The sequence below is a fragment of the Bacillus sp. FSL R5-0576 genome, from assembly GCF_038004765.1.
GTDB lineage: Bacteria > Bacillota > Bacilli > Bacillales > Bacillaceae > Bacillus > Bacillus subtilis.
Genome location: NZ_JBBORU010000001.1, coordinates 2837928 through 2895598 on the forward strand (window position 1 = coordinate 2837928; position 57671 = coordinate 2895598).

60 protein-coding genes and 1 riboswitch (2 of these 61 cut by a window edge) are annotated in these 57671 nt (G+C 44.4%); of the genes, 18 read left to right on the plus strand and 42 right to left on the minus strand.

Features of this window, described 5'->3' with window-relative positions; genetic code table 11:
* From bceR to NX903_RS14605, 9 genes are all read right to left on the minus strand, one after another.
* A protein-coding gene (bceR, locus tag NX903_RS14565; protein ID WP_048655237.1) for a two-component response regulator BceR crosses the window boundary here: on the minus strand, positions 1-204 show its start. 492 nt of this gene lie to the left of the window's left edge; 204 of the gene's 696 nt are visible here — the first part of the coding sequence; it begins with the start codon at positions 202-204; the stop codon falls past the left edge of the window.
* A gap of 96 nt (positions 205-300) precedes the next feature.
* On the minus strand, positions 301-1611 hold the full coding sequence (gene ytrF, locus NX903_RS14570; protein ID WP_038429494.1) for an ABC transporter permease YtrF: 1311 nt from the start codon (positions 1609-1611) through the stop codon (positions 301-303).
* Positions 1601-2296, minus strand: coding sequence for an ABC transporter ATP-binding protein YtrE (ytrE, locus tag NX903_RS14575; protein ID WP_014477726.1), 696 nt, complete (start codon positions 2294-2296; stop codon positions 1601-1603). The genes ytrF and ytrE overlap by 11 nt, the downstream gene beginning before the upstream one ends.
* Before the next feature lie 14 nt (positions 2297-2310).
* The gene (gene ytrD, locus NX903_RS14580; RefSeq protein WP_086344222.1) at positions 2311-3288 is read right to left on the minus strand and encodes an ABC transporter permease YtrD; all 978 of its coding nucleotides are present in this window, start codon (positions 3286-3288) and stop codon (positions 2311-2313) included.
* Between the two features lie 29 nt (positions 3289-3317).
* Positions 3318-4304 (minus strand): ABC transporter permease YtrC, encoded by a 987-nt coding sequence (gene ytrC / locus NX903_RS14585; protein WP_124058871.1) that lies wholly within the window; start codon positions 4302-4304, stop codon positions 3318-3320.
* On the minus strand, positions 4298-5176 hold the full coding sequence (gene ytrB, locus NX903_RS14590) for an ABC transporter ATP-binding protein YtrB (RefSeq protein ID WP_086344223.1): 879 nt from the start codon (positions 5174-5176) through the stop codon (positions 4298-4300). Before ytrB ends, ytrC begins: the two co-directional genes overlap by 7 nt.
* A complete protein-coding gene (gene ytrA / locus NX903_RS14595) occupies positions 5169-5561 on the minus strand; it encodes a GntR family transcriptional regulator YtrA (protein ID WP_003229121.1) in 393 nt (130 codons plus the stop codon). The genes ytrB and ytrA overlap by 8 nt, the downstream gene beginning before the upstream one ends.
* Positions 5562-5594: 33 nt before the next feature.
* Entirely contained in the window at positions 5595-5732 is a 138-nt protein-coding gene (locus NX903_RS14600) for a hypothetical protein (RefSeq protein WP_017695451.1), read from the minus strand.
* A gap of 154 nt (positions 5733-5886) precedes the next feature.
* Complete coding sequence (locus NX903_RS14605; protein ID WP_003229117.1) at positions 5887-6159, minus strand: YtzC family protein; 273 nt, start codon at positions 6157-6159, stop codon at positions 5887-5889.
* A 161-nt stretch (positions 6160-6320) separates the two neighbouring features.
* Here NX903_RS14605 and NX903_RS14610 point away from each other — a divergent pair, with 161 nt between their 5' ends.
* Together NX903_RS14610 and NX903_RS14615 are read left to right on the plus strand one after the other, a co-directional pair.
* A complete protein-coding gene (locus NX903_RS14610; RefSeq protein WP_024572829.1) occupies positions 6321-7289 on the plus strand; it encodes a TIGR01212 family radical SAM protein in 969 nt (322 codons plus the stop codon).
* Positions 7286-7870 carry a tRNA (mnm(5)s(2)U34)-methyltransferase gene (locus NX903_RS14615; protein ID WP_014480625.1) on the plus strand — a complete coding sequence of 195 codons (585 nt, stop codon included), beginning with the start codon at positions 7286-7288 and terminating at the stop codon, positions 7868-7870. The genes NX903_RS14610 and NX903_RS14615 overlap by 4 nt, the downstream gene beginning before the upstream one ends.
* Here the strand turns inward: NX903_RS14615 and tbcS are convergent.
* On the minus strand, positions 7860-8963 hold the full coding sequence (gene tbcS / locus NX903_RS14620) for a tetraprenyl-beta-curcumene synthase (protein ID WP_029318290.1): 1104 nt from the start codon (positions 8961-8963) through the stop codon (positions 7860-7862). The two genes, NX903_RS14615 and tbcS, sit on opposite strands and share 11 nt — an antisense overlap.
* Positions 8964-8983: 20 nt before the next feature.
* Positions 8984-9763 (minus strand): phospholipase YtpA, encoded by a 780-nt coding sequence (ytpA, locus tag NX903_RS14625; RefSeq protein WP_004398545.1) that lies wholly within the window; start codon positions 9761-9763, stop codon positions 8984-8986.
* Between the two features lie 48 nt (positions 9764-9811).
* Between ytpA and NX903_RS14630 the strand changes: the two genes are divergently transcribed.
* Positions 9812-10327: a gamma carbonic anhydrase gene (locus tag NX903_RS14630; protein WP_004399093.1), complete on the plus strand. Its 516-nt coding sequence runs from the start codon at positions 9812-9814 to the stop codon at positions 10325-10327.
* Positions 10328-10572: 245 nt separating this feature from the next.
* Here the strand turns inward: NX903_RS14630 and alaP are convergent, their stop codons facing one another.
* From alaP to metK, 3 genes are all read right to left on the minus strand, one after another.
* Positions 10573-11964 carry an alanine permease AlaP gene (gene alaP, locus NX903_RS14635; protein ID WP_038429497.1) on the minus strand — a complete coding sequence of 464 codons (1392 nt, stop codon included), beginning with the start codon at positions 11962-11964 and terminating at the stop codon, positions 10573-10575.
* A gap of 136 nt (positions 11965-12100) precedes the next feature.
* Complete coding sequence (asnB, locus tag NX903_RS14640) at positions 12101-13999, minus strand: asparagine synthase (glutamine-hydrolyzing) (RefSeq protein WP_004398625.1); 1899 nt, start codon at positions 13997-13999, stop codon at positions 12101-12103.
* A gap of 149 nt (positions 14000-14148) precedes the next feature.
* Positions 14149-15351, minus strand: a complete 1203-nt coding sequence (gene metK, locus NX903_RS14645) for a methionine adenosyltransferase (RefSeq protein ID WP_003229102.1) — start codon at positions 15349-15351, stop codon at positions 14149-14151.
* Positions 15352-15518: 167 nt separating this feature from the next.
* A riboswitch (SAM riboswitch) is annotated at positions 15519-15657 on the minus strand.
* Positions 15658-15853: 196 nt separating this feature from the next.
* Between metK and pckA the strand changes: the two genes are divergently transcribed.
* Positions 15854-17437, plus strand: coding sequence for a phosphoenolpyruvate carboxykinase (ATP) (pckA, locus tag NX903_RS14650; RefSeq protein ID WP_014480627.1), 1584 nt, complete (start codon positions 15854-15856; stop codon positions 17435-17437).
* 38 nt (positions 17438-17475) lie between these two features.
* Here the strand turns inward: pckA and NX903_RS14655 are convergent, their stop codons facing one another.
* On the minus strand, positions 17476-17718 hold the full coding sequence (locus NX903_RS14655) for a DUF2584 domain-containing protein (protein ID WP_004398611.1): 243 nt from the start codon (positions 17716-17718) through the stop codon (positions 17476-17478).
* Between the two features lie 51 nt (positions 17719-17769).
* A complete protein-coding gene (locus tag NX903_RS14660; RefSeq protein ID WP_086344224.1) occupies positions 17770-18543 on the minus strand; it encodes an alpha/beta hydrolase family protein in 774 nt (257 codons plus the stop codon).
* Positions 18544-18694: 151 nt separating this feature from the next.
* On the opposite strand from NX903_RS14660, the gene NX903_RS14665 reads away from it, so the two are divergent.
* From NX903_RS14665 to NX903_RS14675, 3 genes are read left to right on the plus strand one after another with little or no spacing between them, the layout of a single operon-like run.
* On the plus strand, positions 18695-19699 hold the full coding sequence (locus tag NX903_RS14665) for an ABC transporter substrate-binding protein (protein WP_024572900.1): 1005 nt from the start codon (positions 18695-18697) through the stop codon (positions 19697-19699).
* A gap of 12 nt (positions 19700-19711) precedes the next feature.
* On the plus strand, positions 19712-20494 hold the full coding sequence (locus NX903_RS14670; protein ID WP_003229092.1) for an ABC transporter ATP-binding protein: 783 nt from the start codon (positions 19712-19714) through the stop codon (positions 20492-20494).
* Positions 20469-21281 carry an ABC transporter permease gene (locus NX903_RS14675; protein ID WP_014477740.1) on the plus strand — a complete coding sequence of 271 codons (813 nt, stop codon included), beginning with the start codon at positions 20469-20471 and terminating at the stop codon, positions 21279-21281. The genes NX903_RS14670 and NX903_RS14675 overlap by 26 nt, the downstream gene beginning before the upstream one ends.
* A 26-nt stretch (positions 21282-21307) precedes the next feature.
* Here NX903_RS14675 and ytkD read toward each other — a convergent pair whose 3' ends face one another.
* The 3 genes from ytkD to NX903_RS14690 all read right to left on the minus strand — a co-directional run bounded on the left by ytkD (position 21308) and on the right by NX903_RS14690 (position 23001).
* A complete protein-coding gene (gene ytkD / locus NX903_RS14680) occupies positions 21308-21784 on the minus strand; it encodes an RNA deprotection pyrophosphohydrolase (protein WP_003229087.1) in 477 nt (158 codons plus the stop codon).
* A gap of 209 nt (positions 21785-21993) precedes the next feature.
* The gene (locus NX903_RS14685; RefSeq protein ID WP_024573054.1) at positions 21994-22398 is read right to left on the minus strand and encodes a phage holin family protein; all 405 of its coding nucleotides are present in this window, start codon (positions 22396-22398) and stop codon (positions 21994-21996) included.
* Between the two features lie 165 nt (positions 22399-22563).
* Positions 22564-23001, minus strand: coding sequence for a Dps family protein (locus NX903_RS14690; RefSeq protein ID WP_003229083.1), 438 nt, complete (start codon positions 22999-23001; stop codon positions 22564-22566).
* A 128-nt stretch (positions 23002-23129) separates the two neighbouring features.
* Here NX903_RS14690 and ytzI point away from each other — a divergent pair, with 128 nt between their 5' ends.
* Positions 23130-23270 carry a YtzI protein gene (ytzI, locus tag NX903_RS14695; RefSeq protein ID WP_172401336.1) on the plus strand — a complete coding sequence of 47 codons (141 nt, stop codon included), beginning with the start codon at positions 23130-23132 and terminating at the stop codon, positions 23268-23270.
* Here the strand turns inward: ytzI and NX903_RS14700 are convergent.
* Positions 23264-23701 (minus strand): FixH family protein, encoded by a 438-nt coding sequence (locus tag NX903_RS14700; protein ID WP_086344226.1) that lies wholly within the window; start codon positions 23699-23701, stop codon positions 23264-23266. The two genes, ytzI and NX903_RS14700, sit on opposite strands and share 7 nt — an antisense overlap.
* A gap of 119 nt (positions 23702-23820) precedes the next feature.
* Entirely contained in the window at positions 23821-24294 is a 474-nt protein-coding gene (locus NX903_RS14705; RefSeq protein ID WP_003219361.1) for an S-ribosylhomocysteine lyase, read from the minus strand.
* 127 nt (positions 24295-24421) lie between these two features.
* Here NX903_RS14705 and yidD point away from each other — a divergent pair, with 127 nt between their 5' ends.
* A complete protein-coding gene (gene yidD / locus NX903_RS14710; RefSeq protein ID WP_003229076.1) occupies positions 24422-24649 on the plus strand; it encodes a membrane protein insertion efficiency factor YidD in 228 nt (75 codons plus the stop codon).
* Here the strand turns inward: yidD and NX903_RS14715 are convergent.
* Positions 24646-25209 carry a beta-class carbonic anhydrase gene (locus NX903_RS14715; protein ID WP_003229074.1) on the minus strand — a complete coding sequence of 188 codons (564 nt, stop codon included), beginning with the start codon at positions 25207-25209 and terminating at the stop codon, positions 24646-24648. The two genes, yidD and NX903_RS14715, sit on opposite strands and share 4 nt — an antisense overlap.
* 93 nt (positions 25210-25302) lie before the next feature.
* Positions 25303-25551: a type B 50S ribosomal protein L31 gene (locus NX903_RS14720; protein ID WP_014665094.1), complete on the minus strand. Its 249-nt coding sequence runs from the start codon at positions 25549-25551 to the stop codon at positions 25303-25305.
* 205 nt (positions 25552-25756) lie between these two features.
* Here NX903_RS14720 and NX903_RS14725 point away from each other — a divergent pair, with 205 nt between their 5' ends.
* From NX903_RS14725 to NX903_RS14735, 3 genes are read left to right on the plus strand one after another with little or no spacing between them, the layout of a single operon-like run.
* The gene (locus tag NX903_RS14725; RefSeq protein ID WP_086344227.1) at positions 25757-27088 is read left to right on the plus strand and encodes a cytochrome ubiquinol oxidase subunit I; all 1332 of its coding nucleotides are present in this window, start codon (positions 25757-25759) and stop codon (positions 27086-27088) included.
* Between the two features lie 43 nt (positions 27089-27131).
* Entirely contained in the window at positions 27132-28172 is a 1041-nt protein-coding gene (locus NX903_RS14730; protein ID WP_015714571.1) for a cytochrome d ubiquinol oxidase subunit II, read from the plus strand.
* 53 nt (positions 28173-28225) lie between these two features.
* Positions 28226-28384 carry a DUF1540 domain-containing protein gene (locus tag NX903_RS14735; RefSeq protein ID WP_003229069.1) on the plus strand — a complete coding sequence of 53 codons (159 nt, stop codon included), beginning with the start codon at positions 28226-28228 and terminating at the stop codon, positions 28382-28384.
* An 18-nt stretch (positions 28385-28402) separates the two neighbouring features.
* On the opposite strand, the gene mntD is transcribed toward NX903_RS14735, so the two are convergent.
* The 10 genes from mntD to NX903_RS14785 form a co-directional block, all read right to left on the minus strand.
* Positions 28403-29290 (minus strand): manganese ABC transporter permease MntD, encoded by an 888-nt coding sequence (gene mntD / locus NX903_RS14740; protein WP_076458300.1) that lies wholly within the window; start codon positions 29288-29290, stop codon positions 28403-28405.
* Positions 29280-30587, minus strand: a complete 1308-nt coding sequence (gene mntC / locus NX903_RS14745) for a manganese ABC transporter permease MntC (protein WP_086344228.1) — start codon at positions 30585-30587, stop codon at positions 29280-29282. The genes mntD and mntC overlap by 11 nt, the downstream gene beginning before the upstream one ends.
* 5 nt (positions 30588-30592) lie before the next feature.
* A complete protein-coding gene (gene mntB, locus NX903_RS14750; RefSeq protein WP_070547671.1) occupies positions 30593-31345 on the minus strand; it encodes a manganese ABC transporter ATP-binding protein MntB in 753 nt (250 codons plus the stop codon).
* Positions 31346-31363: 18 nt separating this feature from the next.
* Positions 31364-32284 (minus strand): manganese ABC transporter substrate-binding protein/adhesin MntA, encoded by a 921-nt coding sequence (gene mntA / locus NX903_RS14755; RefSeq protein ID WP_024572069.1) that lies wholly within the window; start codon positions 32282-32284, stop codon positions 31364-31366.
* A gap of 279 nt (positions 32285-32563) precedes the next feature.
* Entirely contained in the window at positions 32564-33679 is a 1116-nt protein-coding gene (gene menC, locus NX903_RS14760) for an o-succinylbenzoate synthase (protein WP_086344229.1), read from the minus strand.
* Positions 33676-35136, minus strand: coding sequence for an o-succinylbenzoate--CoA ligase (locus NX903_RS14765; protein ID WP_086344230.1), 1461 nt, complete (start codon positions 35134-35136; stop codon positions 33676-33678). The genes menC and NX903_RS14765 overlap by 4 nt, the downstream gene beginning before the upstream one ends.
* Positions 35137-35225: 89 nt before the next feature.
* Positions 35226-36041, minus strand: a complete 816-nt coding sequence (gene menB / locus NX903_RS14770) for a 1,4-dihydroxy-2-naphthoyl-CoA synthase (protein WP_003229054.1) — start codon at positions 36039-36041, stop codon at positions 35226-35228.
* Positions 36042-36075: 34 nt separating this feature from the next.
* Positions 36076-36900, minus strand: a complete 825-nt coding sequence (gene menH / locus NX903_RS14775; protein ID WP_086344231.1) for a 2-succinyl-6-hydroxy-2,4-cyclohexadiene-1-carboxylate synthase — start codon at positions 36898-36900, stop codon at positions 36076-36078.
* A complete protein-coding gene (gene menD, locus NX903_RS14780; RefSeq protein WP_015714576.1) occupies positions 36888-38630 on the minus strand; it encodes a 2-succinyl-5-enolpyruvyl-6-hydroxy-3-cyclohexene-1-carboxylic-acid synthase in 1743 nt (580 codons plus the stop codon). Before menD ends, menH begins: the two co-directional genes overlap by 13 nt.
* Positions 38627-40042, minus strand: coding sequence for an isochorismate synthase (locus NX903_RS14785; protein ID WP_086344232.1), 1416 nt, complete (start codon positions 40040-40042; stop codon positions 38627-38629). The genes menD and NX903_RS14785 overlap by 4 nt, the downstream gene beginning before the upstream one ends.
* Before the next feature lie 289 nt (positions 40043-40331).
* On the opposite strand from NX903_RS14785, the gene NX903_RS14790 reads away from it, so the two are divergent.
* The gene (locus NX903_RS14790) at positions 40332-41051 is read left to right on the plus strand and encodes a yteA family sporulation protein (RefSeq protein ID WP_003229046.1); all 720 of its coding nucleotides are present in this window, start codon (positions 40332-40334) and stop codon (positions 41049-41051) included.
* A gap of 8 nt (positions 41052-41059) precedes the next feature.
* Here NX903_RS14790 and NX903_RS14795 read toward each other — a convergent pair whose 3' ends face one another.
* Positions 41060-41878 (minus strand): UTP--glucose-1-phosphate uridylyltransferase, encoded by an 819-nt coding sequence (locus tag NX903_RS14795; RefSeq protein WP_015714578.1) that lies wholly within the window; start codon positions 41876-41878, stop codon positions 41060-41062.
* A 171-nt stretch (positions 41879-42049) separates the two neighbouring features.
* Here NX903_RS14795 and NX903_RS14800 point away from each other — a divergent pair, with 171 nt between their 5' ends.
* Genes NX903_RS14800 through NX903_RS14810 form a run of 3 tightly spaced genes read left to right on the plus strand, consistent with a single transcriptional unit; the run spans position 42050 to position 45509 of the window.
* Entirely contained in the window at positions 42050-43336 is a 1287-nt protein-coding gene (locus NX903_RS14800) for a UDP-glucose dehydrogenase family protein (protein WP_004398478.1), read from the plus strand.
* Complete coding sequence (locus tag NX903_RS14805) at positions 43333-44283, plus strand: NAD-dependent epimerase/dehydratase family protein (RefSeq protein WP_086344233.1); 951 nt, start codon at positions 43333-43335, stop codon at positions 44281-44283. The genes NX903_RS14800 and NX903_RS14805 overlap by 4 nt, the downstream gene beginning before the upstream one ends.
* 2 nt (positions 44284-44285) lie before the next feature.
* The gene (locus NX903_RS14810) at positions 44286-45509 is read left to right on the plus strand and encodes a glycosyltransferase family 4 protein (protein ID WP_086344234.1); all 1224 of its coding nucleotides are present in this window, start codon (positions 44286-44288) and stop codon (positions 45507-45509) included.
* A gap of 73 nt (positions 45510-45582) precedes the next feature.
* Here NX903_RS14810 and NX903_RS14815 read toward each other — a convergent pair whose 3' ends face one another.
* The 3 genes from NX903_RS14815 to cotSA are packed head-to-tail and all read right to left on the minus strand — an operon-like array spanning position 45583 to position 48222.
* Entirely contained in the window at positions 45583-46017 is a 435-nt protein-coding gene (locus tag NX903_RS14815) for a hypothetical protein (protein WP_086344235.1), read from the minus strand.
* Between the two features lies 1 nt (position 46018).
* Positions 46019-47074 (minus strand): spore coat putative kinase CotS, encoded by a 1056-nt coding sequence (cotS, locus tag NX903_RS14820; protein ID WP_042977512.1) that lies wholly within the window; start codon positions 47072-47074, stop codon positions 46019-46021.
* A gap of 14 nt (positions 47075-47088) precedes the next feature.
* Entirely contained in the window at positions 47089-48222 is a 1134-nt protein-coding gene (gene cotSA / locus NX903_RS14825; protein WP_086344236.1) for a spore coat protein CotSA, read from the minus strand.
* Between the two features lie 189 nt (positions 48223-48411).
* Here cotSA and cotI point away from each other — a divergent pair, with 189 nt between their 5' ends.
* Both cotI and NX903_RS14835 read left to right on the plus strand, forming a co-directional pair.
* Positions 48412-49485, plus strand: coding sequence for a spore coat kinase CotI (cotI, locus tag NX903_RS14830; protein ID WP_086344237.1), 1074 nt, complete (start codon positions 48412-48414; stop codon positions 49483-49485).
* A 79-nt stretch (positions 49486-49564) separates the two neighbouring features.
* Positions 49565-50032 (plus strand): TspO/MBR family protein, encoded by a 468-nt coding sequence (locus NX903_RS14835; protein ID WP_086344238.1) that lies wholly within the window; start codon positions 49565-49567, stop codon positions 50030-50032.
* 30 nt (positions 50033-50062) lie between these two features.
* Here the strand turns inward: NX903_RS14835 and glgP are convergent, their stop codons facing one another.
* The 5 genes in view from glgP to glgB are tightly spaced (at most 23 nt apart) and all read right to left on the minus strand, a layout consistent with a single transcriptional unit that may run on beyond the window.
* Complete coding sequence (glgP, locus tag NX903_RS14840) at positions 50063-52459, minus strand: glycogen phosphorylase GlgP (protein ID WP_033884545.1); 2397 nt, start codon at positions 52457-52459, stop codon at positions 50063-50065.
* Complete coding sequence (glgA, locus tag NX903_RS14845; RefSeq protein WP_086344239.1) at positions 52446-53900, minus strand: glycogen synthase GlgA; 1455 nt, start codon at positions 53898-53900, stop codon at positions 52446-52448. Before glgA ends, glgP begins: the two co-directional genes overlap by 14 nt.
* The gene (glgD, locus tag NX903_RS14850) at positions 53897-54928 is read right to left on the minus strand and encodes a glucose-1-phosphate adenylyltransferase subunit GlgD (RefSeq protein ID WP_015251371.1); all 1032 of its coding nucleotides are present in this window, start codon (positions 54926-54928) and stop codon (positions 53897-53899) included. The genes glgA and glgD overlap by 4 nt, the downstream gene beginning before the upstream one ends.
* Before the next feature lie 23 nt (positions 54929-54951).
* A complete protein-coding gene (locus NX903_RS14855) occupies positions 54952-56094 on the minus strand; it encodes a glucose-1-phosphate adenylyltransferase (protein ID WP_086344240.1) in 1143 nt (380 codons plus the stop codon).
* Positions 56091-57671, minus strand: the 3' portion of a protein-coding gene (glgB, locus tag NX903_RS14860) for a 1,4-alpha-glucan branching enzyme (protein WP_086344241.1). It continues 303 nt past the right edge of the window; 1581 of the gene's 1884 nt are visible here — the last part of the coding sequence; the start codon falls outside the window, past its right edge; its stop codon occupies positions 56091-56093. The genes NX903_RS14855 and glgB overlap by 4 nt, the downstream gene beginning before the upstream one ends.

Below are 57671 nucleotides of genomic sequence, written 5' to 3' on the forward strand. Positions count from 1 at the left end.
GCGGATCAGCCGGCACCAATGAAAGCCGTCAAATTTAGGCAGCTGTACATCAATAATGACACAATCAGGATTAACCGCCGCAAATTCCTGCAGCACCTGACTGAAATCCTGAATGCCGTATACATCATAGGACCATCCCGTTAAACGATCCTTGATTTCATGAAACAGCGATTCATCATCTTCAATCAGCAAAAGTTTAAACAATCAACTCACCGCACTTTTTCCTTTTTTATCAAGTGTATAGCAAAACGCCAGCATGCGCTATAGAAAAAGCCGGCTGTCTCAGCCGGCTCGTTCACATTATAATTCTCTTCTCAACGCTGTCAGCACGTTGGTTTTGGTTGCTTTTCTCGCCGGGTTCATTCCGGAAATGACTGCGACCCCTCCGCAAATCACAACGGCAATGATCACAAGGCTCGCCGGGATGTAGGAGAATGTGTAATTCAAGTCGCCCGCATCGCCTCCGCTTGTGGCCGCGAGAATCATCGGAACGGCCAGGTTGACAAGGTAGCTGACGCCGTAGGAAATGATAATTCCAATCACACAGCCTAAAATCCCGATATACGCGCTTTCCATCAGGAACATTCGGCGAATGATAGACGGACTCGCCCCAATCGCTTTCATAATGCCGATCTCTTGTGTTCTCTCTGTCACCGCCATCGTCATCGTGTTAAAAATGCCGATCGCTGAAATGATAACTGCGATACATCCGACAAAGATCAGTCCGATTTTGAAGACCATGAAGAAGGTGTTGGCCCCCTCAAGTTCGGTAGTCACTGATGTGACATAGTACCCGTCATCTGTTAGATCATTTGTCAGCTGTTCCACATTCTCAAACTTATCAGCAAAAACGCCAATCTTAGTTTCAACATTTCCGTCTTTGAAATCTAAGAATTCCGAAAAATCTTTTTTGAATTGATCACTGATAAAAATGTTTGAGTCCTCCATCCAGTCTTGAGATGGTTTTTTTGTAATACCGACAATTTTAAAGTCATATGTTTTTGTTTTTGTAACATCCCCTGTTTTAGGATCTGTCTTCGATACACTTAGTTCTATTGTTTTATTCAGAATATCTTTCGTATAGCCCTTTGGTTCTTTTATATCTTCTGGATTTCCTTTTGCTTCCTCGATTTTTTTGTTATAATCTTCCGATTCTTTTTTCGTTAATAATCTCTTTGCGAAGTCGTATCCTACTACGATTTCATTTTCCGACTTTGCGACTCTTCCCTTTTCCAATTCCATATTGGCCTTTAATTCATCATTCATATTAGTAAAAATGAGATTTGAGCTTTCATTTGTACGATTGCCTAAAGTAGCTTTGTTTGGTTCATACACTTGCGTTCTTTCTACAACTGACCTTACGTGATCATACTTCTCTAAATCAGCTTTTTTAATAGGCTTGTCTCCTTCCTTGCCCATTACACTGACTTTCGTTACAACCTGCTGGCTCATTGTCATATCTGTAATTGTCTTTTGAATCCCAAACCCAACGGACGACAGCACAACCAAAAACGCACACGCCATTGTTGTCGCAAGAATCGTCATAAAGACGCGAAGTCTGTTTTTCTTCATATTTCTTCTGATAAAATGAACCTGATCCTTAAACCTCAACGGTAATTCCTCCTTTTAGCACACCATCATGAAGCTGAAATTTTGAATGTCCGATAGAAGCGACTTCATCATCGTGAGTAATGATCACAAATGTAATGCCACGCTCACGATTCAGCTGCTGGATCAATTCCAGCACTTCATGTTCCGTTTCTGAATCAAGGCTTCCCGTCGGCTCATCCGCTAAGATAATCGAAGGATTTAAAATCAACGCTCGAGCAATACTGACACGCTGCTGCTGGCCGCCTGACAGTTCATTCGGATAATGAGCGGCATGGTTTTCCAGACCGACGCGTTTCAGCATGTCCTGCACCTTTTGCTTCCGCTCAGATGGCTTGATTCCTTTTAACGCCAGCGGCATTTCCACATTCTCATACGTTGTTAAGCCCGGAATGAGCTGAAAGCTTTGAAAAATAAACCCGAAATGGTCAAGCCGAAATTGCGCCCATTCCTTTTCATTAAACCCCGTAACATCAGTGCCATTAATGACAATCCGCCCTTTTGTCGGCGATATGTAGCCGGAAATCAAATTCAAAAGCGTTGATTTCCCTGAGCCGCTTCGCCCGACAATACAGGCGATCTCACCTTTCGCCACACGTAATGAAACATCCTTCAATACTGGAACTTCATTCTCACGGCCCTTTTTTCCGATCGTGAAAGAATGGTCGATATGCTGAACATCAATCATATGTTCTCTCTCCCTTACAAAAGTTTCATTTTTTTATAAATCGCAAAATAACTAATCAAGAAACCGATTACCGCACCTGTACCCATGCCAATGAGATAACCGGCAAAGCTCTCGCTTGCCGTAAAACCAAAATAGCCGAAGCCCATGATTCCTATGATAATAACGATGATCTGCACCGGGCGGTTAAGCGGCTTCCATAAGAAGAAATATCCGTTTCTTTCATTAGACAGTTTGACAAAGCTAATATAGCCGATAATGTAAAAAATGATAGTCATGATAGCCGGAATGACTAAATAATATGGTGAATTCTCAGCCCATTTCGAGTCTACATAAATTATCGGAATGAAATACTGCACCCATTTAGGTACTGGACCATGGATAAAATCTATTGATCCGCCAAAAAGGATCTCCAGGTTGATTGCAGGCAGGCTGATGAGCAAAAATGGCGAAATGGCCACGGTAAATGAGACCAAAAGCTGGGCAAAAATATTTCCTGTCAGAGCTCCTCCTGCCATAACTAGCGAATAAGCCAGCATGCTGATGATGATCATTCCAAGGCTGTAATTGTGAAAATAATCGGCCTGATCAGGCTTCAAAAGCATGATCAGCAAAACAGATAAAACATAACCTATGAGTTGCGGTATCACAATCACCATTCCGCCATTAAGGAACTTCGCATGAAATATCTGCCCTCTTGTATACGGAAGGCTTAATGTAAAATCAAAAAAGCTCTTGCTTCGTTCAATCCCTAGCTGGCTGACCGCCAAAACGACTCCCCAAATCCAAAACAATGAGATAAATGAGCTGTTTAAATAATCAACGCTGAATACGCAGGGGCCGACCCAATTTTCTTTTCCAGTGACACAGCCTTGATAGATGAGATACATATTTAAAATTGATAATGGATTACCCAATATAAAAACCAAAATGGTGATAACTAAGGCGACTTTATTCTGCCGCCACTCTTTGTAAAGCAGTCCTGAATCCGGCAACTCACTTCCCTCCAAACCTAAGGCATTTCTTACACTTTTGTTTTCTTATAAATAGAGAAGTAGCTCACAAAGAATCCAGCCACTGCCCCAATGATCATACCCAAAATATAACCAATAATGGAATGTCCGGTATAGTATCCAAATAAACCAAATCCAAGGATGCCGAAAGCCATAACCAGAATTTGCACCGGACGGTCTAATCTGTTCCATAAGAAAAAGTGTCCGTTTCGTTCACTGGGATGCTTTTTGAAGCTTATCAAACCAATCAAGTAAAACAGAATGCTCATGGCAGCTGGAATCATTAAAATATATTTACTATCGATAAGCCAGTCACTTGCAACATAACCAATGGGCACAAGATATAATAAATTGCTCGTCAGAGAGAAATACACCTCCGGGGAAGGAAATATTTCCCATATATTCACACCAAAAACAACTTCAAAGTTTCCAACCGGCAATGCAACAATTAAATATGGCAATACCGCAGCAGCAAATGCCGTTAATAACTGGGCAAAAACATTTCCCGTTAATGCACCAGCAGCCATCAACAAACAATAAGCCATAAAACTAATCACAATTACTCCAACGCTGCTGTGCTCAAAAAAGTAGACGTGTTCAGGGTTATAGACAAGAATCAGCAGCCACGCAAATAAAAAGCCAATTAATTGCGACACCACAATCACAAAACCGCCTAACCAAAATTTCGTCTGAAAAATTTGGCTTCTGTTATATGGGAGGCTTAATATAAAATCCATCGTGCCTTTCGAACGTTCCATTCCGAGGAAGCAGACCGCCAAAATGACCCCCGGCACCCAGTTGATATCTATTAGATTGCTTCTATGATAATTCACAATAAATTCACAATATTGCGGGTCTTGATGAGCCAGACACCCTTGATAAGACAAATACGTATTAACGATAGAAAGCGGATTTGCCAACACTAAAAACACGATACTTAACAAAATCACCACTTGATTCTGTTTCCACTCTCGATAGAGGAGACCTCGGTCTACCATCTCCGCTTCCCTCCAAACTTCGCAATGAACACTTCTTCCAGGTTGACAGGAAGCTCATTCCATACTTTTGGCTTCAGCTCTCTCAAAAAGCTCTTTTTCTCCTCATCGCTTTTCGGAATCAGCACTGTGTAAAACACGCCGGCCTGATCGAGCATCGGAATGTTTTGCTCTCTGATGGCCAAATTGACATCTGTATCGAAAGCCATTTGAATTTTAATGTATTCTTCTTTTAACTCATCAAGATCCATGACGTTGGTCAGTCTATTATCTTCGAGAAAACCAATTCGGTTGCACATCCGTTCAATGTCCTCAAGGCGATGGGAGGTGATCAGGATGCTCGTATCACGCTCTGCCACTTCATCGACCATCAGCTGCAGCACATCATGCCTTGTCACCGCGTCTATTCCATCCGTCGGCTCATCAAGAAGGATCAGCGCCGGTCTCGCCGCAAACGACAGAACGAGGGACAGCTGTTTTTTCAAGCCTGTCGACAGTTCGCGATATTTTTTCGTTTCCGGAATTTCGTACCTGTTCATCAGCTCATTCGCGTACGTGACATCAAATTTTGGATATATTCTTCTCAAAATATCGACTAACTGCTTGTATGTATACTTATCGTAAAAAGGATTTTGAACAGGCATGTAGATGATATTTTGTTTGACCTTCGGGTGCTTTTTGATTTCTACGCCGTCAAATAAAATCGTTCCGCTGTCAGCGAAAATGATTTGCTGGATTAAGCGAAGCATCGTCGTTTTGCCCGATCCATTGCGTCCAAGCAATCCAAAGATTTCTCCTTTTTCGATTGTTAATGAAACATCTTTTAATACTTGATTGCCGTCAATCACTTTTGACAGCTGCCGCAGTTCAATCATTTTTTTTGCCTCCCTTCACATCAGCGCTGATTTCCTTTATCCATTCGTGCAGTTTTTCCAGCTCAACCCCTGCATAGTGTGCATCGATGATGAGCTGTTTGAGTTGCTCTTTAATCATCGTCATCTTCCCTTCAACCAGTGTCGTTTTTGCATTCTCCGATATATAGGTCCCTCTGCCCCGCAGCGTTTCAATAATCCCCTCTCGCTCAAGTTCTTTATACGCTTTGCTGACAGTGTTCGGATTCGCAATAATGATCGTTGCCAATTCTCTGACAGAAGGAAGCTTATCACCAGGCTTCATGATCCCTTTCAAACAAAGCTCTTTCATTTGCTGAATAATTTGTTCGTAAATGGGTGTTGAGCTTCTTGGATCGATTTGAATCATTTACTTCCCTACTTTCTATACGATCTGAACCTTTTATAGATAAAAATGATCAATTATACTTTTTTGCCATTCAAAACCGATCATCACAAGAACAAGAAAAAAAGAACAAGCGATCACAGATGCCGCAATCAGCATTGGCACGTTACGTTTGTTTCGATTTTTACGTTTCATAACTGCCTCCCTTAACGTCAATATATAAAAGATTTTATATTAGTGTCTATAGTGTATTACTTCAATTAGTACACTTAATACAATAAATACTTTGACTCACAAAGTCAATCCTTTTTTTACAAAAAAACGGACCCTTTTAAAAGGGTCCGTTTTCCTACACATCAAGAGGGTGCTGCAGGATCATATTATTTTGCAAAGATTGAAGCTGAAGTCTCATTCTGTACAGCTGTTCTCTTTGCTGATCATTTGACGACAGCCATAGTTTATTCAAGGCATTTACCGCATCTTCTAGCTGCATTTGTGCATCACTATATTCTTGATCGTTATAATGCTCTTGTTTAGAAGCGATTTTCAGCTGTTCTTCAGCATAATCATAGGCCTGCATACATTGCTGGAGATGTTCATCTACTGATTGTCTTGTTGCCACAGTAACCCCTCCTCTTGGTAATGGAAATCATCCATCATTCATATTGTAGCCTCATCTGACTTTATTCAATAAAGTAATTTATGGTCGATATTCATTTGTTCTCTTGTGAAATGCGTGCTACAATTTTAGGATGCAATCGTACGCAAGGAGGCACATGAATTGTGATGCAGAACAATCCTTTTCCTTATTCAAATACGGAAAAACGCTATCATACATTGAATTATCATCTCAGAGAACATTTCGGCCATAAGGTGTTTAAAGTAGCGCTTGACGGCGGTTTTGACTGTCCGAATCGGGACGGCACCGTAGCCCACGGAGGCTGTACTTTTTGCAGCGCAGCAGGCTCCGGCGATTTTGCCGGGAACCGGGCCGATGATTTAATTACGCAATTCCATGACATCAAAAACCGCATGCACGAAAAATGGAAGGACGGCAAGTACATCGCTTATTTTCAGGCTTTCACAAACACTCACGCCCCGGTTGAGGTGCTTCGTGAGAAATTCGAATCCGTCCTCGCCTTAGATGATGTGGTCGGCATTTCGATCGCCACACGCCCGGACTGTCTGCCTGATGATGTCGTTGATTACTTGGCAGAGCTGAATGAACGTACGTATTTGTGGGTGGAGCTTGGGCTTCAAACAGTTCATGAACGGACTGCACTTCTGATCAACCGCGCACATGATTTTAACTGCTACGTGGAAGGCGTCAATAAATTAAGAAAACACGGCATACGTGTCTGCTCGCATATTATCAACGGGCTGCCTTTGGAAGACCGGGACATGATGATGGAAACGGCAAAGGCCGTCGCAGATTTGGACGTCCAGGGCATTAAAATCCATCTGCTTCACCTACTGAAAGGCACGCCGATGGTCAAGCAATATGAAAAGGGCAAGCTGGAATTTCTTTCTCAAGATGATTATGTGCAGCTCGTGTGCGATCAGCTTGAGATCATTCCGCCTGAAATGATCGTCCACCGCATTACAGGTGACGGACCGATTGAGTTGATGATCGGGCCAATGTGGAGCGTCAACAAATGGGAAGTTCTTGGCGCCATTAATAAAGAGCTAGAAAATCGAGGCAGCTATCAAGGAAAGTTCTTTCAGCGCCTTGAGGAGGAATCAGCGCTATGATTTTGAAGAAAATTCTCCCTTATAGCAAAGAACTGCTGAAAATGGCCGCGGGAGAAGGAGATATTGTCGTAGATGCGACAATGGGTAACGGACATGATACACAGTTTTTAGCGGAGCTTGTTGGTGAAAACGGCCATGTGTACGCATTCGACATCCAAGAATCAGCCGTGGCCAATACAAAGGAACGGCTCGGTGACATGTATCAAGCGCGAACAACGTTATTTCACAAAAGCCATGATAAAATCGCTGAATCCCTCCCGCCTGAAACACATGGCAAAGTGGCGGCCGCGGTATTTAACCTCGGCTATTTGCCGGGCGGGGACAAATCAATTACGACAAACGGAAGTTCCACGATCAAAGCAATTGAACAGCTTCTCAGCATCATGAAAGATGAAGGTCTGATTGTTCTCGTCGTCTATCATGGCCACCCGGAAGGCAAAGCTGAAAAAAACGACGTGCTTGAGTTTTGCCGGGACTTGGACCAGCAATCAGCCCGTGTATTAACATACGGATTTATCAATCAGCAAAATGACCCGCCATTTATTGTCGCCATCGAAAAAAAAGCTCAGATCAGCAAATGATTTGAGCTTTTTTCTTTGAGTTTTTCATCCAGGACATTTTTTGAAATTTCCGGTAGGCTCTGCCGTTGATATAAAAGAAAAGGGAGGTTTTTCCGCTGGCTTTGATCAGCTTCTTTGCGAGCCGGCCCATTTCCTTTTGGCCTGCCACTTTATCATCTGACAAATAAACACCAAGCAAGCCGCGATTGATTAAACGATGGAAGTTTTCATGCGGAATGCCTTGTAGATGCTCGTCGGCTTTATGGATAAAGTGTTCAAGCCGATTCATCATCTCTTCATGAGACTGATAATACGAGCAGAAATTCAAGTCTCCTTCCAGCAAGTCCTCCTCTTGATCAATCAAATAATCAAGAAGAATATGAAGACCCTGTATGTAAGGAAAATAACTGTCACGGATTTTTTTAGCGGTGCTTTCTGTGAAATCAGGCTGGAACGAATACGCAACCAGACAGAAAATGCCTAACGTTGAGCCTGCACAGGCTGAAAATTCATACCATTCCATCTCAGGCAGCTCTGATTCATATTGAGTAAACCACTTTTCAAGCCGCGGAACACGCTCATGCTCAATAACGTGCTTATGCACCTGCAAATCGCAATAATAGCCGCACAGTTCAAGCAGATAAGGTTTAATCATGTCATAGTGCTCAATGGAACCAAGGACACGCTGGCACGTTTTGACCAGTTCGTGCAGATATCCGCTGTCATCCTGTTCTTCCCTGAATTGATAATAATTTTGCAGTTCCGCTCCCACTGTCAGTGCGTCCTGCATTGAGGCATGGAGCATCCGAAAATCCTGCGGGTCCAGCGAGGTGCTGCGGTCACATAGATTGTCCAAATAATCACTAATCGTTTGATACGCGATGATAAACTCGACACATTTCTGCTTTTGGCTGCCTGACAATAAGGCCAGTATGCCGCCGCCTTCACAGTGAAACGTTTTGTCCCGAATACTTGCGGTTGCCTGTGCTTTCAATTCACTGTTATGAATCGATTCTGATTTTTGCTTCCATATGTCCAGCTCTTGATGAACGAGCGGAAAAATATCTCGATATACCTTTGTCATCAATCCAAAAGGATGTTCCGGTACTGTCAACACATGCACCCCCTACTAGTTCAAATATATTGATCAGTAAACGCTCTTGCTGCTTTAAAGACATCTTCTCTCTCGGGTTCATTGAAGATCTCATGGTAAAGCCCTTCCCACTCTCTGTATGCTTTATTATGAGAAGCAACACCATTAAACCACTTGATGACCATCGTTTTGTCAACAAGCTTGTCATCACCGGCTTGCATCACAAGAAGCGGAACTTTCAAAAATGCCTCTGTCGGCACCATTGCCGATTCAATTGTCTTTAAAAGCTCTCTGTACCATCTGACAGAAACTTTCCTGACGTATAACGAATCATTTTGGTCAGCCTCGATGACGTCCTCATTGCGCGTCGCCATATCAATTGATAATCCCGAATCAACCTTAAGTGACGGAGCGATGACATTCAGGCCTTTTGATGCAAGATCAAGCGCTTTATTGACTTTAATTTGCAGTCCGAGACACGGTGATGATAAAATAATTCCCGTAATCCGGGGATTTCTTTGCTGTTTAACCCATTCAATCGCGACCAGACCGCCCATGCTGTGACCTAGCAGAAAAACCGGCAGATCAAAGGTTCGCGCTTTATCTATCCAAGCATCTACTTCATCAATGTATTCTTGAAACGAGCGAATATGCCCTCTCGCTCTTGTCGTTGTTCCCTGTCCAGGCAAATCGCCCATGACAACGTGATAACCCGAAGACCGCCACATTTCAATCAGCCATTTATATCGTCCGTGATATTCACTTGCCCCGTGAATGATTACAATCACTGCAACAGGTCTGTCTGCTTTCCAGGTCCACATGCTCTTCACCTCATACGAAATTTAAATAGAGAAAGAAGGATGAATCTTATGATCTACCCTTATAAGGAACACAAGCCAGATATCCACCCAACAGCCTTTATAGCTGATAATGCAACAATTACCGGTGATGTCGTTATCGGAGAACAGTCCAGCATTTGGTTTTCTGTTGTCATAAGGGGAGATGTTGCACCGACCAGAATCGGAAACAGAGTCAATATCCAGGATTTAAGCTGCCTTCATCAAAGCCCGAACAAGACGCTACTCATTGAAGATGACGCCACGATAGGCCATCAGGTTACACTTCATAGCGCTGTTATCCGCAAGAACGCCTTAATCGGCATGGGCTCAATCATTTTAGACGGAGCCGAAATTGGCGAAGGCGCTTTTATTGGTGCCGGCAGTCTTGTCCCGCCCGGAAAAATCATTCCGCCTGGCCATCTCGCCTTTGGCCGCCCTGCAAAAGTCATCCGCCCTTTGACGGAAGAAGACCGGAAAGATATGCAAAGAATACGGTCAGAATATGTAGAAAAGGGCCAATATTATAAATTTCTTCAACAAACATAAGACCTGCTTCGTCTTACTTTACCATTTTTCAAATTATATTTGAAAGCAATAACCATCGTTAACCCGGACGTCATCACAGTTCGGGTTTCGATTTTTCCATAAAACGTTCACATATAGCATGAAACGTATGACTTTTATCTTATCACAAAACTATAAACAGCCTCTGCAAAAACACATACCTATTCTTTCCTGTTCTCTATTTTCTATGAGCACACACAAAAAGAGCCCACTGGGAGCTCTTTTTGTCAGCTGATATTTCGTTCGCTGGCAGCAGCCGCATTTTTTTTGTGAAACCCTTTTCCATAGTACACAGCCAGCAAGATGAGAAACCATATCGGCCCGATAATCACGGCTACTCTTGTATCAGGGCTGTAAGCCATAAGAATGACAACGAATGTTAGAAATGCCAATGACACATAAGACGTAAACGGAAATAAAGGCATTTTGTACTTTAATTGTTTCTTTTCTTCAGGCTTCAAACTTTTCCTGTATTTGATTTGAGAAAGCAAAATGATCGCCCACGTCCAAATCGCTCCGAACGTCGCAATACTTGTAACCCAGGTAAATACCTTCGCAGGGACAACGTAGTTTAACAGCACTCCGACTAATAAAGCGCCCGCAGAAGCCAGAACAGCTTTACCCGGGATGCCGCCTTTCGTCAGCTGACCGTATGCTTGTGGGGCCTCTTTCTGTTCCGCCAAGTTAAACAACATCCGCCCTGTGCTGAAAATACCGCTGTTGCATGAAGACAGCGCGGCTGTCAACACGACAAAGTTAATGATGCCTGCAGCTGATGGAATGCCCACTTTTTGGAACGTGAGAACAAATGGGCTTCCCTGAGAGCCAATTTCCTGCCACGGATAAATAGACATAATGACGAATAAAGCGCCTACATAAAAAATCAAAATCCGCCAAAATACTGTATCAATTGCTTTGGCTAACGATTTTTGCGGGTTTTTCACCTCGCCAGCCGTCACCCCGATCATTTCAATCCCTAAATAGGCGAACATGACCATTTGAAGAGACAATAGAACCCCTTTTAAACCATGAGGGAAAAATCCTCCGTTGTTCCACAAATTACTGATTCCAGTTGCAATGCCCCCATTACCGACTCCTGCAATAATCATCAATAAACCGACAGCAATCATGGATAAGATCGCAACAATTTTAATCAATGCGAACCAAAATTCCAGCTCACCGTAAGCTTTGACAGCCAGGAAATTAACACCCGTCATAATGACCAGCGCCGATAATGCCCAAATCCAGTTTGGCACGTCCGGAAACCAGAACCCCATATAGATGCCGACAGCAGTAATTTCGGCCATACAGGTGACAACCCATAAAAACCAGTAGTTCCACCCTGTTAAATAGCCTGCAAGCGGTCCCAAATAATCACGCGCATACCTGCTGAAGGAGCCTGCGACCGGTTTTTGAATGGCCATTTCCCCAAGCGCTCTCATAATAAAAAACATGACCAGGCCGCTTGCGGCATACGCTACCAAAATACCAGGCCCTGCTAATTGAATAGCTGATGCGGAGCCGAGGAACAACCCTACTCCTATAGCAGCTCCTAAAGACATTAAAGAAATATGCCTTTCTTCGAGTCCGCGGTGCAGCTCTTGTTTTTGTTTTTGCATGCTTTCTTCTCCCCTAGAAAAAAATATCATTATATCATTTTTCTGAATATTCCGTACGGATTGGGTAAATCAATGATGATGGAGAAATAAAAGGATAACAACAAGGCTTTCGACTACTCGAAAGCCTTGTTGTATGTTACACAAAGATGACTTCTTTAGGCTGATGGCTCAGCTCTTCAGGCATATACCGTTTTTCAATATTGATGCTGTGCCAGATCATAAAGATCAGTACAGTCCAGATTTTCCGGCTGTTATCAGCCTTGTCCGCACAATGGTCTTCAAGAAGCTGAAGGACATAATCCTTATGGATATAAGCATCCGTTTGGCTTTCCTGAATAATATTCCGCACCCATTCGTTCATTTCGTTTTTCAGCCAATGACGGATCGGTACAGGGAAACCAAGCTTTTTGCGGTTTAATACATGCTCAGGCACAATTCCTTCAGCGGCTTTGCGAAGAAGATACTTCGTCGTGCCGTTCTTCGTTTTCAGCTCATCAGGAATTTTTGAAGCGACGTCGAATACGACTTTATCCAAGAACGGCACACGCAGTTCCAAAGAATTCGCCATCGTCATTTTATCCGCCTTTAACAAAATGTCGCCGCGCATCCAAGTGTGGATATCGACATACTGCATTTTGTTGATATCGCTGTACGAGCTGCTTTCTGTAAAGTAAGTCTTCGTCACATCGCGATATGAAAGGTTCGGATTATAATGCTTCAACAGCTGCTTTTTGACAGACTCTTCAAAGATTTTCGCGTTACCGATATAACGATCCTGAAGCGGAGTACAGCCGCGCTCAAGCAGGCTCTTTCCTCTCATACCTTCAGGCATAACGGCAGCAACGTGCAGAAGCATCTTTTTCAAGCCGGACGGAATCCGTTCAAACGGTTTAAGCGAAAGCGGTTCACGGTAAATGTTATATCCGCCGAAGAGCTCATCCGCTCCTTCACCTGATAAAGCAACCGTTACATGTTTTTTTGCTTCTTTTGCAACAAAGTACAACGGAATCGCTGCCGGATCAGCAAGCGGGTCATCAAAATGCCAAACGATCTTCGGAAGCTCATTCATGTATTCCTCAGGCGAAATGACTTTGCTGATATTTTCGATGCCCAGCGCCGCTGCCGTTTCTTTCGCTACATCAACCTCACTGAAGCCCTGCTGTTCAAAGCCGACAGAGAATGTTTTTAAGCTTGGATGAAATTCCTTCGCAACAGACACAATAAAGGAAGAATCAATCCCGCCAGACAGGAATGAACCGACAGGAACGTCACTTCTCATATGAACGTTTACAGAGTCATAGATCGCGTCTCGGACTTCTTTCACAAGCTTGTCTTCTTCAGTCTGAACCGGCTTGAAGTTCGCTTTGAAATACGTTTTGAATGTGATATCGCCGTCCGGGCGGATTGTGAACTGTGAACCCGGCTCTACTTTTTTCACATGGGCATCAAGCGTGCTCGGTTCAGGAACAAATTGGAAAGACATGTACTGCTGCAATGCCTCTTTATCTATTTCAATATCATTCTGAGCAACCATTAAACTTTTTCTCTCTGAGGCAAAATAAACCTGATCATTGATTGTTGTATAGTACAACGGTTTAATGCCGAATGGATCTCTTGCTCCATAAAGCACATGATCGTTTTTATTCCAAATCAGAAAGGCAAACATACCGCGCAGTTTGGACGCCGCTTCTTCTTTATAGTGACGGTAAGTCGCAAGAAGAACCTCTGTGTCCGAATCCGTGTTGAATGTGTACCCCTTTGCTTCAAGTTCTTCTCTCAGTTCAATATAGTTATAGATTTCTCCGTTAAAGATAATCCAATATGTTTCATCTTCATATGATAAAGGCTGTCCGCCATTTTCTACATCAATAATGCTGAGCCGTCTGAATCCGAAGCCGACGTGCTCATCATGGAAATATCCATCACTGTCAGGACCGCGGTGAACGATCATTTGGTTCATTTGTTTGATTAGTTCTTCTTGATCAGCGGTTTGAGCTAACGGATGCTTGTTAAAAACCCCGACAAATCCACACATAGTATTGCCTCCATAATTAAAATTGTCATCATTGAACCCCTATTTATAGACGCTGTGAATAGTATTTGGTTTCACAGTTATGTAAAAAAATAAACATGAATACAACGATAAAAAAGGGAAAGCCGCTTAACCAGTAAGCGGCTATAAAATTATTCTCCTAACGCTTCTTTACGCAGCTGCTCCGCTTTGTCTGTACGCTCCCAAGGAAGGTCAACATCGTGACGTCCAAAGTGGCCGTACGCAGCAGTTTGTTTGTAGATCGGACGGCGCAAATCAAGCATTTTGATAATGCCGGCAGGTCGTAAATCAAAGTTATTGCGAACAACTTCAATCAGTTTTTCCTCAGAAGCTTTTCCGGAACCGAATGTGTTGATTGAGATTGACACAGGCTGTGCAACACCGATCGCGTAAGCAAGCTGTACTTCGCAAGAATCAGCAAGCTCAGCCGCAACGATGTTTTTCGCAACGTATCTTGCCGCATAAGCTGCAGAACGGTCTACCTTCGTCGCGTCCTTACCTGAGAACGCGCCTCCGCCGTGGCGTGCATAGCCGCCGTACGTATCAACGATGATTTTGCGTCCTGTAAGTCCCGCATCCCCTTGAGGGCCTCCGATTACGAAACGTCCTGTAGGGTTGATGAAATATTTTGTTTCTTCATCAATCAGCTCTTCAGGAACAACCGGATTGATTACATGTTCTTTAATGTTGCGCTGAATTTGTTCAAGTGTAATTTCAGGGTGATGCTGAGTTGAAATAACAATCGCGTCAATGCGGACTGGTTTGTTATTTTCATCGTACTCAACCGTTACCTGTGTTTTGCCGTCAGGGCGAAGGTACGGAAGAATATCTTCTTTACGGACTTCACTTAGGCGGCGGGCTAATTTATGGGCAAGTGAAATTGGAAGAGGCATAAGCTCTTTCGTTTCGTTGCACGCATAACCGAACATTAATCCTTGGTCACCCGCACCAATCGCTTCAATTTCTTCGTCGCTCATTGTGCCTTCACGGGCTTCAAGCGCTTGGTCTACGCCCATCGCGATATCAGCAGACTGCTCATCGATTGATGTTAAAACCGCACAAGTTTCCGCATCAAATCCGTATTTTGCACGTGTGTATCCGATTTCTTTAATGGTTTGGCGAACCGTTTTCGGAATGTCAACATACGTAGAAGTTGTGATCTCTCCGCTTACAAGAACCAAACCTGTTGTCACAGATGTTTCACAAGCAACACGCGCGTTAGGGTCTTTCTTTAAAATTTCATCTAAAATGCTGTCAGAAATCTGGTCACAGATTTTATCCGGATGCCCCTCCGTAACAGATTCTGATGTAAATAAACGACGATTTTTACTCATGATTTGCTTCCTCCTGCACAAGGCCTCCCGAAAGACCTTGTATATATGATACGGAACTCGCTCCCTCTTATACAATGTACAGTTATATTAGAGAATGTTAATTGGCATATTTATGAAATAAAAAAACCTTTTCCATCGAGGAAAGGGTTTGGTCTTTGTGCCTTTCACTCTTATCGCTCAAGGAATCATACAACCTTGCAACAGGTTAGCACCTTGGTTGTCTCACTCAGTTGAACATAATAAATAACAGAGAAACCGGTTGCTGGGCTTCATAGGGCCTGTCCCTCCGCCAGCTCGGGATAAGAGTATCCGCTCAATGAAATATCTTATCGTAAAAGGGTTTGCAATGTCAATATGATTCAGAAGAAATAGGCACCTATATTGAGGGAAAACAATGGAAATGCACACACAAAAAATAATAAATAGTATAGACTATTTGAAAATATATGTTATACTAATTCACAATTAGCAAAACACAAAAAACGATAAAGGAAGGTTTCATATGAACTCAGTTGATTTGACCGCTGATTTACAAGCCTTATTAACATGTCCAAATGTGCGTCATAATTTATCAGCAGCACAGCTAACAGAAAAAGTCCTCTCCCGAAACGAAGGCATTTTAACATCCACAGGTGCTGTTCGCGCGACTACAGGCGCTTACACAGGACGCTCACCTAAAGATAAATTCATCGTGGAAGAAGAAAGCACGAAAAATAAGATCGATTGGGGCCCGGTGAATCAGCCGATTTCAGAAGAAGCGTTTGAGCGGCTGTACACGAAAGTTGTCAGCTATTTAAAGGAGCGAGATGAACTGTTTGTTTTCGAAGGATTTGCCGGAGCAGACGAGAAATACAGGCTGCCGATCACTGTCGTAAATGAGTTCGCATGGCACAATTTATTTGCGCGGCAGCTGTTTATCCGTCCGGAAGGAAATGATAAGAAAACAGTTGAGCAGCCGTTCACCATTCTTTCTGCTCCGCATTTCAAAGCGGATCCAAAAACAGACGGCACTCATTCCGAAACGTTTATTATTGTCTCTTTCGAAAAGCGGACAATTTTAATCGGCGGAACTGAGTATGCCGGTGAAATGAAGAAGTCCATTTTCTCCATTATGAATTTCCTGCTGCCTGAAAGAGATATTTTATCTATGCACTGCTCCGCCAATGTCGGTGAAAAAGGCGATGTCGCCCTTTTCTTCGGACTGTCAGGCACAGGCAAGACCACCCTGTCGGCAGATGCTGACCGCAAGCTGATCGGTGACGATGAACATGGCTGGTCTGATACAGGCGTCTTTAATATTGAAGGCGGATGCTACGCTAAGTGCATTCATTTAAGCGAGGAAAAGGAGCCGCAAATCTTTAACGCGATCCGCTTCGGGTCTGTTCTCGAAAATGTCGTTGTTGATGAAGATACACGCGAAGCCAATTATGATGATTCCTTCTATACTGAAAACACGCGGGCAGCTTACCCGATTCATATGATTGACAACATCGTGACTCCAAGCATGGCTGGCCATCCGTCAGCAATTGTATTTTTGACGGCTGATGCCTTCGGAGTCCTGCCACCGATCAGCAAACTAACGAAGGAGCAGGCGATGTACCATTTCTTGAGCGGTTACACGAGTAAGCTCGCCGGAACCGAACGTGGTGTCACGTCTCCTGAAACGACGTTCTCTACATGCTTCGGCTCACCTTTCCTGCCGCTTCCTGCTCACGTCTATGCTGAGATGCTCGGCAAAAAGATCGATGAACACGGCGCAGACGTTTTCTTAGTCAATACCGGCTGGACCGGGGGCGGCTACGGCACAGGCGAACGAATGAAGCTTTCTTACACTAGAGCAATGGTCAAAGCAGCGATTGAAGGTAAATTAGAGGATGCTGAAATGATAACTGACGATATTTTCGGCCTGCACATTCCGGCACATGTTCCTGGCGTTCCTGATCATATTCTTCAGCCTGAAAACACGTGGACCAACAAGGAAGAATACAAAGAAAAAGCAGTCTACCTTGCAAATGAATTCAAAGAGAACTTTAAAAAGTTCGCACATACCGATGCCATCGCCCAGGCAGGCGGCCCTCTCGTATAAAAAACAAAAGCCAAGAGCAATTATGCTCTTGGCTTGTTTTAATTGACGGAATGCAAAGAAGTCAGCTTGTATGTAATGATGGTCCGGCCTTCTTCCCATTGAAGCTTCTGCACTTCAGCTGTGCCTGACTTTTCGCCAAACTTTGTTTTGCGTACATCCATTGGAATCTCCATCGGATATACTCGGTATCCGTCCTTCTCTAACGTGAATATATTTTCATCTATGCGAACTTCTTTTCCTTTTGTCACAATCAGTGTATTAAATTCAACAGGCATTCCCAAAGTGAAATCCCCTTTCGTTCTCTTTTTTCTTTATCATAACATATTTCACTGTCAGCGGTTTTTCATCCATTGTGTGAGCTGCCGTACGATACGCCGGTTTTCTTTTGGCGGGAAATAATGTGTGAATGTACTGTAGTACCATGTCTCCACCGGCTTATGCAGTTGTTTTAGCTTCTCTTCAAATAAATAGGAATGCTGAATCGAAACATTTTGATCTTTTTCTCCATGGATTAACAGCACGGGAGCCTGAATTTTGTTTACTTGGTCAAACGGTGTCCTCCATTGATATTCCTCAGGCACCTTTTTCGGTGTTCCGCCGATGACTCTTTTCATCATTCGCCGCAAATCCTGCCGCTCCTCGTATGTAAGAATCATATCACTGACGCCTCCCCAGGAAACAAATGAAGCTGCCTGCCTGCCCATTTCGATAGCAGTAAGCATTCCCATAATTCCGCCGCGGGAAAAGCCGAAGATGTGGACTCTATCCTTCTTGACATTTGGGTGCTGCTGAAGCAGGCGAAAAGCAGAAAATGCATCCTCCCTGTCTTCTCCGGCAAAATCCTCATTGCCTTCTCCTCCTTGATTTCCTCTGTAAAAAGGAGCAAATACCACAAACCCTTGGGATGCAAACTGGATAATCCGGCCTGGCCGAACCATGCCCACGCTTTTAATCCCGCCGCGCAAATATAAAAATCCGTCATATTGTCCCGGTTCCGCCGGCTCAGCCAGAAGCCCCTTAACCCGTAATCCATTTGACAGGTAGCAGATCGTATACAAACGCACATGCTGGCTCGGCGACGGAAATCTACTTTTCTCTACAATCAAAACAGCCGCCTCCTTTTTTTCTATATGCTTTCCTTACTCCAAAATTACATCCGGAGAACCTGGTTAGGCATTCACACATTTTTATACCCATCATACGATATGTAAAGCAAAAAAGGATATTAACTTGATGCGAAATAAGGAGGTTGTCTATGTGAACAGATGGTTAAGGCTGGGCTTCGCCTGTGTCGGCAGTATCTTTCTCATGATCGCCCTGGCGGCTTGCAAGCAGGAAGAAACGCTCACCAAAGTCAAAGTAGCTGAAGTGACCCATTCAATTTTTTACGCACCTTTATATGTTGCTGAGTCTAAAGGTTTTTTTAAGGAAGAAGGGCTTGATGTCGATGTGAATACGACCTGGGGCGGAGACAAAACGATGACATCGCTTCTTTCCAACGGCTCCGACATCGCGCTTGTCGGGTCAGAAACATCTATTTATGTCGAAGCGCAAGGGGCTAAAGATCCCGTCATTAATTTCGCCCAGCTGACTCAGACAGACGGAACGTTTCTTGTCGCGAGAGAAGATGTTGAACACTTCGACTGGGATCAGCTGAAAGGAAAAACGTTTCTCGGCCAGCGAAAAGGCGGCATGCCGCAAATGGTCGGCGAGTATGTGCTGAACAAACATAAGATTGACCCGCATAAGGATATAGACCTCATCCAGAACATAGACTTCGCCAATATTGCCAATGCGTTTGCTTCTGGAACCGGTGAGTATGTACAGCTCTTTGAACCGCAGGCTTCTCTCTTTGAGAAAAAAGGCATCGGCCATATCGTGGCTTCATTCGGAGAAGAATCAGGAGAGGTTCCTTATACGACTTTTATGGCGAAACAAAGCTATTTGAAGAAAAATGAAAGCACAGCCGTAAAGTTTACAAAAGCCATTTATAAGGCGCAGCAGTGGGTTGAAAATCATTCTGCGAAGGACATCACAGATGCCATTAAAGATGAATTTGATGATACCGACCCAGACGTCATCGAAACATCCATTGAACGCTATAAAAAACAGCATTCATATTCGCCAGACCCTCTGCTTAACGAAAAAGAATGGGAGCTTCTCCAAACCATTATGGATCAATCGGGAGAACTGCCGAAGCACATTCCATACAATCAGCTTGTAAATAAAGAAATTGCTGAAAAAGTCACCTCGGAGAAATAGGAGGCGCCATCTATGTCTTTCTTACATGTCGACCATGTAACCCATACTTATTTTTCTATTAAAGAAAAAACAACGGCTGTGCGGGATATTCATTTCGATGCCGAAAAAGGCGATTTCATCTCATTTCTCGGTCCAAGCGGCTGCGGAAAAACAACACTGCTTTCCATTATTGCCGGTTTGATTGAGCCATCAGAAGGCAGAGTTCTGATTGAAGGCCGTGAGCCGAATCAAAAAGAACATAATATTGGCTATATGCTTCAGCAGGATTACTTATTTCCCTGGAAATCTATCGAGGAAAATGTGCTTCTCGGTTTAAAAATCGCCGACACGCTGACAGAAGAAAGCAAAGCCGCTGCACTCGGTCTATTGCCGGAGTTCGGCCTCATAGATGTGGAGAAAAAATATCCGAAAGAGCTGTCAGGCGGGATGCGCCAGCGGGCTGCGCTTGCAAGAACACTTGCGCCTAACCCTAGTCTGCTTTTGCTGGATGAGCCATTTTCCGCGCTTGATTTTCAGACAAAGCTGTCTTTAGAAAACCTGGTATTCCGCACATTAAAGGAATATCAAAAAACAGCAGTGCTTGTCACTCATGATATAGGGGAAGCGATAGCGATGAGCGATACGATCTTTTTATTTTCAAATCAGCCGGGCACCATCCATCAGATTTTTACCATTCCTAAGGAATTGGCCGCGATGTTGCCTTTTGACGCCCGTCAGGAACCTTCCTTCCAGACACTGTTTCAAACGATATGGAAGGAGCTGAATTCTCTTGAGAAACAGCAAAGAAACCATTGATCTGCTTCACGAGCAGTATCAATTCAAACAGAAAAAGGAAAAGTGGAAGGTCCATTCCTTTCAGCTTGCCATATTTATTCTCTTTTTCTCGGGCTGGGAAACCTCCAGCAGGCAGGGCTGGATCGATCCGCTGATCTTCAGCTCTCCATCAGCTGTGTGGCGATTATTGCTGGAGAAACTTGGTGACGGTTCTTTACTGTCACACATCGGCGTCACTTTATTTGAAACGGTGCTTGGCTTTTTGCTTGGGACGTTTATGGGCACGTGCCTCGCCGCTTTGTTATGGTGGTCTAACCGACTTGCCAGAATTTTAGATCCGTATCTTGTAATTTTGAATGCAATGCCGAAAGTGGCCCTGGGCCCGATCCTGATTGTCGCGCTCGGTCCCAGTTTTATCAGCATCATTGCGATGGGAGCCATCATCAGCGTCATTATCACAACCATCGTTGTCTATACCGCCTTCCAGGAGGTCGACGAAAACTATACGAAAGTCATGAAAACATTCGGCGCAAAAAAGTGGGTTATTTTTAAAGAAGTCATACTGCCTGCATCCTCCCCCGCGATTATTTCAACACTAAAAGTGAACGTCGGTTTATCATGGGTTGGCGTCATTGTAGGGGAATTCCTCGTTTCGAAGGTCGGATTAGGATATATGATTATTTACGGATTCCAAGTCTTCAATTTTACACTCGTCTTCTTAAGCCTGCTGATCATCGCCATCTTCGCCACTCTGATGTATCAGGGCGTCGAGCTGCTGGAAAAGAAATGGACGAAGGGGAGGACATAAAAAACCCGGCACATGTGCCGGGTTTTTTATTCAATCCATCCAGATTCTTTCAGTTTTTTCAAACTGATCGGAAGTACGGAATCCTTCATAATAAAGCTGAATTTTTTATTGCGGGAAAGGTTCTCCGGAAGCTCGTGAAACAAAACCGGGCCTTTCGTTTCAAAGTAATCAGCTTGCTTTTCAAGCTTTTCTATATCTGCAAAATATATATTTTTCACAATCACTTTTTCTTTTCCGAGAACTTTATACTGTCCGAGATACTTGAGGCTTTTGACTCTCGCGCCCGTCTCTTCCTTTACTTCCCGGAGCGCAGCCTCTTCTGCGCACTCCATCGGCTCTACTTTCCCGCCTGGAAACTCATAGCCTCTGTCCTCATGTTCTGTTAAAAGCCATTTGCCGCCAAAACGGCAAATCACCCAGACATGCTTCGGGCTGTCCGAGAAAGGCTGATCGTCAAAGGAAAGCTGAACAGTATTCTGATAATAATCTTTAAACTCGTACATGTTTATCCCTCAAATCCGTTCCTAGCTATCTTCCATACATCATACCACAGTTACGTTTCTTCGGAAGCCTTTTATCAAAAAATAAGGGAAACCCAGCACGCCGTCAGGTTCTGCATGCAGACTAGCTCGTACAGTTTTTTTGCGATAGCTTTTGCCGAAAAGTGCGACCGACGCTCTGGGCTTTATTATGACCCGCGAACAGGGAAAAGTTACGGTTTGCGCTTAAATTTATTTTTTAACGTTTCTAAAAGATCGACAAGCATCTGAGGAACCGGTATGCCAAGAGAACTGGCTGTCACAACAATTTGCACAGATTCATAAAGAATATAAAACATAATAGCCAAGTCACGAATTGATCCCTCTGTATTCAGCAGCTGATCAAAAAAGTGGCATACAGAGATCAGAGCCAGCGTGACTAATTTTTTGACAAGCCGGGCAAATATCTTCTTAAACGACAGTTTGTGAATAATCGTTTCCTTCAAAGTCGTACTGATAAATTCAATTGCCATAAGAGAGAGCAAAATCAGAAATGAATACTGAAAACCTCCAAAGAAAAAACCCGCTGCTGAAACGCTGACTGCTATTAACGAAAAGATGCCAAAGTCTCTATCCATTTATCCCAACATCCTTTCACAGAAACGGCCTTACGATATTCTATGGAAAACAAGCCGAACGGATTGGATTTTTCAGAAAAATGGACTGGTTGTCGCCTATTTTTCAGATACAAAAAGAAAAGCCGGACGTCTTTTTTAAGACATCCGGCCGTTCTATTTTTGAACTTAACCTAGGTAAGCTTTTAGCATCCAGTTATGTTTTTCAATATTTTGATGGATCGCAAGAAGCATGTCCCCTGTTGTTTCGTCACCGACTTCATCAGCTAAATCCATGCCGTTTTTCAGCTCTTCCGCGATGACTGTGAAATCATCATATACGCTTTGAACCATTTGTTCAGCTGTTTCATTTCCAGCCGCTTCTTTGACAGAAGCCGTTTCTAAGGATTCCTTCATTGTTGCAATCGGTTTTCCGTTCAGCGCCAAAAGACGTTCTGCTAAGTCATCAATATAAGTTGCTGTTTCGTTGTACAGCTCCTCAAACTTTTCATGAAGAGTGAAGAAATCTTTTCCTTTCACATACCAGTGATAATTATGTAGTTTCACATACATGACCGTCCAGTTGGCTACTTGTTTGTTCACTGCTTGAATCAATTGTTCTGACATGGTATCTCCTCCTTGTTATATGACTATGTATACCCTTAATATCGTACGCTAAAACCTCTTTTTTACCCTTATCTGTCACGATTTCTTCTATTATGCTACAATTGTTAAAAAACGGGAGGTGGAATGTCATGACGCTTCTCATTACGATAAGTATTTTGATTGTGCTGGCTGTTTTGATTGTAACCATTTGGACGACTGTAAAAGCCTATAATGTAAAGCATACCATTGATCCACCACAAGAAAATCACTCTGATTCACACAATCAATGATGATGTGAATGCTCCTCTTCTGACTGATTGCTGGCAGCATCGGCGTCTCCGACTTGGACTTTTAAGGTCGGCATGCTATGCTGTTTTTTTGCTGTGACATGGGATTGGACAGTGTATACACCATCTTCCTTAAACGTCGTTTCCAATCGGTATACGCCTTTTTCTTGTTTCGCCTTAAACATTTGGCTGGCGTCTTTTTCCCCTTCTTTCCATACTTCAAACTCTACTTCATCGGCATCCGTCACAGCTTCATCACCATATGATATGGCTGCTTCATAAGCAGCGCTTTCTCCGGGATTTACTTTTTCAGGCCCGGTCAGCTTGACATCCAAAACCTCGGGGGTCTCAGCTGTATTTGCTTTGCTTTCACCAGATCCGCATCCATTAAGCAAAAAAGCAGAAAAAAGCAGAACAACCAACATCTTTTTCATGCCATCACCCTTTCATCGTTTACCTAAATAGTAGCAAACGCTTACAGCAAATGGTACACAAAATATGAGACGTCACAAAAAAGACCTTTTTGCTTAAGCGCAAAAAGGACCTTTCTATTTTAGCCAAATACTTTTAGCAATTCTTCTTTATCCTGTGAAAGCCAGAAACGCATTAAACGTTTAGCACCTTCCAGATCATGAAGCTTCGCTTGGCCGCACTGCTTTTCATTCGCAGCTGGTATTTCTGTAATCTCTACCGCTTCCTTCATTGTGTCTTCAAGCAGATCAACGATTTCCGCTGATGTCGGCTCTCCGCTCACAACTAGATAATAGCCTGTCTGGCAGCCCATTGGAGAAATATCAATGATATCAAAATGATCGTATTTCTCAGCGTGAGAACGAATCGTAAACGCGAGCAAATGCTCAAGTGTGTGAATGGTGTCAGGCTTCATCGCCTGTTTATTTGGCTGGCAAAAACGAATGTCAAATTTATTGACAACGCCGTCTGTTCCTACTTTATGCACGCCGCAATGTCTTACATATGGAGCAACAACCGCATTATGATCAAGCTCAAAACTTTCTACTGAAGGCATAATGGCACTCTCCCCTTTTTTAAAATGTAATTTCATTATAACATACTTTTCCGATAAGAATTATTGATTAACTTTTCAATCTGTGTTTTTTTTCTTATACTTGCATCAGAAAGGTTGCTGAAGAAATATGAAAACCCTATTCATCGCTTTGATCAGAGGATATCAAAAATTCATCTCACCCCTGACGCCGCCAACATGCCGCTTTTATCCGACCTGTTCCCAATATGGAATCGAAGCGATTAAAACGCACGGCGCTTTAAAAGGCGGATGGCTGACAATCAAACGGATTTTGAAATGCCACCCGTTCCATCCGGGAGGAGTCGATCCCGTTCCTGAAAAAAAACAAAAACATTAATTGTTATAGCCGTTTACGATAAGATCCAGTTTTCCTGTTTTAGGATCAATGACTAAGCCATGGACCGGAACGTTTTCCGGGAACAGCGGGTGATGTTTAATAACGTCTACGCTGTCTTTCACACTCGCTTCCACTGAATCAAAGCTTTTAAACCATTGATCAAAGTCTACACCGGAGTACTTTATTGTTTCGATGCGTTCTTCCGGAATCCCTCTTGCTTTGATTTTTTCAAGCATGCTTTTGCTGCTGATTTTGCTCATGCCGCAATCGTGATGCCCGATCACACACACCTCATCTGCATTCAGCTCGTACACTGCGACGAGTATACTTCTCATGATGCTTCCGAATGGGTGTGTCACAAGCGCACCGGCACTTTTAATGATTTTCACATCACCATTTCGCAAATTCATCGCATGCGGCAGCAGTTCAACCAGACGAGTGTCCATGCAAGAAAGAATCGCCATTTTTTTATCTGGAAATTTTGATGTTTGATACTTTTCATACTCTCTTTGTTCAGTAAATGTCTTGTTAAATTCAAGAATATCATTTAGAAGACTCATGTTCGTTGTCCCTTTCTATTCTTTTTACTCTTCAATATATCACAACCCTTGTTTATTCGTCATAATAAAAAAAGACAAACCCTCTGGTCTGCCTTATTTCCCCATGTTATAGCGTTTTTTGAACTGCTCAACTCGTCCGCCTTTTTCATTGAATTTCTGGCGGCCTGTATAAAACGGATGCGTGTCAGAACTTACCTCTACTTTAATGACAGGATATGTGTTTCCGTCTTCCCACTCTGCTGTTTCATTAGATGTTTTCGTAGAGGTGCTGAGAAAACGGTAGCCGCTGTTGACATCCTGAAATATCACTTTGTGGTTCTTCGGATGAATTCCTTCTCTCATGTGTATCTCCTTTCAATAAATCGTAATAATTACGTTTTATTTTATAACCTTACAAACGTTTTGTCAATCTTCTTATATCCTTCCCTCTGTTTTCGCATCGTAAACCTCATGGCATTTAAGAATAGGAAGAATAATCTAACCGAGGAAGCAAATAATAAACCCAAAATACATACAGAACGTCTTTTTAGAAAGGTGGTTTACGATTGTGGATGATTTAGTTTTGGCCAGAAGCCTCTTTGGCACGACAATGGGCTTTCATATCATTTTCGCAACGCTTGGAGTCGGTCTCCCGCTCATGATTTTAGTGGCGGAATTGATCTATCAAAAAACGAAAGATGACCATTATGCGATCATGGCGAAAAGATGGACGAAAGCACAAGCCGTTTTGCTGGGGGTCGCCATACCGACCGGAACGATCGCGGGCACTCAGCTCGCGCTTTTATGGCCGGGATTTATGGAAGTCATCGGCCGGGTGATGTCCCTGCCATTTCAAATTGAAATCTATGCTTTTTTTGTTGAAGCCCTTTTCATGTCGATTTATGTATACGCTGCAGACCGTTTGTCACCTGTAATGAGGATTGTTGCTGTTTTCTTTGTGTTAGTCGGGGCAGCAGCATCCGCTGTTCTGATTACGAATGTTCACGCTTTTGAAGGTACGCCCGCCGGTTTTAAAATCTTAAACGGAAAAATTACAGATGTTGACCCGTGGGCTGCGTTTTTTAATCCTAGCTTTTTTATCACTGCCGGCCATGTCGTGCTGTCCGCGTTTATGACCGGTGCGTTTATCGTGGCTTCTGTTGCGGCGTATAAAATGATCCGGACGAGGAAAAAGGAAAAGGTCTATCGCTTTCACCGGAAAGCCCTTTTGCTCGCACTGACGATCGGCGGTATTTTTTCATTGCTGACCGCATTGAACGGACACGAATCTGCACAGATGCTGTACGAATACCAGCCCGAAAAATTAGCCGGTGCGGAAGGCCTGTTTGAAACAAGATCCCACGCCCCGCTCGCTATCGGCGGTTTTACCGACCCGAATGAAGAAAAAGTAAAATGGGCAATCGAGATTCCATGGGCTTTAAGCTTTTTGGCAGCGAACCGTTTTGACACTGTTGTAAAAGGATTAAATGCATTTCCGAGAGATGAATGGCCGCCGCTTTTCATTCACACGCTGTTTAATGCGATGGTCGGTGTAGGCATGCTGCTTATTCTTTATTCTATTATTGGTGTGGTCTGGAGAAAGGTGCTCAAGAAAGACCGTTTCCCAACGTGGCTTTTGGTCATTTTCATGACAGCAGGCCCTTTTAGTCTCATCGGCATTGAATTCGGCTGGATTTTCGCATGTACGGGGAGGCAGCCTTGGGTCATCTATCATTTGCTGAAAACGTCAGATGTCGTAACAACGACTGGCTCGATCGGGGTGCTGTTCTTATTTTTCACATTTGTTTATGCCGTGTTAGGCGCAGCTGTCGTCTACGTGCTGCTGTATTATTTCCGCAAGCACCCGGTTGACGAAGATTTAAATACAGCGGAGTCGTAATGGCTCCGCAAACAGGAAACCAAATGGAAGGAAGATCGTACAAATGGAGATTTCAACTGACGCTCTGATCGCCATCTCAATTATCTGGGGCTTTGTGTTTATTTACGCCGTCATGGCGACAATGGATTTTGGAGCGGGATTTTGGTCTATGATCTATTTAAACAAGGAGCATATGAAGGCCACCGATATTGCGAATCGCTTTTTGTCCCCGACTTGGGAGGTCACAAATGTCTTTATTGTGGCCATCGTCGTGGCGCTTTTCAGTTTTTTCCCCGGCGCGACATTTGTGCTCGGCACCGTTTTATTAATTCCCGGAAGCATGATTTTGCTGCTTTTAGCGATTCGAAGCGGATTTCTTGTTTTTTCAAATACAGCAAAGGAGCGGAAAACGCTAAGATATATTTCCGGCATCTCCGGCTTTATCATTCCTGCTATTTTAATTTTGGTGCTTCCTGTGACACACGGAGGGTTTATAGAAAAAACGGATGGAATCTATAACTTAAATATGTCTAAAATCTTTTCAAGCCCCAACGCCTATTCATTTATCGGGTTTGCGATTTTAAGCACCTTATTTTTGTCCTCGCTGCTGCTTGCAGATGTTTCAAATGTGGCAGAGGAACAGGATGCGTACCGAGCCTACAGAAAAAGCGCCCTGATTACCGGCCCGATTTCACTGTTGTTTGCTGTATGCATTATGGTAACTATGCGGAATGAAGCAAACTGGCTGTACAGCGGAATGATGAATGATTTTTCTTGGATTATTGCATCGTTCATTACATTTGTCATTGCTGGAATCGCTCTTTTTCTGCCTAACAAAAGCTTTGGTCAAAACATCGGAAAACCGCGTCTCGCACTTGTTGCGATTGGGATACAGTATTTTCTCGCAAGCTACGCGTACGGGCGGGCGCATCTTCCGTATATGATTTATCCCGATGTGACAGTCATGTCAGGCTTCACAGAGCCAGCAACGTTCAGAGCGCTGTTTGCAACGTATATCGTTGCATTTATCATTCTATTTCCGGGCTTCTTTTTCTTCTGGAAAATGTTTATGCGAGATAAACGCTATATCCGCCAGGAGGAATAGAGGGCAAGCCAGCCGGCTATACTAATCCAGAACCTTTATAAGGAGGGGATGGCATGGAGCAGAAAATTCTATGTGAGGTCAACAACTGTTCTTATTGGGGCAAAGGTAACAAATGCACCGCTGATGCCATTTATGTTGTCAGCCATACTGGTGAAACGGCTGAAAACAGCCGGGAAACAGACTGCAAAACGTTTAAGCCGCATGATTTGTAATTAAAAGAAAGAGCTGCATCAGCCAGCTCTTTCTTTTTGCATGTTGAGTGTTCTCAGCTTTTTAGTTATGACCCCGTTTGCAGGTGAAAACAAAAAGGCGCTTGCATAACATACACCTGTCATGGCCGCCATCGCTCCTGAAATCGAAACATTAAGCCACGTTGCGAAGAAATAGCCCATGACCGCCGACAGCCCACCAATCAACGCGCTGAGAATCAGCATATAAAGAAGCCGGTCTGTCAGCAAATGTGCCGCAGCAGGCGGAACAATCAGCATGGCCACAACCAATACAGCACCCACCGAATCAAAGGAAGCAACAGTCGTCAGGGACAGCATGCCCATTTGCACGTAATGAATGAGCAAAACCGGTATTCCCAAGGCTAAGGCCATTTGAGGATCAAACGAAGCGATTTTAAACTCCTTATAGCACACACTGATCAACACTACGTTTAAAACCAGAACAGATGCCAGCATCCAAAACGCTTTCGGCCCAATATCAACCCCGAATACCGTCATCGTATTCCACGGCACAAAAGCGATTTCTCCCATTAACGAGTGCTCAATATCGAGATGGACATTCGCTCCATACACAGAAAGCAATATAACCCCGATTGCAAATAAGGATGTAAACACAACTCCTATGGCAGCATCTGATTGAACCCCCTTGCTATGAAGAAGCTGAACCAAGAAAGCCGTTAACAGACCGGTTGCGGCTGCGCCGATAAACATAGAAATCCCGTCGAGACTTCCCGTCACTAGAAAAGCGCCGACAATGCCAAGCAACACTGTATGACTGATTGCGTCGGCCAGCATCGCCATGCTTCTCAGCACAAGAAATGTGCCGATCAATCCGCAGCTTACACCGACTAATACACCCGTAGCTATAATCCATGCTTCAAAACTCATTTGCGATCTGTCCCTTCTCGGCATCATGAGACGCTTTTCGACGCTCAGGCATCCGTCCATACAGCTTTAAGAGTAAATAAAGCCGCTCTCTCGTTTCTCTCGGTAAACGGTCCGGGTCAAAATAGTCCTGATCGGATTCTATATTGGCAAGTTCCATTTCATGCATGAGAAACACTTCATACATCCGCTGCTTCAAAGCTGTGTGATAGCCTTTTTCTATCCCTTTGCTTGTGAATTGCCAAATCCCATTCTCGATACGCTCAATGCACCTCTCTTGTTCCAAGTCATTTAATGCCTTAAGGCATAATGAAAGGGATAGGCGTCTTTTCTTTCTTACACATTCAACAGTTACACAAAGATTATTCTTTTCATACTGTTCATAAATCGCCAAAAGCACTTGCTCCCTGCTTGTTCTGCGCCGCAGCCTCATCAGCCTTATGGCTTTAGCAGCCAATCCCCGCTTAGGCGCGCAAATCATTGAAAAAAGAAAGAGCAGCGTTGCAGATAAGATCATTAATGGCCCTGTCGCCATTCCCTTCATCGTGGTGCTAAGCAGGGTTCCGGCCACTCCGCTGACCCCGCCTGTAATCCCGGCAATGATGATCATCCTGGTTAATCGTTCGGTCCAATATCTCGCGGTTATGGCAGGTGTAATCAGCATTGCCGCCATTAATATCACACCAACAGTCTGAAGCCCAATGACGACAGCACAGACAATCAGACAAGCCAAAAGCCCGTTTAAAAAACGCACCGGGATTCCTAATCCCTTTGCAAACGCGAGATCAAAAGTAATCAATGTAAATTCCTTAAAGAAAACAATACATAGGAGCAGTAGAACAGCGGATATCCCTGCAATAAGGATGATATCCTGCCTGACCAATGAAGCAGCCTGGCCGAATAAAAAAGAATCAAGCCCGCTTTGGCTTCCCACCCCCTGTTGCTGAATATATGTCAGCAGAATGATCCCGACGCCAAAAAACACAGAAAGAACAATCCCGATCGCCGAGTCCTCCTTTGTTTTTGAAAGCCGAGGAATCAGCTGAATACAAAACGTTCCGAGCAGTCCGGCGAGCGCTGCCCCCAGCAAAAAGAAAGGCAGTGATTTTTGCCCGGTGAACAGAAAAGCGAGACACACTCCCGGCAGAGCTGAATGGGCCATCGCATCGCCGATTAAACTTTGCTTTCTCAGCAGCACAAAGCTGCCCAAAACACCGCTTGCCGTCCCGAGCAAAAGCGTACCGGCCAGCACCCACTGTGTATTCGGATGCTGGAGCTGCAGCCACAAACTTTCAAACATTACGTTCACTCCTTATGTCCTTCTGCCAGCACTTTATCTTTTAAAAACGTAAGCCTTCCTCCATATGTTTTTTGCAGGTTTTCGATCGTAAAAACGTTTTCTGCCGGTCCGAAAGCGATTTTTCTTAAATGAAGCAGTAAGATCCAATCGAAATAATCCTCGGCGGTCTGCAGGTCATGATGGACGACAAGCACGGTTTTTCCTTTTTCTTTGAGTTCTGCCAACAGCGTCATAATCGCGCGCTCCGTCGCTGCATCGACACCTGCAAACGGTTCATCCATAAAATAAATGTCAGCGTTCTGGCAGAGTGCCCGGGCAAGAAACACCCGCTGCTGCTGTCCGCCTGACAGCTGGCTGATTTGCCTCTTTGCATAATCAAGCATCCCGACTTTTGTTAATGCGGCCTTCGCCATCTCCACATCCGCTTTCTTTGGCCTCTTTAATAAACCGATTCTCCCGTATCTTCCCATTAGGACGACATCGAGCGCGCTTGTGGGGAAATCCCAGTCAACCGAGCCGCGCTGCGGAACATATCCGATTCTGGTCCGCTGATCCTTATAGTCTTTGCCGTAAATAGAGATGTCTCCGGAAGCTCGGGGCACAAGACCGAGAATCGTTTTGATCAAGGTTGATTTTCCCGCGCCGTTTGGGCCAATAATGCCAATGAGTTTTCCTTCCGGCACCTGCAGTGAAATGTCCTGCAGTACAGGCTTTTTATGATAAGCAACCGTCACATTATCAAGCTCAACAGGGAACATATCCTCCACCTCTTTTCTTTATTTAAGCGCTTTAGTAATCGTGTTGATATTGTGGCGGAACATTCCTTCGTATGTGCCTTCTTTTGTGCCCTTTTCACCCATGGCATCCGAATAAAGCTGACCGCCGATTGTGACTGTATGGCCTTTTTCTTTAGCGCCTTCCACCACTGCATTGATTGATTTTTCAGATACACTGCTTTCTACGAACACAGCTTTTATTTGTTTGTCTGTCAGAAGATCAACCAGCTCCTGAACATCCCTTAATCCATAGTCCGAATCTGTGCTGAGTCCCTGCAGGCCTTTTACCTTAAATCCATACTCATTCCCAAAGTACGCAAACGCATCATGAGCAGTCACAAGCACACGGCTTTTCTCCGGAATATGTGCGATCTCCTTACGCGACCACTTATCTAAATATTGCAAATCTTCTTTGTACTCTTTGGCATTTTTCCGAAAGGCATCTGCGTGCTGAGGCATTGCTTTGCTGAATTGCGCTTCAATTTCATCCACCGCATAGATCCATAACGGAATGCTGAACCAGACGTGGGGATCAAACGTCTTGCCTTCCCCCGCGGGAATAAGCTTATTTTTCGGAATGGCCTCAGCTACTGCCGCCGATTGTTTTTGTTCGCCGATTTTTTGGAGGACATCCTCCATTTTCCCTTCCAAATGCAACCCGCTGTACAGAACAACATCGGCAGACATTAATTTTTTCGTGTCACCTTGGGAAGCTTTGTAAAGGTGCGGATCAACCCCCGGTCCCATTAAAGAGGTGACTTTTACATGCTTACCTCCGATGTTTTCTGCTGCATCGGCAATTTGAGATGTTGTCGCTGTCACTTGTAATTGCTGATCAGCGCTTTTTCCGGCTGAATCCGTTCCGCATCCCGTTAAAGCAAAGGTCGCAAAAAGTACTGCTGCCATCAGCCCTCGTCTCATATTTCTCCTCCTCTTTGCCATCAATGTCCGATTGTTTTATCTTATGTTGTCAGTTCTTAGACATATGACATTAAATTAGCCAAAAGCATGTTTTATTTACACAGGACAAAAAGTTTCCTTTGTGCAAAATTATCGCGTTTGGCCATTTTTGTCAAGCTGATTTACATAAAAAAACCGGCTGGGTCAGCAGCCGGTCCAAACGAGAAGGGATGTATTCAACGAACACTTTTACTGTAACAGCACAGTGTCATTTATTCAAAATAGCAAAATGCTTTTTTCTTAACCATGCTGTGTGAAAACATCCATTTTGGTCACATATTTTCGCATAATGTCTTGGTTTACCTCAACCCCTAAACCAGGCTGTTTTGACACAGAAATAAATCCATTATCAATACGAATATCAGGGGTTACAATATCTTCATCCCAATAGCGTGAGGATGAAGATATATCGCCAGGTATTGTGAATTGAGGCAGTGAAGCAAGCGCCACGTTCTGCGCTCTTGATATGCCTGTTTCCAGCATTCCTCCGCACCAAACCTGCATATGATGCTCTTTGCATAAATCATGAATTTTTAAGGCTTCTGTTAAGCCGCCGACACGAGAAGGTTTTATATTAATAATTTTGCAGCTTCCTAGCTCAATCGCCCGTCTCGCATCATCAACTGAACAAATGCTCTCATCAAGGCAAATGGCCGTTTTCAAATGTTTCTGCAAGTGGCGGTGGTCAACGATATCGTCAGCTTGGAGCGGCTGCTCAATCATCATTAAATGATAGTCATCAAGCTCCTTCAAACGGCTGATATCCTTCAGCTCATAGGATGAATTGGCATCAGCCATGAGCGGGATGTTTGGGAATCGGCTGCGGATGGCCTTGACCAATTCCACATCCTGCCCAGGCTGAATTTTAATTTTTATTCTTTGATAACCTTCTTTTTGATAGCTCTCAATTTCCTTCAGCATATCGTCAAGAGGCGCCAGGCCGACTACCACCCCGGCAGGGACTTTATCTCTTGTTCCGCCCAATGCCTCAGCAAGGGATACGCCCTTCTTTTTGGAATAGATATCCCATACAGCCGATTCAAGTCCCGCTTTTGCCATTCGGTTTCCTTTATACCGCGCCAGGCTGTCCGGCACTTCTGAAGGGTGATTGAATTCACGGCCGACGACATTTGGGATAAAAAAATCTTTTAGCATATGCAAACATGTTCCAATGGTTTCCTCGGTGTACCAAGGCGAAGAGAAAGCGGAAACTTCTCCCCAGCCTGTGACACCTGATGTATCAATGGCTTCCACGATCAGAAATTTACGCTCTTGAAGCGTTTCGATACTGTTTTTAAACGGTTTTTTTAAGTTCATGCTCAAATGGTAAAGCGTGATTTTTTCTATTTCGATCATAGCAGTTCTCCTTTACGCGCATCCTTCAGCTGATTTCGCAAGAGCTTATTAGACGCATTGCGCGGCAGGCGGTCAAGCACATAGAATTTTGCCGGAATTTTATACTTCGCCAAGCGTTCTTTGCAGTAGTCAGTCAATTCTCCTGCGCTCACAGGCTTGTGAAGGACAAGATAGGCGTGAGGCACTTTCCCCCATTTTTTGTCCTCAGCCCCTGAAACCCCGGCTTCGGCCACAGCGGGGTGTGAAAGCAGCACTGACTCCACTTCGGCCGGATAAATGTTTTCTCCGCCAGAAATGATCAGATCTGAACGTCTGTCTAATACATATAAAAAGCCTTCATTGTCCAAATAACCAAGATCACCTGTTTTCAGCCAGCCATTTTGAAAGGAGGCTTCGTTTGCGCTCTCCCGGTTAAAATAGCTTTTCATGACATTCGGGCCTTTGACCATGATTTCACCGTGTTCATACGGTTCACATACCTGTCCGTCCCGCTCTATTTTGATTTCACATGAAAACAGCGGTTTCCCCGCAGATCCGAGCTTTTCCATACTAAATTCCGGCGACAGGGTAACAATTTGCGAGCATGTTTCTGTCATTCCATATGACTGAAAGACAGGGAATCCTTTCTCACGGCATTCCTCAAGCAATGGCAGCGGTGCAGGGCCGCCGCCGAGAAGAATGCATCTGATGGATTCAGGGCAGCGGCTTGTTTCTTCCAAAAGACTGGCCAGCATAGTCTGCACCGCAGATATCATTGTCACTTCATGCCTGTTGATAGAATCCAGCACATCACTTACGGAAAAACGCTGGTGAAGCACGACAGTCATTCCATAGATGACAGATTTAAATAATGCGGACAAGCCGCTGATATGAAAGAGCGGCAATGCGATAAGCCAGCGGTCTTGTTCTGTTATACCCAAATTAAGCGCGGACGACACCGCACTGAAATAGTGGTTTCCGAACGTTTGCTGAACTCCCTTGGGCTTTCCTGTCGTACCCGACGTATACATCAGCGTTGCCGTTGCATCCATTTGCATATAAGCTTGGATCTCAATTTCCTGTGCTGCTTCTTTCATCAATTCATCCACATCAATCGTTTGAACGATGTGTTCATACTCTTTCTTGTTAAAGCTTGAATCTGTCAGTAAAAAGCCGGATCCGGAATCCTCCAGCTGAAACAGCCTTTCATGTGTTGACAGCTTCGTATTCAAAAGCACCGCCTTAACACCAAGCAAAAAACAAGCGTGAACGGCGTATACCATTTCTGCACGGTTTTGGAGCAAAATAGCCGCAGTATCCCCTTTCCGAACCGAATGAGCGGCAAGCTGTGCCGCCATTCGCTTAGACGCGGCAAATAATTCTGCAAATGTCACGGTTTGATCTCTATAGATGAGAGCGATTCTCTCAGGTGTCAGCTGTGCCCGCTGCATGAGCCAGTTAGGCTGTTCTGTCAGCATGTCATCATCTCCGAGGTAAAATGTCTGTATTGAAAAGAAAACAGCTTGGACCGCAAAGTCTCAAGCTGTTGGTTTACTAGTATTGCTGATCACGGGAAACGAGGGAACTGTCCGAAATCAGGTTTGCGTTTTTCCTTAAAGGAATCACGGCCTTCTTTTGCTTCATCTGTTGTGTAGTAAAGAAGGGTAGCATCCCCTGCAAACTGCTGAATTCCAGCAAGTCCGTCTGTGTCCGCGTTAAACGCAGCTTTAAGAAAGCGCAGTGCGGTCGGGCTTTTTTCAAGCATTTCTTCACACCATTTAATCGTTTCTTCTTCAAGCTGTTCCAAAGGAACGACTGTGTTGACAAGACCCATGTCCAGTGCTTCCTGTGCGTTGTACTGACGGCATAGGTACCAGATTTCACGTGCTTTTTTATGTCCTACAATTCGAGCCAGGTAGCCAGAACCGTAACCTGCATCGAAGCTTCCCACTTTAGGGCCTGTTTGTCCAAAAATTGCGTTGTCCGCAGCAATTGTCAAGTCACATACGATGTGAAGCACATGGCCTCCGCCGATCGCATATCCGGACACCATCGCAACAACCGGTTTCGGGATGACGCGGATTAAACGCTGAAGATCCAATACGTTAAGACGCGGGATCTGGTCGTCTCCTACATATCCACCGTGGCCGCGCACTTTTTGGTCTCCGCCAGAACAAAATGCCTTGTCCCCTGCACCGGCAAGCACGATAACCCCAACGTTTTGGTCGTCTCTTGCGTCAGCAAACGCATCAATCATTTCAGCAACCGTTTTAGGGGTAAACGCATTATGTACCTCAGGTCGGTTGATTGTTATTTTTGCAATGCCATTATACGTTTCATACAATATCTCATCGTATGTCCGTTTTGTTTTCCATTCAGCCATATGATGACCTCCTTTTATTCTCTATGTGAATGAGTCAGATGCTTGTCAAAAACTCACTCACTATTTTACCAAACAATCGCGGCTGTTCCACATGGACCGTATGTCCTGCTTTTGGAACAATCTCTATTCTACTAGAAGGAAGCATCTTATGCACCTCTTGATTGATGGCGCAAAATTTTTCGTCCCACTCCCCGCAGATAAGAAGCACAGGAACATCTATTTCCTCTACACGGCTCCACAAGGAAGGCTGTGAACCGGTGCCCATGCCGGTTAAACTATTCGCAAGCCCAATCTTATTGTTCCGCAGACGGCCCGATCGTATCCTGTGCCGAATATCTTCAGCCAGCCTCTGCTGAGATGAAAACAAAGGGATATTCTCCCAATACGCAACAAACGCTTTGAGCCCGTCTCGTAAAATAAAATCAGCAAGCTTCCGGTCCCGCATGATTCGTTCCCGCCGTTCCCCAAGTGTTTTGAGCCCCGGCGTCGTGCTTTCAAGCACAAGTGCCGATACCCGCTCGGGATATGTCATCGCGAAAGAGTAAGCAAGCCTTCCTCCCATAGAATACCCAATCAATTTCACTTTGTGAAGTTTTAATTGATCAAAAATCTCGGCAAGGTCAGAAACTTGCCGGCTTGTGCTGTATCTTTTCCCATTCAGCGGGGCATCGGTTTCCCCATGCCCTAAACAATCAATTTTGATCAAACGGGAATCAGGCAGCATTTCATCAAGAAAAGTCCATGAATGTCTGCTGCCGGTAAACCCGTGCAGACAGACGACGGCTTCGGAAGCATTCGGTCCCTCGTCTGCCACTGCATATCGGACACCATCTGATACCGTTATGTTTACAGTTCCCATTGTTTTTTCACTTCCCGCACAGCCTCATTCAGCATATCGCGATGAAGCTGGACTCTTGATTGGCGATCCGTTTTGATTTCAATCAAATGGAGTCCGGGCTTGTCTGCCTGCGGCGCGTAAGCTGTTTTGAATTCATCCCAAGAAGCCGGGCATGAATACGTTCCGCCGTAAAGTGCAGCCGCATGCTTGAAATCGAGCCCTGTCGGTGTGCCGAACAAATCTTCAAAGTGTGTCTTCTCAGAAGCCTGCGGCAAAAAGGAGAAAATCCCTCCTCCGTCATTATTGACAAGAATCACAGTAAGAGGAATACCCAGCTTTTTGGCCGCCAGCAGGCCGTTTAAATCGTGATAAAAAGATAAATCTCCAATCACAAGGGTAACAGGCGCTTTTGTTCCTTCACATACCCCCATGGCAGAGGAGACGACACCGTCTATCCCGTTTGCTCCCCGGTTTGAATAAATCCGGAAAGGGCGGTCCTGCTTTTCGAAAAACGTATCAACATCCCTGATCGGCATGCTGTTTCCCACAAACAGCGAGCTGTTTTCAGGCACAAGATGCTGAAGGATTCGATAGAGATTGCCTTCAAACGAAACATCTTCACTGCTGATTGTTTGCAGATGCTCGCGGAACCGCCCATTGACAAACTGCCACTTTTCCAGCCACTCTGAGGATCTGGCAGCAGCAGTAAGGCCTCCCATGATCTCCTCAGCAAAAACAGACGCATTACAATGAATCATATGCGCGCTTGCCTGTGTCGGGTCTCTCCACCCTCCATCCTCGTCAATCACTATTTGCTGAATCGCAGGATCATCCTTAAGCCATAAGAAAACCGGTTTTGAAACAGGCATCGGTCCAAACCGAATGACAACATCAGGACGAAGTTTCCGCTTCAGCTCATCATCTTTTAAAAACGAATCATACGCATCAATAACAGTGCTTTTATCATGAACACCATTCCGCAGATTAGACAGCGGATCCGCTAAAATTGGATACTGAAGCGCTTTTGACAGCGCAATAATGTTTTCCTTATCCGCATCACTATGGAGCTCTCCGCAGACGATCATTCCTTTTTCAGCCTCTGCGAGCATCTCAGCCACATCAGACAGGGACTCTCGGTCAACAGACTGCGTACCCGTTTTCACAGACACATGACGGCCTGTTCTCATTCTTCCAAACGGCTCATCTGAAAGATCCGGCATCAGCGGTTCGCGCAGCGGCACATTCACATGGACAGGCCCCATCGGGCGCTTTTGTGCTTCTCCGGCAGCGCGGCTTGCCAGCGTTCGGATGTATCTCAGCATTTGCGGAGACTCTTCAGGAAGAGCAGAGTCTGTGAAAAACTTAACAAAGTTACCGAATAAGAAGTGCTGATTAATAGCCTGTGGTGCGCCTACTTCGCGCAGCTCATGAGGCCGATCAGCAGTTAACACAATAATAGGCACCCTTGAATAATGGGCTTCAACCACAGCCGGATAAAAGTTGGCCGCGGCTGTTCCAGATGTACAGATCAATAGTACGGGACGCTGCTTCGCTTTTGCCAAACCTAAGGCAAAAAATCCGGCAGATCTTTCATCAATTTGGACATGGACGCTGATATCGGGATGCGCAGCACAAAGAACAGCCAGCGGTGTAGATCTTGAGCCCGGACAAACGACGGCGTCCGTAATTCCGGAAAGGGCGAATTCATCAATAAAACTTCCGATGTAATGAGTAATCGGGTTGACTGTCAACGCCTCTCACCTCCTAATGCAGAGATCATCGGCTTCAATTTAATCTGTGTTTCTTCATATTCCGAGATTGGTTCCGAGTCTTCCACAATACCGCACCCGGCAAACAGCCTTGCAGTGCTTCCTTCGATCAGCCCTGAACGAATGGCTACCGCGAATTCCCCGTTATCCTGGCTGTCAATCCAGCCGATAGGGGCAGCATACCAGCCGCGAGACATCGGTTCAATCTCTCTGATCACGTCAACAGCTTTTTCCTGAGGTGCTCCCCCGAGCGCCGGAGTGGGATGCAGCTTCTCAATTAAGTCAAAAATTGAAGCAGACTCGCGCAGCTGTCCGACAATCGGCGTAAACAGGTGCTGAACGCTTTTTGTTTTGTACAAAACAGGTCCATCAGGCTTTTCAACCTCTGAACAGCTTGATACAAAAGCATTATGAATCATACCTACCACAATATCATGCTCAAGCAGGTTTTTCTCATCGTTTAATAATTCAAGGCCTATCCGGCGGTCGTCTTCTTCATTCACGCCTCGTTTAATGGAGCCTGCCAGACAGGAAGACATGACAGTGCCGCCGTCTCTTTTGATCAGTCTTTCCGGAGACGCGCCGACAAAAGTTTTGCCTTCTTGTTCAATTGCAAAAACATAGCTTGTCTGCTGATCGTCCACAAGCGTTTTAAGCACCGGTTCAATTTGGATTGGACCGTCAAACGTGAGCAGCAGCTCTCGGGCAAGAACAACCTTATCATATTGTTTCTCTTTAATTTGGCTTGTGGCCGTTTCGATTGCTTTCAGCCAATCATCCTTATCCAGCTCTTCGGCTGCTGCAATCACAGCCTGATCTTCTTGCTTGAAATCGGGAACCATAAATTCCGCTGCAAAAGCTTTTAAGCCTCCTAAAACAGCTTCTGCATCTTCTCCTCCGCTTACCCATCTGTTAACTGTTAAGAACGGGCCTTCAGCAGTCATCGTCAGCATAAGCGCAGGCACAAAGAAATCCCCTTCCGAGAAATGGTCCCATTGTGAACCTCTTTCTTCGCAAGGGTCAAAAGAAAATCCTCCGAATAACACAGGTCCCACTGCAGAATGCTGCAGCTTTTCTTCTTCATAAATATGAAAAGCCGTCTTTTTAAAGCGCTCCCATTGTTCAAAAACCTCACGATACCGCTCGCTGTTTTTTTGATTTGTCTGGAAAACCGCTTCTTTGCCAAGACCGACTATTGTCAATTCACTTTCAGGATCTGACCAAAAAAATCGATTGCCTGTATATTTTTTTGCTCCGTAATTGAAAAATGATAGAGGGTCAAGAGACTCGATTTGTCTCGAATAGCTTATTAAGACAGCATGGTTGACTTCTTTGGCTTTATGTAATGCATGTAGAACTTCCTTTCGGAACGTACGCTGCACCGTTGTCACCATGAGACATTCCTCCATAATCCTTAAAATGCTTTTAATACCATACACCTGTGTCTCCTTTGTGTCAAACACAGATCATGCAGTCCAAATGGCCTGCCTTACCTATTATAAACCTAATTTCAGAAATGAAAAAGAAACAAAGCTTAAATTTCTTTCTCCACTGATAGCAAAGGTTGTATCCGCTTACCATAAAAGGAAAACCTCCTATATTCCTCCACCCGCCATTTATGAAAGTTCTCAGGCGATCTGTTCATACTAAAGGTATGCATCACAGAGAAACGAGGCGATCATATTGCTTACAAAAGAACAGCTTCAGCATTTAAAAAATGAACTGGAACAAACGAAAAAAGATATCTTAAACCGTTTCAAAGACAATGATCATTTTCAGCTTAACTCAGCATTTCCTTATGATTCGTGGGGTGAGCTTTCGGCATACGACAACCATCCCGGCGATCAGGCGACAGAACTTTACGAGCGTGAGAAAGACATCGCTCTAGACTTGCATGAGCGAGAGCACCTTCGGGACATTGAGCATTCATTAAAGGCGATAGAAAACGGTACGTATGGCATTTGTGAAGTCAGCGGAAAGGAAATCCCTTTCGAACGACTTGAAGCGCTTCCGACTGCCACAACTCTCGCGGAGTATTCGTCACAGGACGTGGTTTCCAAAGACCGTCCGATTGAAGAAGAAACACCATTCGGGCAATTTGAATTTGATGATGATGAAGAAATCAGAGCGCCATATGACAGTGAGGATTCCTATCAGGATGTCGAAAAATATGGTAACTCACAAACGCCGCAGGATATGGAAAACCCTCCGCTCAGCTATGATGATATGACGATGAATGCCGAAGAGAATATCGGCAATACGGAGTCTTACGAAAATTTCATCGCTACAGATATCACTGGAAAAGAAATTACCGTTTATCAAAGCAGAGCCCATGAGCGCTATGAAGAAGAACTTGACGAAGAGGGAATCATGACCACATTCGGCGATCTCCACGCTGATTGAACCCCCGATTATTGGGGGTTCTTTTCCGTTTTCAGCATATCGTAAATCAGCTTCAGATAATCCTTTTGCAGGCCGATGTCATACCGCTCGCCCTCTAGCAATTTCCCGTATACGGTACATGCCCCGAGCGAAGCTTTTATCGCATCCGTTACCTGCACTTCTCCTCCGCTATCAGCTTCTAATGCCTCCAGCTCATTAAAAATATCCGGTGTGAAAATATAACGCCCTGCTGCGGCAAAATGAGACGGAGGGTTTTGTTTAGGCTTTTCCACAATATCCTGTATGCGATAAAGCCCTTTTTCAACAGGCTCCCCTTTTATCACCCCGTAATGATGTAAATCCTCCGTTTTTGTTTCTTTTAAGCCGATCACACTGGACTGATATTTCGTATACGCTTCAATCAGCTGCCCCAAAGCCGGCTGATTGGCGGAAAAAATCAGATCATCAGGCAAAACGACGGCAAAAGGCTCTTTGCCTGCAAATTGCTTTCCGAAAGAAATGGCGTCGCCAAGACCCTTTGCATAAGGCTGGCGCACATAGTGAATCCGTATATCCGGAATGGGATGCTCACTAAGCAAATGCAGTTTATTCTTAGAGGCCAAAAAAGCCTCAAGTGCCAAAGAGGAATCAAAATAGTCGACAATCAGATTTTTATGGCTCGATACAACCATCAAAATGTCCTCAATGCCTGACTCCTTTAATTCTTCAACAAGATAATGAATCACAGGCTTAGATCCTACCGGAAACATTTCTTTCGGAATCACCTTCGTCACCGGCAGATTTCTCGTGCCGAATCCGCCTGCAGGAATGATCGCTTTTTTTATCATGGTATTTTCCCCTCAGCTCATGTTTATTACATGATATTCCAAGAGCGCATCCCGATGTTTGTACATCTGAAATTAGGCGGAAGCAACTGGGCAGAAAGCGGAATCACGAACCAGCCCTTTTTTAATAGGATATTGATATATGACCAGTAATCTTGTAAAGGAGCTCAGGTGATGAAAATTTGTGTGGTTGGCGCCGGGTATGTCGGTTTAACCCTATCAGCGGCACTGGCATCCATCGGACATGACATGATATGCACAGACAAAGACGTCAAAAAAATCGGGCAGCTGAAAAAAGGAGTCATTCCCTTTTACGAGCCTGGGCTTTCAGATGCAATACTTCGTTGCGGCAATCTCTCGTTTTCTTCTGAAGTGAAATCGAGCATGGAGGAATGTCCCGTTATTTTTATCGCAGTCGGAACTCCGCCGCGTTCGGACGGATCAGCTGATACGAAAGCCCTGCAGTCCGTCATCGGTGATTTAAGCGAGGCGATCCGATCGTATAAAACCATTATTACGAAAAGCACTGTTCCGCCCGGGACAAATGAAAACATAGCAAAACAGCTGATTGCCTCCGGAGTGTCTAAAAACCTCTTTAATATCGTATCCAATCCGGAGTTTCTGCGGGAAGGCAATGCCTTATATGACATGCTGCATCCTGACAAAACAGTCATCGGTGTTCAGGAAGAAGATCACGTATCGGCAGCCATCGTCAAATCCATTTACAAACACATTGATACCCCTTTTATCGTTACAAGCTTAGCGGGAGCAGAGCTGATCAAATATGCCAACAATTTCTTTTTAGCGGCCAAAATTTCGTTCATTAACGAAATGGCCCGCATATGTGAAGCCTATCAATCAGATATCTCAGATATTTCCCGCGCTATCGGTCTAGACCCAAGGATCGGGAAGCACTTTTTGCAGGCAGGCATCGGATACGGAGGCTCTTGTTTTCCAAAGGATCTGCAGGCGCTGCAATTTGCTGCCCAGGAAAAAAACACGGAGACCTTCCTGCTCCGGGCCGTGCAGCACATTAATGACACCCAGCTTGGCCTGTATATCAAAAAAATACAGTCATTCTTCGAAACACTTCAAGGCAAGAAAGCGGCTGTACTCGGCATTTCCTTCAAACCGAATACTGATGACATCCGGAATTCTCAGGCTGTCAGACTGATGGAAAGGCTGGCGGAGCTGGGATGTGATGTTCATGCATATGATCCTGAAGCTGTACTTCCAGAACATTTGCGGCAACATGTAACTCAGCATTCTCAAGCTTTTGATGCGATCGAAGAAAGCGACTTTTTATTTTTGGCGACAGAATGGTCTGAGTTTTTAGCGTTTGATTGGAAAAAGGCTGCAGATATCATGAAAGGGCGTCTTGTGATTGACGGGCGCAACGTACTAAAAAAAGAACTGATCGAGGCTTGCGGCCTGATCTGTACGGGAGTTGGCCGTCCATGAAAATACTCGTCACGGGAGCAGCGGGCTTTATCGGCTCCCACCTCTGCGAAGAATTACTAAAAGATAAGAAACATAACGTTATTGGAATCGATGACTTTATCGGTCCTACTCCATTTTCCTTGAAATTAAAAAACCTTAAAAACCTGCTGCCGGAAAAGCGATTTACGTTCATAAAGGAAAATCTGCTGACAGCGGATCTTGCTCCCTTACTGGAAGGAGTGGACGTCATCTTTCATTTGGCGGCCATACCGGGTGTCCGGTCAAGCTGGGGCAATCATTTTCACCCATATGCCGCACATAATATCCAAGCGCTCCAAAGGCTCCTCGAGGCGTGCAGGGAACATTCTATTCAAACGTTCGTCTTTGCATCCACCTCTTCCGTCTATGGCGAAAAACAAGGAAAAGTCAGCGAAAACACGTCGCTTTCTCCTTTATCTCCGTACGGGGTAACAAAGCTTACGGGAGAAAAGCTTTGCCATGTGTATCAACAGAGCTTTGGCATTCCAATTGTGATTCTCCGTTTTTTTACCGTATACGGGCCAAGACAGCGGCCGGATATGGCTTTTCACCGGCTCATTAAGCAGCACCTTCAGCAAAAGCCGCTTACCATCTTCGGTGATGGGCAGCAGTCAAGAGATTTCACTTATATCAGCGACTGTGTCAAAGGCATCACCGCTGTTCTTGGGAAACCCCATCTTATTGGTGAAACAGTAAATATCGGCGGCGCAGAGCGTGCCTCAGTCTTAAAGGTTGTCTCCCTTATTGAGGATATTTCCGGCAGAAAAGCAACACTGCACTTTTCGGACAAAATAGCAGGGGAACCGAGCAACACGTGGGCGGATATTTCAAAAGCAAAACAGCTCTTGCATTATAATCCCGCCACATCCTTAAAGGATGGCTTGACCAACGAAATCGCCTATTTATCGTCGCTGTATCAGGGGGAATAAAAATGAAGCTTGCCTTTATCTGTACAGAAAAGCTGCCGGCGCCCGCAGTACGCGGCGGCGCTATTCAAATGATGATTGACGGTGTCACGCCCTATTTCAGCAGCAGGTACAACCTGACCATTTTTTCAATAGAAGATCCATCGCTCCCAAAAAGAGAAACAAAAGACGGCGTACATTATATCCATCTGCCAAAAGAACATTACCGCGAGGCGGTAGCCGAAGAGCTGCGAGCCTCTTCCTTTGACCTCATTCATGTGTTCAACAGGCCTTTAAATGTCTCTTTATATAAAAAAGCCTCACCAAACAGCAAGATCGTTCTGAGCCTGCATAACGAAATGTTTTCTGAGAAAAAGATGACCTTCGCGCAAGGAAAAGAAGTACTCGACAATGTCTCCATAATCACCACTGTGAGCGAATTTATTAAACAAACCGTCATTGAACGTTTCCCTGAAGCCGAGGACATCACAAAAGTTGTGTACTCCGGCGTTGATTTAAACTCTTATCCGCCTGTCTGGACGATGAAAGGCTCGGCTGTCAGAAAAACATACCGGAAAAAATACGGTATTGAAGATAAAAAAGTTATTTTATTCGCCGGCCGCTTAAGCCCGACAAAAGGACCTCACCTTCTCATTCACAGCATGAGACGGATTTTGCAGCAGCACCCTGATGCTGTACTGGTCATAGCAGGCGGGAAGTGGTTCAGCGATGACAGCGAAAACCAATATGTAACCTATCTGCGTACGCTGGCGCTGCCATACAGAGACCACATAATTTTTACAAAATTCATTCCCGCTGACGACATCCCAAACCTTTTTCTGATGGCAGATGTATTTGTGTGCAGCTCTCAGTGGAACGAACCCCTCGCCCGTGTGAATTATGAAGCAATGGCGGCCGGCACGCCCTTAATTACCACAAACCGGGGCGGAAACGGAGAAGTCGTAAAAGACGAAGTCACCGGCCTTGTCATCGACAGATACAACAAACCTTCTTCATTTGCAAAAGCAATTGACAGAGCCTTTACAGATCAAGAATTAATGAGCAAAATGACAAAAAACGCCCGACAGCATGTAGAAGCTTTATTTACCTTTACCCATGCGGCCAAAAGGCTCAATACTGTTTACCAATCCGTTCTCACTCCGAAAAACAAACAATTTCCGCCGCCTTTTCTGACGCAAAATTTTGATTTATCATCTATCAATCAGCTTTTTGTGAAAGCAAAAACATAAAACCTACAGCTCGTGTTGCAAAACGGGCTGTTTTTTTGCTGCAGAGAACATGAAAAAAGGCATAAATATGACTTTATGCCTTGCGCTTTACGGTTTGAGAAAACCATGGAGCTGGTTTAGATTCACTTGGAAGAATGATGATTTCCACTTTAGCTTCTTCCGCTAAGTCTGGTTCTTCATCTTCCTCCTCTTCTTCTACATATGGGGGCGCTGAGCGTTTCGAATCACGTTCCTCCTCAGGCTCTAGAATGGTTTCGAATTTCGTTTCTTCTTCATCATCGACGATTTTGTGATCTGTTTCCTTTTCCTTCGTTTCTTCTTGATATTCTTTCGGTGCATTGATGTGAGGGAGCTCTCGAATGCTGCCCACATCTAAATGCTTCTCCTCTTCTTCCTTCTCAGCTGACATTGAGTCATGAGCCTGCCACCCCATCGGTCCAGGCGGTGTAAATACGAATTGGTCGAGATCCAGTTTAGAAATAGAGGCTTTTTGTCTCGATGACCTCATGTCAATTCGCCTCCCGATACGCTTTTATCTTTTTATACAGTTCCGGCAGTTTATCCAAAAACGAATCTTTAGATTCTTCAACAGAAATCATGTTTTGCAGCGCCCAGTTATACTTCTCATCTGACCACGTTTTCTTTTGCTTCAAATAATATTTGTGCCCGATTGCACAGAACAAATGCGGAAACGCGAGATCAATCCAAAGTACCTCGTACTGTTTTTCTGTGAGCGGATACACTGCGTCGTAGGACGCAAGCAGTGCAACCATGAAATCAGTATCCCAAACAGAAAGCTTAACCATCACTTTATTCAGCAGAATACGAAGGTCTCTTGACGGCAAATCGTAGGTAATCGAGTGAAGCTCCTTTAAAAAAGGCTCCCCTTCGATCTCAGTCAAACGTGCCAATGTAAAATCCTGAAAACAGAATCCGCCATGCTCGAGCGTCTCTTTTGTCCAGGTTTCGTATTCTGAGTCATCAAGCGCTCTGAGAGCTTCTTTTCCTCTTGCCAGCATTTTATCAGCATGTTTTAAGAAAGTTTGCGAAAATACGTCATCAGGATAGGATGCTGCGATCTGCATATTCCCCTCCAGTTCCTGCAGCTTCCAACGGTACAATTTGTGCCATTTTCCCAGCCTGCTTCTCTTCTTGCTTTCATCTGTGCAAACATATCCTTTTGAGGCATGATGAAAATGGCCGGCAAATGACATGACTTTTTTCATTTGCTCTGCATCATAGTAAATCATTTCTTTTCCTGTCACTTTGTCATATAAGCTGTAAGAAACCTGATCCGTGCCCAAGCAGCTACCGCCATTTTTTGTTTGATGAATCGGCGCTATCGGCAGCCCTTTCTCTTGTAAATGGGCGTGTGCCTGAGTGATAAAAAGCATCCGCTCCGGTTTCATTTGCGCTTCTTTTAGCAGCTTTGGGCCATGATCAGTTTCGACTTCCCAGATTTTGCGCCCGCTTTTGTTCGATTTCAGCGCCACATGGTCGATATGAAACGGATAATAACTGAGAATTTCGGACACAATCTGTTCTTCATGCTCTTTTTGGTACACTCTGTTCACCCCTTCTATCTGTTCTTTTCATAGACGCTGAGCAGATTTTCAGCCACCCTCTGCCAGCCAAAATTGCTTTCTGCCTCACGGCGGCTGTATTTCCCAAGCCGTTCCCGCTTTTCCGAGCTGCTCAGCAAATCATTGATACGTTCGGCATATTGTTTAGGATTTTCAAAGTCATGAATGATGTAGCCGTTTTTCCCTTCCTCTATGACCTCTGGATTGCCTCCCCGATTGCTTGTAATAATAGGAAGTCCCGCAGCCATCGCTTCATAATGCACCCTTGCTAAAGGCTCCTGCCATTGCGAAGAGCATACAAATACATCTGACATGGTATAAAGGCGCGGAATGTCCTTTGGCTTCACAAATTGAATAAATGTGACATGATCCTTTTGCATCGCACCAAGGGTATGAAGATGTTTGACATAGTTATTTAATTCATTATCTCCGAACCATTTTGACCCGATAAACACCATCATGACATCGGGGTGCTCCTCAATGATGTCCGGCAAAGCTTGCAATAATATGTGCGGGCCTTTGACTTTGCTAAGCCGGCCGACAAACAAGACGATTTTTTTGCCGTGAAGCCCCAGCTCGCTACGCATCTCTTCGCGAGCCCGCTGCCCTTCATTCGTCCAGCGAGGGTGGTACGTTTTTAAATCCACACCAGAATACACCGTTTTTGTTTTTGATCGTGCTGACGGAAAACGGCTTGTGATCGTCTGTCCGATATAATCGCTGACCGTAACAATCTGCGCTACGGAGTCGATGCAAATCTCGCCTTCCGCCTGGCTGATTTTATCGTAAGCGAACATTTCATTGTGAACGCTTAAAATAAAAACAGCATCCGGCGCCTGTTTCTTCAATTTCGGAACCCAGCTTGGGCGATTACAAACATGCACAATATCAAAACGGCTCTTTTTCAGCTCTGCTCCAACGGCTTCTTCATAACGGTCTTCATCCAAATGCACATAATGGACACCGTCTACCTTCTCTCTATCAGCGAGATTCGGATCTTTAATAGAAAACACAGTCACCTCATGTTTTTTGGCAATTAAAGGGGCAACCGCTTCGAGGTAGATTTGAATGGCGCCTCCTCGAACCGATGGGACAGGAAGCTTCTCTGTGGCGATCAGTGCTATTTTCATACATAGCCTCCATTCCTGCATGATTTTTAACTAGTTAGAATCATGATACGGCTGAACAACCAACTTGTGCGGAATGGGACTGCCCTAAAAACAAAACGGGTAAACAACCAGATTCATCTATTAAATATAGTCAAATAACTCAATCATTTTTTCCTTTTGATTCATAAGGTAGGAGTAAAACAGGTAAGGATGTGTCCTTTAATGGCAGAAAACCATGAAGTCATTGAGGAGGGGAATTCATCAGAGCTTCCTTTATCAGCAGAAGATGCAAAAAAATTAACGGAGCTGGCTGAAAATGTGCTTCAAGGATGGGATGTGCAGACTGAAAAAATAGACGTCATTCAGGGAAACCAGATGGCGCTTGTCTGGAAGGTCCACACAGACTCCGGTGCGGTTTGTCTAAAACGAATACACAGGCCAGAAAAGAAAGCGTTGTTTTCCATTTTCGCGCAGGACTATTTAGCAAAAAAAGGCATGAATGTTCCTGGCATACTCCCAAACAAAAAAGGTAGCCTATATTCCAAGCACGGCTCATTTCTATTTGTCGTATATGACTGGATCGAAGGAAGGCCGTTTGAGCTGACTGTAAAGCAGGACTTGGAGTTTATCATGAAAGGCCTTGCTGATTTTCATACAGCTTCCGTCGGATATCAGCCGCCAAATGGCGTTCCCGTATTTACCAAATTAGGTCGCTGGCCGAATCACTACACGAAACGATGCAAACAGATGGAAACGTGGAAGCTGATGGCGGAGGCGGAAAAAGAAGATCCTTTCTCACAGTTTTATCTTCAGGAGATAGATGGCTTTATTGAAGACGGGCTGCGCATCAAAGACCAGCTTTTGCAGTCGACCTATGTTCCATGGACTGAACAGCTGAAAAAAAGCCCTAACCTTTGCCACCAGGATTACGGAACCGGAAATACACTCTTAGGGGAAAATGAACAGATTTGGGTCATTGACTTAGATACCGTTTCATTTGATCTGCCTATTCGCGATTTGCGCAAAATGATTATTCCGCTTTTGGATACGACGGGCGTTTGGGATGAAGAAACATTTCATGTCATGCTGAACGCATACGAATCCAGAGCCCCATTAACTGAAGAACAAAAACAAGTCATGTTTATTGATATGCTGTTTCCTTACGAGCTTTACGATGTCATTCGCGAAAAATACGTCCGCAAGTCGGCTTTACCGAAGGAAGAATTAGAATCAGCTTTTGAATATGAACGCATTAAAGCAAACGCATTGAAGCAGCTTATTTAAGACCATCATTTCCCCCGCATATCGGGGGTTTGATCTTTATAAGATAAAGGGTAAATAAATACATGCGGAGGTTGCAAATATGAAAAAGATTGTCGGCGCTTTAGCCGTTTTTGTGATTACATATGCGCTGTTTTCAGCCTCAGGCTACCTGTTTCCTGTGGACCAAGAATGGTACAATTCATTGAAAAAACCGGACTGGACGCCAAGCAGAACTGCGATCGGCATCATTTGGGCCATCCTGTTTGCCCTGATCTCCCTTTCAGCAGCCATTGTATATGCTGCGTTTTCATTTAAAGGTGCGAAAAGCTTTTGGTTTACACTTTTGATAAATTACGTGCTCAATCAAGCCTTCAGCTATTTCCAGTTTACGCAAAAAAATCTGCTGGCTGCATCGCTTGACTGCCTGCTTGTCGCCATCACAGCAATCGTATTACTGATCATTGCCAAAAAATACAGCAGAGCCGCAAGCTATCTTCTTTTGCCTTATTTTTTATGGAGTGCATTTGCGACGTTCTTATCCTTTACAATCAATTCAATGAATCTGTGAACAAAAAAAGCCGCTTATACAGCGGCTTTTTCACATCATCGGCTTGATGCCCCAAATGTCCTTCGCATATTCCCGGATCGTGCGGTCGCTGGAGAAATATCCAGAATGAGCAATGTTTACAATCGAACGCTCAGACCATTTCCTTCGCTCCCGATAATCAGCTTGAATTCGCTCCTGTGCATCTGCATATGAGCTGAAATCCTTCAGCACAAAATACTCATCATTATGCGGAAGCAGCGAGTCAAAGATCGATTCAAATTCATCTGCCTCTCCTTCAAAAAAACCATTGATCAACTGATCCGCTACCTGCCTGATTCTTCTGTCATGCTGATAATATTCCCTCGATCTATAGCCGCCGTTTTCCTGATACGATAGAACTTCATCCGCCTTTAAGCCGAACGTGTAAATACAATCAGGGCCCACCCGCTCAAGGATCTCGATATTTGCGCCGTCATGCGTGCCGATCGTCAAAGCCCCGTTCATCATAAACTTCATATTCCCTGTACCAGACGCTTCCTTGCTTGCGGTTGAAATTTGCTCACTTACGTCTGATGCCGGAAAAATTCGCTCAGCCATAGAAACTCTATAATTTTCTAAAAAAACAACTTTGATCAGCTGTTTGACTGCCGGATCATAATTGACTTTTTCTGCGACAGAATGGATCAGCTTAATGATTTTCTTGGCATAATAATAGCTTGGTGAAGCCTTTGCCCCGAAAATAAAGGTTTGCGGGTAGATTGAAAACCCGGCGTCCTCCTTGAGGCGGTTATACAAATACATAATGTGAAGAACATTCAGCAGCTGCCGTTTATATGCATGAAGCCGTTTCACCTGTACGTCGAATATGCTGTCAGGGTTCACAACCACCCCGGCCGTGCAAAAAATCAAATCGGCAAGCTCTTGTTTTTTCTTGCTTTTGTTGTTTTGAAACTGTTCAATAAATGCAGGATCAGTGGCGTACGGTTCTAAACGGATCAGTGATTCCGGCTGTTTGACCCATTCATCGCCGATCGCCTCTGTAATGATGGCAGACAAGCCTGGATTCGCTTTTAACAGCCAGCGCCTGTGGGCAATTCCATTCGTCTTATTGTTAAAACGATTCGGAAACAGCAAGTGAAAGTCGCGCATCTCCCTTTCCATTAATATATCGGAATGTATTTTTGCAACGCCATTTACACTGTAACTGCCTACTATGGCCAGATGAGCCATTTTGACAACACCATGCGCTGTAATCGCCATGTCCTCTATCCTTTTCCAGTCTCCCGGATACTTTTCCCAAACTGCGCGGCAAAACCTCTCATTGATCTCTTCAATAATCATGTACATTCGCGGGAGCAGCGGCTTAAACAAATGAATCGGCCATTTCTCGAGCGCTTCTGACAATGTTGTATGATTTGTATAAGAAATCGTATGTACAGTGATATGCCAAGCTTCTTCCCAGCTCATGTTCTCTTCATCGAGCAAAATCCGCATCAGCTCAGGCACCGCAAGCGCAGGGTGAGTGTCATTAATATGAATGCTCACTTTTTTATGCAGGCCGGATAAAGATTTATGTGTTTTTCGGTAATTGTTCACAATGCTTTTTAAGCTTGCGCATACTAAAAAATACTGCTGCTTCAGCCGTAAAATTTTCCCCTCATCATGGGTGTCATCGGGATATAAGAATTCAGAAACCGCTTCTGTTTCCCGCTTATAAGACAAAATATTACCGCCGTGATAATGCGCATAGGGCTCAGCGTTCCAAAGCCTTAACGTGTTGACAGTGCCTGTTTCATAGCCGATAATCGGGATATCATAAGGAACAGCGGTAACAATTGTCGCTTGTTCGTGGCGAAAATGCAGGCGCCCGCTTTTTTCTGTCATATGGACTTCGCCCCAAAACGGCACGTCCACTGCTTGATCCGCATTCCTTACTTCCCATACGTTCCCGTTTTTCAGCCATTGCTCAGGCAGCTCCACCTGATGCCCGTCTACAATTTTTTGCTCAAACAAACCATGCTTATAGCGTATGCCCATGCCGTGCCCAGGCAGGTTCAACGAAGCAAGAGAATCTAAAAAGCAAGCGGCCAAGCGGCCAAGCCCGCCGTTGCCGAGACCTGCATCGTTCTCTATCTGAAGGATTTCCTCTAAATTGATGCCGATTTCCTTTAAACCAGCTTCTACAACATCACGAACACCAAGATTCATTAAGTTTTGCTCAAGGAGCTGACCGAGCAGAAATTCGATTGATAAATAATATGTCTGCTTCCCGGAATTTGATCTGCTTTTTTCATTCGTCTCGATCCAATCAGCGCTGATATACTCTCTGACCATATTGCCCAACGTTTTATATTGATCCAGCTTGGCAGAATCTTTAAAGCTTTTTCCGCACGTCATTTCCAGACGCTTTAAAAATAAGTCTGCAAAGCGTTCTTTACTCGAGAACATCCCGTCCACTCCTTGTCACCTGCTCGAAAATACGCTGATACTCTTTAGCCGACTTCCCCCAGCTGTAATCTGCATTCATAGCGGTCTTCACGATGCTCTTCCATACATCCTGTTGGCGATAAAACGACAGCGCCCTTTCTATCGTAAATTTCAGATCATGCGCATTAAAGGCAGAAAACGTAAAGCCATTGCCCGTTCCCTCTTCCTCCTGATAGGCACGGACAGTGTCGTAAAGCCCCCCCGTTTCCCTGACAATCGGAATGGCGCCATATTGAAGAGCAATGAGCTGCCCCAAACCGCACGGCTCAAATTTCGACGGCATCAAAAACATATCAGAGCCCGCATAAATTTGATGGGCTAGCGGCTCATCAAACCCGATATAAGCCCGGCACTTCTCATGAAAAGCAAATTCTGCATACCGGAAATAATCTTCAAATTCACGTTCTCCTGTGCCTAGCACAACCAGCTGTATGTCTTGCTCCTCAAGAAGTTCGTGCATAATTCTGCGGACAAGATCAAGCCCCTTTTGTTTAGTGAGCCTTGTCACCATACTGATCAGCGGAATATCGTTTTTCTCTGGAAGCCCCATCCGCTGCTGAAGCTTCGTTTTGTTTTCCAGCTTGCATGCAAGATCCCCTGAATCGTATTGCGCCTCTATATAAGGGTCGCTTTTCGGCTGATAGAACGTATCATCAATGCCATTTAATATGCCGGTTACATCATCTTCCCTATATTGCAAAACCTGTTCCAACTGCTCACCATAATACGGCGTCATGATTTCATTTCTGTAAGTGGGGCTCACAGTTGTCACATGATCAGCCGCAATGATGCCCGCCTTCATAAAATTAACAAATCCGTTGCATTCTAACCTTTCATAATGAAAATGATCCATCTCAAGACCCAGCAAGTCATGTGTGACATCAGGAGGGAATATGCCTTGAAACTGCAGGTTGTGGATCGTGAGCACGCTTTTCATCCGTTCATAAAAAGGATGTTTTCTGTACTCCTCTTTCAGCAAATAATTGACCATCGCTGTATGCCAATCGTGAGTATGAACAATATCGGCTTGAACATTCACAACTTTGGCAGCCTCCAGCACAGCTCTTGAAAAAAAGGCAAACCGCTCACCGTCATCATAATGCCCGTACAACGAATCCCTGTTGAAATAGTACTCATTGTCGATGAAGTAATAATTCACATCATTCTCTGCCATATGTTCAATTCCGCAATATTGCTGCCGCCAGCCGACAGCTACGGTACACTCAGCCTGTTTTTTCATACGCTTTTTCCACGGTTCAGGTATTTGGCTGTACTTCGGCAGCATCACAGCTACCTCATTGCCTAATCGCGCAAGCGCCTTTGGCAGAGCACCTGCTACATCGGCAAGACCTCCTGATTTCACAAATGGGGTGCATTCTGACACAGCAAATAATATCTTCAAGAATTCATCAGCTCTCCTTGCACCAAACCTTTTCTTAATACAAGCGGCTGCTCAGCTGTTCCTACAGCTTCCGTCGCCTTGCCGATTTTAACATCCTTATCCGAAATGACCTGCTCAAGAAGACAATCCTCTCCAATCTGCGTTTTTTGCATAATAATACAGTTTTTCAGCTTCGTTCCCTTTCCGACATGGACCGCCCTGAACAAAATGCAGTTTTCAACCTCTCCTTCAAGCACACAGCCGTTTGCCACCAAAGAATTTTTGACAGTGCTGTGCTTTCCGTATTTCGTAGGCGGCTCATCCTTCACTTTTGTATAGATCGGCTGCTGCGGCAAAAACACCTGCTGCCAAAAACGAGGCTGAATGAGCTCCATACTGTGGGTATAATATTTTTCCACCGAATCAATGACAGCCGCATAACCTGAATATTCATATGGGCAAATGGTCAGGGCAGAAGATTCCTTTTCAACAGCCTCCTGAATGGTTTTATAGCCTTTTTCACTATGTCCGTAGATCAGATCCTTTAAAAGCGTTGTTGACATGATATAGATTTGCAGCGACTGGCCGTCCTGAAATACCTCGGTGACGTCGCAGCCAACCTCCTGATGGCGTTTCAGCACATATTGAAATTGAATGTTGCATACGGTATGGCTGTTGGAGATAACAGCATATTGCTGCGTGCTTCTGTGGAAGTAATCTAGATGGTCCGAAAACTGGCGAAAGGAACCGAATTCATCGTATTCGTGATGAAGATGGGGAGACGGGAAAAAAAAGAGGCCGTCCTTTTTCCGGTGCAAATCCCATTCCTTACCCGCCCCAAGGTGATCCATGAGCGAACGGTAACGATACTTCGGAAAAATTGCAACACTCCTAATATCCGCATTCACCATGTTGGAAAGCATAAAATCAATCAGTCGGTACCTGCCGGCAAAAGGGATCGCCCCGAGCGACCGCTGTGCTGTTAAATCCTGAAGAGAATGCTTATATGTGGTTTCATCTATAACACCTAACATTTGATTATTGAACACTGACTCTGCCCCCTCTTCAGTAATTAAATCAATTCTTTTTCTACAAATTCCTCTGAAACGAGCAGCACCTCTTCAATGTCTTTTTCGGAGCGAATCACTGCGCCATCCGGCAGCACCATCCCATTAGGAACGATGGCATTTTCAATGACTACATGCTCCCCAATCGTCACATCCGGCATTATGACGGATGATGTAACAGTCGTATGCTTACCGACAGTCACACCTTGAAAAAGAACGGAGTGAGACACATTTCCATATACAACACAACCTTCGTTCACAAGCGAATCTTGAACCTGCGCATCAGATGAAATAAATTGCGGAGGCTGATTTGGATTGACGGAGTAAATTTTCCATTTGCGTTCAAACAGCTTCAGCTCCGAGTCCTCTTTTAACAAATCCATATTGGCTTCCCACAAGCTCTGCACCGTTCCGACATCCTTCCAATATCCCTTGAACGGATAAGCAGAAAGCTTCTTTTTCTCTTCCAAAAGCAGAGGAATAATGTCTTTGCCGAAGTCGTGGCTAGAATAAGGGTTTTGATCGTCCATCTCAAGATACTGTTTCAAAAGCGGCCAATTGAATATATAAATTCCCATTGAGGCAAGATTGCTCTTAGGGAATTTGGGCTTTTCATCAAAATGTGTGATCGTCCCATCTGGATTGGCCTTCATGATGCCGAACCGGCTTGCTTCCTCCCAGCCCACTTCGATGACAGAGATGGTCACATCTGCTTTCTTTTCAATGTGATAATCAAGCATTTTGCCGTAGTCCATTTTGTATATGTGATCTCCTGATAAAATCAGTACATACTCAGGATCATACTGATACAAATAATTGAGATTTTCATAAATGGCGCTTGCCGTCCCTTTATACCACTTGACTTCTGATGACTCGGCATAAGGGGGTAAAACCGTCACGCCGCCATTATATCTATCCAGGTCCCATGCACTGCCGATCCCAATATAGGAATTCAGCTCAAGCGGCTGATATTGCGTTAAAATCCCGACTGTGTCTATACCTGAATTAGAACAGTTGCTTAGGGTAAAATCAATAATCCTGTATTTTCCCCCGAAAGATACAGCCGGTTTGGCCATATTTTTTGTTAATCCGCTGAGACGGCTGCCCTTCCCGCCGGCAAGGAGCATGGCTACACATTGTTTTTTCATCTTTTTATCTCTCCTCTTTTTTTAACCGCCCGTAAAATCGAGATGCCGTAAGGGGGGATGGTCATCGTGATATAACACGGTTTATGATGAAATGCTCCCTTTTTGGCCGATAATGGCTTTTTGTTGATTTGCCCTGAGCCTCCATATGTTTCACTGTCACTGTTAAGCACTTCAATGTATTGAGTGAAAAAAGGAACTCCAACATCATATTGATGATAGACCACGGGTGTAAAATTACAAATGATGACAAGCGCCTCACCGTGCTTTTTGCCATAACGAATAAAAGAAAAGATTGATTGTTCGTCATTATGGACATCAATCCATTCAAACGATTGTGCACGATGGTCATGCTCATAAAGGATTTTGCTTTTTTGGTAAAAGCGGAGAAGATCTTGCGTAAAAACGCTGGCTTTCTGATGCATGGGGAAGGAGTCCAAAAACCAATCAAGCTGTTCTGTATCTTTCCATTCATCAAATTGGGCAAACTCTGATCCCATAAAGATCAATTTCTTTCCGGGATGCACTGTCATATAGCCCAGCAAAAGCCGATACTGGGCAAATTTCTGCCAGTAGTCGCCAGGCATTTTATTAAGAAGTGATTTTTTTCCGTATACGACTTCATCATGAGAAAACGGCAATACAAAATGCTCACTAAACGCATATAGTAATGAAAAAGAGATAAGCTGATGACAATGCCGCCTTTCTTCGGGTGGCGTCTCCATGTATTTCAGTACGTCATTCATCCATCCCATATTCCATTTATAATGAAAACCAAGCCCCCCTTCCTCAACGGCACCTGTCACTTGAGGCCATTCTGTAGAATCTTCCGCAATCATCATCACATGGGGATATGCCTCTCTCATGGTTTGATTGAGTTTTTTTAAAAACTCAACAGCATATGGATTCGTGTGGCGTTCATCCTGATTTGGCCAATACAAGATATTAGCCACTGCATCAACCCTAAATCCATCTATATGATAGAATTCCGCCCAGTACAACGCATTCGAAATTAAAAAACTATGAACTTCCGGTTTTCCCAGGTCAAAGTTTGCCGTGCCCCATAACCAGTTCTCCCGATCACGTTCTTCTTTGTATTCATAAAGCGGTTCTCCATCAAACATATAGAGTCCATGTGCATCTTTACAAAAATGTCCGGGGACCCAATCCAAAATGACTCCGATATTTTGTTGATGACATTCATCAACAAACTTCATCAGATCATGCGGCGTGCCAAACCTGCTTGTCGGGCTGTAATACCCCGTTCCTTGGTATCCCCATGAACGATCATATGGATGCTCATACACCGGAAGCAGTTCAATATGGGTAAACCCATGCTCCTTGATATAAGGGATAAGCGTCTGACTTAATTCTTTATAGGAATAATGCCTGCCATCAGAATGCTTCTTCCAAGACCCAAGATGCAGTTCATAAATGAAAACAGGTTTTTCATACAGCGTCTTAGCCTTCTGTTTCTTTTGCCATTTTTGATCTTGCCAGCTGTACCCTTCCAAATTGTAAGTAAGTGACGCTGTGTTTGGTCTGACTTCTGAATAAATAGCGTATGGATCTGCCTTCAG

What these genes read in the sequence shown, in the direction of transcription:
- NX903_RS14805 (WP_086344233.1), top strand. Translation starts at nt 43,333, where the DNA reads ATGAAAATACTCGTCACGGGAGCAGCGGGCTTTATCGGCTCCCACCTC.
- menB (WP_003229054.1), bottom strand. Translation starts at nt 36,041, where the DNA reads ATGGCTGAATGGAAAACAAAACGGACATACGATGAGATATTGTATGAA.
- NX903_RS14785 (WP_086344232.1), bottom strand. Translation starts at nt 40,042, where the DNA reads ATGGTGACAACGGTGCAGCGTACGTTCCGAAAGGAAGTTCTACATGCA.
- mntC (WP_086344228.1), bottom strand. Translation starts at nt 30,587, where the DNA reads ATGTTTGAAAGTTTGTGGCTGCAGCTCCAGCATCCGAATACACAGTGG.
- ytrB (WP_086344223.1), bottom strand. Translation starts at nt 5,176, where the DNA reads ATGATTGAACTGCGGCAGCTGTCAAAAGTGATTGACGGCAATCAAGTA.
- NX903_RS14800 (WP_004398478.1), top strand. Translation starts at nt 42,050, where the DNA reads ATGAAAATTTGTGTGGTTGGCGCCGGGTATGTCGGTTTAACCCTATCA.
- mntA (WP_024572069.1), bottom strand. Translation starts at nt 32,284, where the DNA reads ATGAGACGAGGGCTGATGGCAGCAGTACTTTTTGCGACCTTTGCTTTA.
- cotI (WP_086344237.1), top strand. Translation starts at nt 48,412, where the DNA reads ATGTGTCCTTTAATGGCAGAAAACCATGAAGTCATTGAGGAGGGGAAT.
- NX903_RS14855 (WP_086344240.1), bottom strand. Translation starts at nt 56,094, where the DNA reads ATGAAAAAACAATGTGTAGCCATGCTCCTTGCCGGCGGGAAGGGCAGC.
- NX903_RS14795 (WP_015714578.1), bottom strand. Translation starts at nt 41,878, where the DNA reads ATGATAAAAAAAGCGATCATTCCTGCAGGCGGATTCGGCACGAGAAAT.
- ytrA (WP_003229121.1), bottom strand. Translation starts at nt 5,561, where the DNA reads ATGATTCAAATCGATCCAAGAAGCTCAACACCCATTTACGAACAAATT.
- cotSA (WP_086344236.1), bottom strand. Translation starts at nt 48,222, where the DNA reads ATGAAAATAGCACTGATCGCCACAGAGAAGCTTCCTGTCCCATCGGTT.
- ytrC (WP_124058871.1), bottom strand. Translation starts at nt 4,304, where the DNA reads ATGGTAGACCGAGGTCTCCTCTATCGAGAGTGGAAACAGAATCAAGTG.
- glgP (WP_033884545.1), bottom strand. Translation starts at nt 52,459, where the DNA reads ATGTTCTCGAGTAAAGAACGCTTTGCAGACTTATTTTTAAAGCGTCTG.
- yidD (WP_003229076.1), top strand. Translation starts at nt 24,422, where the DNA reads ATGAAAACCCTATTCATCGCTTTGATCAGAGGATATCAAAAATTCATC.
- NX903_RS14670 (WP_003229092.1), top strand. Translation starts at nt 19,712, where the DNA reads ATGTCTTTCTTACATGTCGACCATGTAACCCATACTTATTTTTCTATT.
- NX903_RS14730 (WP_015714571.1), top strand. Translation starts at nt 27,132, where the DNA reads ATGGAGATTTCAACTGACGCTCTGATCGCCATCTCAATTATCTGGGGC.
- menC (WP_086344229.1), bottom strand. Translation starts at nt 33,679, where the DNA reads ATGATCGAAATAGAAAAAATCACGCTTTACCATTTGAGCATGAACTTA.
- ytrE (WP_014477726.1), bottom strand. Translation starts at nt 2,296, where the DNA reads ATGATTGATGTTCAGCATATCGACCATTCTTTCACGATCGGAAAAAAG.
- ytpA (WP_004398545.1), bottom strand. Translation starts at nt 9,763, where the DNA reads ATGTGGACCTGGAAAGCAGACAGACCTGTTGCAGTGATTGTAATCATT.
- menH (WP_086344231.1), bottom strand. Translation starts at nt 36,900, where the DNA reads ATGGGAACTGTAAACATAACGGTATCAGATGGTGTCCGATATGCAGTG.
- NX903_RS14615 (WP_014480625.1), top strand. Translation starts at nt 7,286, where the DNA reads ATGATTTTGAAGAAAATTCTCCCTTATAGCAAAGAACTGCTGAAAATG.
- ytzI (WP_172401336.1), top strand. Translation starts at nt 23,130, where the DNA reads ATGACGCTTCTCATTACGATAAGTATTTTGATTGTGCTGGCTGTTTTG.
- NX903_RS14600 (WP_017695451.1), bottom strand. Translation starts at nt 5,732, where the DNA reads ATGAAACGTAAAAATCGAAACAAACGTAACGTGCCAATGCTGATTGCG.
- pckA (WP_014480627.1), top strand. Translation starts at nt 15,854, where the DNA reads ATGAACTCAGTTGATTTGACCGCTGATTTACAAGCCTTATTAACATGT.
- NX903_RS14630 (WP_004399093.1), top strand. Translation starts at nt 9,812, where the DNA reads ATGATCTACCCTTATAAGGAACACAAGCCAGATATCCACCCAACAGCC.
- NX903_RS14705 (WP_003219361.1), bottom strand. Translation starts at nt 24,294, where the DNA reads ATGCCTTCAGTAGAAAGTTTTGAGCTTGATCATAATGCGGTTGTTGCT.
- NX903_RS14765 (WP_086344230.1), bottom strand. Translation starts at nt 35,136, where the DNA reads ATGCTGACAGAACAGCCTAACTGGCTCATGCAGCGGGCACAGCTGACA.
- metK (WP_003229102.1), bottom strand. Translation starts at nt 15,351, where the DNA reads ATGAGTAAAAATCGTCGTTTATTTACATCAGAATCTGTTACGGAGGGG.
- NX903_RS14715 (WP_003229074.1), bottom strand. Translation starts at nt 25,209, where the DNA reads ATGAGTCTTCTAAATGATATTCTTGAATTTAACAAGACATTTACTGAA.
- alaP (WP_038429497.1), bottom strand. Translation starts at nt 11,964, where the DNA reads ATGCAAAAACAAAAACAAGAGCTGCACCGCGGACTCGAAGAAAGGCAT.
- NX903_RS14720 (WP_014665094.1), bottom strand. Translation starts at nt 25,551, where the DNA reads ATGAGAGAAGGAATTCATCCGAAGAACCACAAAGTGATATTTCAGGAT.
- NX903_RS14815 (WP_086344235.1), bottom strand. Translation starts at nt 46,017, where the DNA reads ATGAGGTCATCGAGACAAAAAGCCTCTATTTCTAAACTGGATCTCGAC.
- ytkD (WP_003229087.1), bottom strand. Translation starts at nt 21,784, where the DNA reads ATGTACGAGTTTAAAGATTATTATCAGAATACTGTTCAGCTTTCCTTT.
- NX903_RS14735 (WP_003229069.1), top strand. Translation starts at nt 28,226, where the DNA reads ATGGAGCAGAAAATTCTATGTGAGGTCAACAACTGTTCTTATTGGGGC.
- NX903_RS14685 (WP_024573054.1), bottom strand. Translation starts at nt 22,398, where the DNA reads ATGGATAGAGACTTTGGCATCTTTTCGTTAATAGCAGTCAGCGTTTCA.
- mntB (WP_070547671.1), bottom strand. Translation starts at nt 31,345, where the DNA reads ATGTTCCCTGTTGAGCTTGATAATGTGACGGTTGCTTATCATAAAAAG.
- NX903_RS14700 (WP_086344226.1), bottom strand. Translation starts at nt 23,701, where the DNA reads ATGAAAAAGATGTTGGTTGTTCTGCTTTTTTCTGCTTTTTTGCTTAAT.
- mntD (WP_076458300.1), bottom strand. Translation starts at nt 29,290, where the DNA reads ATGAGTTTTGAAGCATGGATTATAGCTACGGGTGTATTAGTCGGTGTA.
- NX903_RS14810 (WP_086344234.1), top strand. Translation starts at nt 44,286, where the DNA reads ATGAAGCTTGCCTTTATCTGTACAGAAAAGCTGCCGGCGCCCGCAGTA.
- asnB (WP_004398625.1), bottom strand. Translation starts at nt 13,999, where the DNA reads ATGTGTGGATTTGTCGGGGTTTTTAACAAGCATCCGTTAGCTCAAACC.
- NX903_RS14835 (WP_086344238.1), top strand. Translation starts at nt 49,565, where the DNA reads ATGAAAAAGATTGTCGGCGCTTTAGCCGTTTTTGTGATTACATATGCG.
- NX903_RS14690 (WP_003229083.1), bottom strand. Translation starts at nt 23,001, where the DNA reads ATGTCAGAACAATTGATTCAAGCAGTGAACAAACAAGTAGCCAACTGG.